Raw genomic sequence first — 57671 nt, 5'->3', positions numbered from 1 at the left:
TCAAGAGATTTTTTCCTACTCAAAAATTCAATCTCTCTTTTTATATGGGAACATTTTATGAGTTTGATTATATTTATGGAAGAGATATTTCACTCAACACGACCAATCTCTCTTCATCTCATCATTCCCCCTCACTTTTTGATCCTCATTTCCTTATCAATCTTGGCACAAATATTCAAGCCTATGAGAGCGTGAGGATTTACTTTGATTTTGAGAAGAGTTTTTTTGGAATGATGACAAAAGATTATCAAGTGAGTTTAGGGGTGAGGTATAGCTTTGGGGAGAGTCCTGTGAGGGGGAGTCAAACTAAGAGTGCTGATAGGGAAAAGGGCAAGAGGGATTACCCTCTTTGAGCCTTTAGCATCCAAAGGCTTTTTTGCAAATATGCCACCTTTTCATCTGCATACGCTGAAGTGACTCTATCTTTCTCACTATCAGCTAAGTTTGAAAGCTCTTTGAAAGATTTTTCAAAATACTCAAAATCTTTCAAAACTCCATCAAGCACCTCATCTGTGCTAAAAGTTGTTTTACTTTCTTCTTTAATCTTTGTTAATTTTAAAACTTCAGCAAGAGTTACACAAGGAATTCCTCCAAGCTGGATAATCCTCTCTGCCAAGTCATCAAAGACTTCAGCAAACTCTTCATATATCTCTTGGGTTTTAGCGTGTGTTTGAGGGAAGTTTGAGCCTCTGATATTCCAATGATAGTTATGTGTTTTCATCACAAACACAATACAATCTGCCTGTAATTGCTTTAATGCCTCAATCGTTTTCATAATGACCTCCTTAGACGATTTTTATCGCCAAAGGAATCCTAGCTTAAGATTTTAAAGGGGTTGATTTACTTTCTTATTTTTAGAATGAAAGTCTTAGGAAAGGCAATAAACTCTATACTTCCCTCGTGTGCTTCAATGATTTGCTTAGAGAGTGCGAGTCCTAGCCCTGTGCCTTTGAGTTTAGTAGTTTTGAAAGGCTCAAAGAGAATATCGCTATTTTGCACAGGCTTTCCATTATCGCTGATTGCAAAGGTATAGCTCTCATCATCTTCTTTAAACCCTAGCTTTATCTCCCCCTCCTCACATTCCCCCTCTTCTATCGCATCTAGGGCGTTTGAGAGGAAGTTTTGCAAGACAATCACTAAAAGATTGAGATCACACCACACTTGAGAACTAGCAGGGAAATCAAAGAGGATTTTATAAGGCTTAGTGCAATTACTATAATTAAGGATTTCTTGGGTATGCTCTTTGATACTCTCTAAAGAGTGGAAATCTTTTTGAGGCATAACACCCTTGCTAAACATTAGCGTTGCTTTGATGATATTCTCCACCCTCCAAATCGCCTTTTTGATTTCATATACCATACTTTTGCTTCCCACATCTACCCTTTTGAGAAGTGCAGAGCTTAGCAGGGAGATTGATCCCACAGGGTTGCGGATTTCGTGAGCTAAATGAGCTGAAATCTGCCCCATAGAGGCTAGTCGCTCTTGGCGTTTTTGATGAGTGATATTGGTAGCTGTGATGACTTGTTTATCCCCTACAATTGAGCCTTGGATAAGATAAAAATTTCTCTCAAACTCCACTTCTATGGGATCTCTAAGTGGCAAAATCCCCTCTAGGATTGAAGAGATTTTGCTTGCCTCAGGGTTGAAGTAATAAAAGCTATTATCTTCATTTAGCACCCACAACGCTTGAGGAAGCACACCCAAAACTCCCTCAAATAAGCTCTTTATCTCTACAAACTCTTTTTGTGCTTCATCAATCTGCTCTATGAGTTCTCCAAGTGTGGAGAGGAAGATTTGCTTATCTTGGCTTGAGAGGTTGTTGAGGAGTTCTTGAGAAATCTCTTGCATTATCGCTTCCCTGCTTGTTGCTCTTTGAGGTATCCCAGCAATAATTCACTATACCCAAAGCTTCCACTTAGGCTCTCAGAGAGCGTGTCAAGATACATTGAGTGATAGATATCACTTCCTGCTTCTTTGGGATAGAGAGGATCTTCATTTTTTATCGCTGTGGAAAGCATAGTTTTGAGGATCAATGCCTCAAACGCATCAGTTTGCTCTTTGAGTTTAGCCTCATCATTTTTATAATCCTCCACTTTTGGGGTTTTGGAGTTTTGATAAGTTTGCAAAGCCACACTTGTATCTACTTTCATTCCCTCTCCTTACACGATTTCCAAATCTGCACTAATCGCCCCACTCTGCTTCATCGCACTCAAAATGGAGATGATATTCTTAGGTGTCGCACCCATTTTCTGCAATGCCCTCACCACGCTTGAGATTGTGGGCTTTTTGCCATTTGTAGAGATAATATTTTGACTAGGGGAAAGTGTCGTGCCATCTCCGATATCTGTGGCTTTGGGATCTGTGAGGGTGTCTTGAGTGATTTTGATTGTAATCTCTCCGTGCGTTACTACGATTGGCTCAACTGTGATTCCCACTCCTGCGATGATTGTCCCACTTCGCTCATCTACGATGATTTTCTCTCTCATTGAGTAATCCACATTCACTTCCTGCACCAAAGCCAAAAACTCAATCATACTTAGATTTTTGGGCTTATCAATCTTAATAGTGCGTGAATCAATAGCTTTGGCGATATTCTCTCCAAACACACCATTAAGCACTTTTTGCACTCTAATGGCGTTTTGGAAATCTGAAGTTTTAAGGCTCAAAATCGCATTTTCTTTGTTGTAGAGATCATAACTCACCTCTCTCTCCACACTTGCCCCACTTAGGATATTTCCACTCAAAAGATTGCCACTCTCTCCTAGACTAATCGCTCCTTGAGCAAGGGCATAGATATTTCCATCTACTGCTGTAAGAGGTGTCATTAGCAATGTTCCTCCTGCGATGGATTTGGCATCACCGATTGAAGAAACCACTATATCTAGCTTATCTCCTTGCTTAGCAAATGCTGGGAGTGTAGCTGTAACCATAACAGCAGCGATATTTTTGGATTTGATATCATTTGGGGAAACTTTGACATTGACAGATTCGAGCATATTGGCAATGCTTTGCATTGTGAATTTTGAAGCAGATTTATCTCCACTTCCATTCAATCCCACTACAAGTCCATAACCGATGAGTTGATTATCCCTCACACCCACGATATTGGCAATATCACCAATCTTTTGCCCCCACATAAGTGAAGAAAATACCAAAAAAATAATAATGCTCTTTAGAGATTCCTTTCTCATCAAAAACACTCCTTGCTAGAAAATTACACAAAGACTAGCAATTTGTATTCCAATTAAGAATCTCTCCTTTGTATCTTTATCGCCTCACTCGGGCAGCGTGAGATACACAACCCACAGCCATTACAAGAAATGATTTCAGGATAAAACATTCCTAGATATTTGATTTCTTTAGGGCAAACATCTTTACAAGAGTAGCAGATAGATTTATTCCACGCTAGACAGGAGTTGGGGGAGATTTTCATCAATACTTGAGTTTGACTCTTTTCTCTATCAAATCCCCTATGTTCTCCATTGTCCTCAAAACACGCATTCACACACTCCTCACAAAACACACAACCACTAGAGGAGAAATCAAGGGTGGGGAGATTATCAGGATTGAGAGTGATGATATTTTCAGGACAATGACTTAGACAAATGTGGGATTTGCACCCTAGGCATACCTCTGAGAGTTCAGAGGTCGCATAAGGCATATTTTGTAAGATTTTCTCTCTCACAAAACGCTTCAGCATAAAATTACTTCACGCCCTCATTGATGACTTCAAGAAGGTTAGAGCCGTTTTTGCTATTTTTGTTGCGATATTCAGGCTTGAAAGTATTTCCTACCAAAGGTTTCACTTGAGCTTGAGGAGCGTGGCACTGAGTGCAGTTCCATCGGCTATCTGAGATTCCATCTGTGATTGCTTTTGCATTTCTTAGATCATATCTGTGAGACTCTGGCACAGGCAAAGCTCCCACATCTTTGGCAACCTCAGGTGAATGGCAATCAAGACAAGGGTTTGTGCTTTGAGTAAAATCTGTCAAGCCCTCTACATCGTGGGGAATCATCGGAGGAGCATTCTCATATGCTCTATCAAATACTTGACTCTCCCCTGGTGCTTTATCTCCATATTTAAACTCTTGAAGCTTGACTTTGTCTTCATTATTCAAAGGCACATTTCTAAACCCCAACTCTGTATCACTAATCGCCTTTGCACCAAAAGCAAGGCTTAACAACACGCTTCCTAAAACTGCAATCTTATGCATTTTCATTTTTTCCTCCTAAAATACTAAACTCTAACGCATTATCTCCACAAACCTCAATGCATCTTCCACATTTGATACACGCCATTTGCGTAACTCTTGCGTCTCTTTTTCCAATCATATCCAAGACTTGCTTTTCAGGACAAATCTCAATGCACTTCATACACTTGGTGCAGTTTTGCACTTTGTGTCTGACTTTGAGGATTGAGAATTTTCCAATCAAGCTAAAAGTAGCTCCTATGGGGCAAATATGCCCACAAAAGCCATTTTTTAAAACAAATAAATCAAATAAAAAAATTGCTCCAACCCCTAAGATTCCAAACCCCATACCAAAGATAATGCCTCGATGAAGCATTGACACAGGGCTAATCGCCTCAAATGCTCCAAACCCAAAGAGGAATGAAAGCACTAAGCTTAGAGCCAAAACAAGGTATTTAAACCCTCTAGGGAGATTAAGCAAGGGCGTTGTGATAGAAAATCTTCTTCTTAGCCACGCACTCAAATCTGTAACCATATTGATAGGGCAAACCCAACCACAATACGCTCTCCCCACAAAGATTCCATAAAAAAGGCTCACAATCAAAGCCCCTAGCCAAATATCAAATGCCAAGCTTCCCCCTGCGACAAAGAGTTGCAATGTCGCAAATGGATCGCTAAGTGGAATAGAGCCAAAGAGTTTGCTAAAGCTCAAATCTCCACTTAGGATATGGCTTAGGTTTGTTTTGCTTACAAGCACACCTTCAAATGTGGCATTCTCACTGCTAAGAAGCATTGCTTTTTGCACACCATTTGAAGTCTTAAGCTCTAAGAGTGCATAGTTTCCTAACACAAAGAGAATCATTATCCCTAGTTGCACCATTCGTCTTAAAAGAAGGTATTTTGCTTTCAAAATCTTACTCATCAAAACCCTCCATCATTGAGATAATCTAGTGCATCTTTTCTAGGAGATGAAGAAACGCCATTCTCTAAGATTCTACTCTCATCACCCTCTTTCCAGCTTCGGATATAATGCTCTCCCACACTTCCAAGCACTTTCTCTCTTGGCAATACTCTAATAGTGGGCTTAGCTGTAACACACGCTCTCTCACACATTCCACAACCTGTGCAAACCTCAGCATTGACCATTGGCAAAAGCTCAGAATGCTCATTTGTAAAAGTGCTATGGCGAAACTCCAAATAAATGGCTTTGCCAATCAAAGGACACGCACGATAACACGCATCACACTGAATCCCACCATAGGCAATACAATGGGTTGTGTCAATCACTGCTACACCCATTTTTGCCTCATTGATATTAGGCTCTCCTCCTTCTTTGCTTACCCTTTTGAGATCCAGTGCTCCACTAGGACAAGCCTTAGCACAAGGAATGTCTTTGCACATATAGCAAGGAATCTTTCTAGGCTCAAAATAAGGCGTCCCTGCACTTATCCCATTTGAGGGAGTTGCAAGTTTGAGCGTGAGATAAGGACAAGCCTCTACACACAAGCCACAACGAATGCAACTTGAAAGAAACTCACTCTCACTTCCTGCACATGGAGGACGCAGGGCATCGGCTTTGTTTGCACCCTTTAGGCACACACTCCACACCATTGCTCCCACGCCCAATGCTCCTGCACTGCTTACCCATTTGAGTATGGTTTTTCTTCTCTCAGGATTGAATTTTTCCACTTTGACTTACGCCTTATAGATTTTTACAGCACATTTCTTGAAATCTGTTTGCTTAGAAATCGGACAAGTAGAATCAAGACATACTTTGTTGATAAGCACATTTTCATCAAACCAAGGCACATAGATAAGCCCTCTTGGTGGCTTATTTCTTCCACGCACATCAATTCTTGCTTTGACTTTTCCTCTTCTACTCTCAATCCAAATCACATCACCTTGCTTCAATCCTCTTGATTGAGCGTCTTTTTCATTCATATAGCAAAGTGCTTCAGGCACAGCTCGATAAAGCTCAGGCACACGCATTGTCATTGTTCCACTATGCCAATGCTCTAGCACACGCCCTGTACAAAGCCACATTGGATACTCACTATTTGGCATCTCGCAAGGATCCATATAGGGTCGCAAGAAGATTTTTGCCTTGTTGTTGATATCTGATTTTTCAGCACTTGGAGCTGATAGGCTTCCTTTGGGAATAGACTTGCCTTTGTTTCCATAGAATGCAAACTTCTCACCATTAGCCGCGGCTTTTTTGGCATAGACATCATACTCTGCATTGAATCTCCACAATGTTTCTTTCCAGCCAAGTTTTTCACTCTTGTCTTCAATCACAGGCCATCTCAAACCTCTTACATAGTGATAGACATTAAATGGTGCTAGATCGTGTCCGTGTCCTGTTCCAAACTTTCTATACTCTTCCCAAAGGTATTTTTGGATAAAGAAGCCACAGCCATTATAAACCTTACCATCTCCACCTTTGACTTTTCTAAAATCTCCTAGAACTTCAGTGTTTTCAAATCCTTTAGTTACCTCATCTTTACCATAAGCAAAGCTCTTAGCATCAGCATTTGCAAAAAGCACATCATAGAGTGTATCACTCTCTTTATATCCCATAGCTTTTGCTTCAGAGAGAACAGATTTCAACCCAAGCTCAGGATAATCTTTGCCCCATACTTCTTTGAGTGTGAATCTCTTAGCAAACTCAGTCATTTGCCAAATATCAGGCATTGCCTCTCCTGGTGCTACGACTTGTTGTCTCCAGTGCTGTGTTCTTCTCTCGGCATTTCCATAAGCTCCCCACTTCTCATACATCATTGCACTTGGCAAAATAAGGTCAGCAATCTTTGCAGAAATCCCTGGGTAGCAATCACTTGTTACAATGAAGTTATCCATCTCTCTTGCTGCTTTAATCCAGTGGTTGAGGTTTGCTGTGTTTTGCCAAGGGTTATTGACTGCTACCCATACCCACTTGATTTTTCCTTCCTCAAGCTGTCGCATTGCATTAAGATAGTGAGCTCCTACTTTGCCATTGAGAGTTCCTGCAGGGACTTTCCAAATCTTCTCACTGATTTCTCTGTGCTTTGGATTATCTACCACCATATCTGCAGGCAATCGATGACAGAATACTCCTACCTCTCTAGCTGTTCCACACGCACTTGGTTGTCCTGTGAGAGAGAATGCACCATTTCCAGGTTGGCTTTGCTTTCCTAGAAGCATATGTACCATATAGCTTTGCTCATTGACCCAAGTTCCTCTTTGGTGTTGATTCATACCCATTGTCCAGAAACTGACTACTTTGCGATCTTTTTCCATATAGTAGTTTGCTAGAGCTTGGAGTTTTTTCTTGAAGTCTTCAATGCTCTCATCATCATCGCCTTTTGCCACTTGAGCGACAAAATCAAGAGTATAAGGCTCTAGTCCCTTCTTGAAGTCTTCAAAGCTAATCTCCCAATGAGCTCCTGCTTTTCCTGCATTATCCATTTTTAAAGTATCGCCCACTTTAAGTCCAAGATATTGCAATGTTGTTCCCTCAGTCGCACTGATAGTCTTACTTACTTCTTTTGCTACTGTATCTCTCTCAGCCTTGCTCACATAAGGAGAATCAGGGTTGGCTCTTAGTCCATAACCGATATTGACAAATCCTGTTGTGAAAACACAATGCTTATCTACAAACTCTTTGTTGATTGCTTGAGGGTTGTTATAGACGATTTCTCTTGCAATGTAGTTCCAAATCGCTAGATCTGTTTGAGGCTTGAAGATGATTTCAATATCAGCCAAATCTGAAGTTCTATTGCGATAGGTTGAAAGGTTGATGACTTTGACTTTGTCTTTGTTTGTAAGTTTTCTATCTGTTACACGACTCCAAAGGATTGGGTGCATTTCAGCCATATTAGCTCCCCAAGTTACCACTGTGTCTGTAAGCTCAATATCATTGTAGCACCCTGCAGGTTCATCGATTCCAAATGTTTGCATAAATCCTGCCACAGCACTTGCCATACAATGTCTTGCGTTTGGATCAATATTGTTGCTTCTAAAACCAGCTTTCATAAGTTTGCTGATAGCATACCCTTCAGGGATTGTGTATTGTCCTGAACCAAACACCATAGTCGCTGTCGGGCCATATTGGTTATATACTTTTTTGAATTGCTTTTCCATTACATCAAAAGCTTTTTGCCAACTGATAGGTTGGAATTTTCCTTTTTTGTCAAATTCTCCTTTGGCATTTACTCTAAGCAATGGGGTTGTCAAACGATCTTGTGCATACATAATCTTGGCACAAAAATATCCTTTGATACAATTCAATCCCTTATTTACAGGAGCTTGTGGATCTCCTTTTACAGCGACGATTTTATTGTTTTTTGTCGCAATCATAATCCCACAACCTGTCCCACAGAATCGACAAGTTGCCTTATCCCATCTCCAGTTTTGCTCTGCTTTTTGGGCTTTTGCTTCCATAGTGCTTGGGATAGAAAGTCCTGCACTCAATGCTGCACTTGTAACAGCCGCACTCTTTAAAAAATCACGACGATTTAAGTTTGACATATATCCTCCTAGTTTAAAGTATGCAAGAGATGGGAAACCATCTTAGGCATTTTGGAATTTTATCCAAAAACGATTGAAGGGGAGGAAGTTTTTCTTACTTTTAGTAACAAATTGAGAACAATATCTTTCTTTAGGCACTTTTTTTCTTTTTTCTCCACCAATAAATCCCCACAACCACAATCAAAGCCCCAAAAATATACAAACTCCACTGATGAATACTTTCTTTAAAAAGTTTAGCATTCTCTCCCTCTAGTAAATGCGAAACCCCCTCACCTCCTATCACTCCTGCAAGTGAGTAGCCAATCCAAGCCAAAATACACACCCAAATCCCTGCCCCTAGGCTTGTAAAGATACAAAATTTAGCCAAATTCATTTTAGCAATCCCAGCAGGTAAAGAGATATATTGTCTGATTGCAGGAAGCAATCGCCCCACAAATGTGCTGATATGTCCGTGTTTTTGAAAAAATTGCTCCATTTTTTGCATACTGCTCTCACTAAAAAACACATACTTTCCATATCTAATGATAAATGCCCTCCCCATTTTTAGGGCTAGATAGTAGTTAAACAACGCTCCACACAAACTCCCCAAAATCCCACAAACAATCGCTACATAGATATTCATCTCTCCCCTATAAGCCAACACTCCTGCGGGTATCATCACCACCTCAGAGGGAAAAGGAAAAAAGCTTGATTCCAAAAACATCATTATGAAAATCCCCAAATACCCCAAACTCCCCACACTATCGATGATAAAATTGATAATCTCTTGCATTTTTTATTCCTTTTGCTTTGCTTATTTTTGGAGATTCTACAAAAAACTTCTAGCTGTGCTTTGAGATATTTTTGGGTTTTTCTATCTTTTTTGATAATATTTCAGATTTTAATAAACTTAATTTCTAAGGAATCATAATGGGCTTGGAAGATTTTTTTAAAAAACTCAGAATCGGCACATCAAGAGCTTCAAAAGAAGAAGCTCCAAGCCATTGGGTCAAATGCCCAAGCTGTAATGCGATTGTTTATTACAAAGAGGTTTTAGCTCAACACAATGTTTGTCCTAAATGCTCCTATCACTTCAAAATCACAGCTCAAGAGAGAATCGAGCTACTTTGTGATGAGTTTGTTGAGCTTGATAAATCCCTAGCTCCCACTGATCCTTTGCACTTTGTAGATAAAAAAAGCTACAAAAAACGCATTGAAGAGGGTGTGGCAAAGACAGGAAGAGCAAGTTCAGTTATCAGTGGAGAAGCCAAAATCGATGGCGAGGGTGTGCAACTTGTAGTCTTTGACTTTGCTTTTATGGGGGGAAGTTTGGGAAGCGTGGAAGGGGAGAAAATCCTAAGAGCGATTAAAAGAGCAATCGATCAAAAACAAGCCCTAATCATCGCCTCTACAAGTGGGGGAGCTAGAATGCAAGAATCCACTTTCTCTCTAATGCAAATGGCAAAAACAAGTGCAGCACTCAATATCCTAGCCGATCATAAACTCCCTTTTATCTCACTTCTTACAGATCCTACTTTTGGGGGAGTGAGTGCGAGTTTTGCATTTTTGGGGGACATCATTATGGCTGAACCTGGAGCGACGATTGGGTTTGCAGGACCAAGAGTAATCAAGCAAACCATTGGGGCAGATTTACCTCAAGGATTCCAAACAGCAGAGTTTTTGCTAGAGCACGGACTGATTGATATGGTTGTGGAGAGAAAAGATCTCAAAGCCACTCTTTCACATCTTATAAGGATACTCAATCCAAACTATGAAAATCAATGTATTCTCAATCGTTAAAAACGACGATTATCAGCCCATTTATAATGATTTTATCAAGCAGTGCAAGAGTTTTGGGGCTACTCTTGTGCTAAAAGATATTTTCAACAACGACATTGCCAAAGCCCAAAAAGGCTCACAAAAAGAAGCCCAAAGCTCCTATACTCAAGCCCTCAAGCCCTTCCTTTCCCCCTCTAGCTATGCACTTCATCCTAGAGGAAAAATGCTTGATAGCTTTGAGTTTGCCAAGCTTTTTTCTAACTCTTTGGAGATAAGCTTTTTTATCGGTGGAGCTTATGGGTTTGATGAAGAGTTCATCTCTCAAACCCACCCCCTTAGCCTCACACCCCTCACCCTCAGCCACAAAGTCGCAAAAGTCGTGCTTTGTGAGCAAATTTATCGAGCATTGAGTATCAATGCCAATCACCCCTATCACAAATAAGGAGTTAAAATGAATGAAAAAATCCTAGAAAAATTTCAAAAAATTTTGGAAGACAGAAGAGAGGTTTTACACGCTCATATCCACACAGCCAACAACTCAATCACAGAGATTCACAACCAATCTCTAAGCGATCACGCTGATTTTACTTCAGCCAACTCTCAAGGAATGCTCAATACCTCAATTCTTCAGCAATACGAAAATGAGCTTAAAGATATCGCACTCTCACTTGAAAAAATCAAAAATAAAACCTTTGGAATCTGTCAGATGTGTGGAGATGAGATTGATGAGGCAAGACTAGAGATTAAACCTCACGCAAGGTATTGTATCATCTGCCGAGAGATTTATGAAAAAAGCCAAAACTAAGGAGAGAAAATGAAAGTCAAATACTATTTTGTGTTTTTTATCGTTTTTGTGATTGTGTTTTGTGGAGGGTTTTATACCCTTAGCAGTGGAGGGAGTGATATTACGCTCTCTTTGGGGCAAACTAGTCTAACTTTGCATTCTGTGGTATGGCTAGGTGTGGGAATTGGCATATTTTTTGTCTTTACGCTTTTGTTTTTTGTGGGGAATTGGTTTTCAAGATTTAGCAACTCTTACAAAAACGACAGGGATTATGAAAATCTTATCAATCAAATCTACTCTCAAATTCTTAAGCACCCAATCCCTCACCACACTTTCAAAACCCCCATTTTCCAAACCCTCTCAAAAGTCCTCTCTAGAGTTTCTCTCCACCCCAACACCTCAAGTGAGGAATCTCAAAACAAAAAAATCGACACTCTCTTTGCTGAACTCCTAGAGCTTCAAAAAGGTGGAGTAATCAAGCTTGACTTCCCCAAAGATTCAGAGTTTTGGGATAAAAATATCATCAACAAAATCAAATCCGATCTTAAATTTGCTATTAAAGTTTTAGAGGGGGATTATCACACCGATATCAAAGAGAGAGCGATTGATGAGCTAGTGGAAAACAATTTGGTAGATGAAAAAATTATCCATAAATTCCTCTCTGCTCACCCCAATCCTGAATTGGCAAAACACTTGCTTTATGCTTTGAATAAAAAGGGCTATAAGCTTGGAGCAAAAGAGATTTTTGAACTCCTAGCCCTTATAGATGTGGATAGCAAAGAGTATTTTCACTTGGCTCAAAAACTCAAATCCCAACTTGAGCCTGATGTATGCATTGATATTTTCTCTCGCCTATCAATGCAAAAAGAGAAGGCAAGAGAAGCATATGTGTTTGTTTTGCTTGATTACTCAATGATAGAGAAAGCCATAGAGGTTCTTAATGATTATGAAGATTTAACTTTGCCAAAGGCGTTTATCGAACTCAAAAAAATGGGGAAAAATTATCCATTGGAGAAATTCTTTGAATAATGGTCGGAGTAGCGGGATTCAAACCCACGACCTCACCCACCCCAAGGGTGCGCGCTAATCAGGCTGCGCCATACTCCGATAAGTTGCAAAAGCGTTATTATACTTGATTTTTTGAAATTTTATGACTTTTTTATCTCTCAAATAATGCAGAGCCGATTCTTAGCAAGTTTGCACCACAAGAAATAGCAAGTTCATAGTCCCCACTCATTCCCATTGAGAGAGTTTTGGCATTGGGGAGAGAGTCGAAAATCTCTTTTGTAACCTCAAAACTTTTGATGATTTTGCTTTTATCCTCGCTATGAGCTCCGATACTCATCACTCCCTCTAGCATTAGATTGGGACAGCTCTCTTGGATTGATAAATACACTTCTTTTGCCTCTTCTATACTCACTCCACTTTTGCTCTCCTCTCTTGAAGAGTTGATTTGAAGCAATGCCCTCTGAGTTTTGCCCTCACGCTCTAGGCGTTGCTGAAAAGAGTGAGCGAGTTTAAGGCTATCAATAGAATGGATAAGAGCTGGGGAGAGAGAAATGATAGTGTTAATCTTGTTTTCTTGAATCGTGCCGATAAGATGCCACTCTAAGGGATAACTTTCTAGCTCTAAAGATTTGGCTTTGAGATCTTGAACTTTGTTTTCTCCAAAAGCCCTCTGCCCTCCCTCATACAGCTCAATGATTTGAGAGATATCCCAATACTTTGAGACAGCCACAAGCTTGATAACTTGGTGGCGAGAGTAGGCAATACGAGCCTTTTCAATCTTGGCTATCACTTCTTGCAAATGATTCATTTAATCCTCCTTAGAGCAAAATACGATGCAAATCATTATAAAGTCCTAGAAGCATAAGCCCCAATAATACTGCCCACCCTCCGATAGTGAGATAGTAGAGCATATTTACACTTGGGGGCTTTCTAGTAACCATTTCATAGAGATTGAAGAGGATATGCCCCCCATCAAGGGCAGGGATTGGCAAAAGATTGAGAACCCCAAGATTGATAGAAATCAATGCCACAAGCAAAGCAAAGCTTATCCACCCACTCTCACTTGCTTTATGCATCACTTGCACGATTGATACTACCCCTCCCACTTCACTTGTAGGCACAACCCCAACGATAAGTTTCTTTATCCCCTCTACAATCAAGGTGCTATTTTCATAAGTGCTGATTGCCCCATTTTTGAGTGCTTCAAGCACACCAAAATGCATACTTCCAAACTCTCCTTTTGCACCCACTCCGATGACATAGTGCTTTTTGCTCTCTCCAAAGATATTTTTGCCCTCAACCTCTTTGCTTTGAAGTGAAAAAGAAAGAATTTGATTCTCTCTTTTAACCTGCAAAGATAGAGAGGGGGAAGAAGCGATGATTTCTGCCATCTCTCTCCAAGTCCTCATCTTCTCTCCATTGATTGAGAGGATTTGATCTCCACTTTTTAGTCCAACCTCACTTGCAGGATAGCCCTCTTTGATCTCTCCTAAGATTGGCAAAAGCACTTGTTTGTCTCCAAAAGATAGGCTTGAATAGATAAAAAAAGCTAAAAGGATATTAAAAAGTGGCCCAGCCAAAAGGATACAAATCCTCTGCCAAGGAGCTTTGGAAGTGTAGCTATCAGTATCACTGCTTTGCTCTAATGGATCGCTATCATTTTGCCCTTTCATCTTGACATATCCGCCTAGAGGGATAAGAGAGAGGGTGTATTGTGTGCCTTTGTAGGTTTTGGCTATGAGCTTTTTGCCAAAGCCGATACTAAAAACTTCAACCTTCACCCCAAAAGCTCTAGCGACTAGAAAATGCCCTAATTCGTGAAAAAAGATAAGAAAAGAGAGGGCTAAAAGCGAGAGAGCAAGACTCATCTAAAAACTCTTAAGATATTTTCTAACATAATCAAAGCCTGAAATGATTGTCAAAGCCACAGCAAACCAAAGAAAAAATTGATTCCAAAAATTAGGCAAGACATTGGCGATCAGACACCCTATCGCCCAATATTGTGCCACCGACTTAATCTTGCCCATCATATTTGCAGCGATACTCACTCCTGAGTTTGCCACCACCACTCTAAGCCCTGTGATAAAAAACTCACGAGAAAAGATCAAAAACACTGCCCAAGGATTGGCAATCTTTACCACAATCAAGGCTATAAAAGCCCCTAAAACTAGCATTTTATCAGCTAAAGGATCAAAGACTTCTCCAAAGCGGCTTTGAAGTGCATAACGCCTTGCAATGAAGCCATCTAAAAAATCCGTCATACTTGCCACAAAAAACATTCCACACGCCAAAAATCTTATATAAGGACTTTGCATATCTGCATACAAAATCACAGCCATCACCAAAATGGCTAGAAAGATACGAAAAATCGTTAGAGTATTGGGAATGTTTTTCATCACGATTCTTATCTAAAGGTTGTTCCACCATCAATCACGATTGTCTGACCTGTGAGCCAACCACTTTGAGAATCATCACAAAGGAAATAACAAGCCCCTGCCAAATCTTCAGGTTTTCCCATTCTCTTAAGTGGAGATTCTTCTTCTACTTTTGCTTTGACTTCATCATAATCAGGGAAAGCTCTAAGTGCGTCAGTATCGATTGGCCCACCACTCACAGCATTAACTCGGATTCCAAACTCTCCTAACTCAGTAGCAGCGTATTTCACCATTGTTTCAACTGCATTTTTGCTATTTCCGTGTCCTGCATAGTTTGGCATATACACTAGATTTCCTGTGGAGCTTAGAGATACGATTGCTCCACCACCAACCTCTTTCATTCTCTTAGCCGCCTCTTGTGCTCCTACGACAAAAGCCAAAACCGTGGCTGTATAGATATTGTTTAATCCCTTTGGTTTAAGTCGCATAAAGGGAGCAAAGCCTCCTACTACGCTTCTACCATAAATGATTGCATTGCTTACAAAGAAATCTACACGATCAAATTCTTTGTCAATCTCTTCAAAAAGAGAGATATATTGCTCTGGCTCTAGGACATTGAGAGGATAATATCTTGCTTTGATTCCATACTTGCTCTCTACATCTTGGGCAATTTTTTGTGCCTCTTCTTCGTTTTTGTTGTAAGTGAAAGCCACATTCACTCCCTCTTGTGCAAAGCGATATAAAATTGCCTTACCAATCCCTCTTGTTGCTCCACTGATAACTAAAGTTTTGCCTTTCATTGTTTCACTCATTTTAACACCTCGTATTTTTCTAAAGTTTTTTCTAGCAATGCAATATTCTCTTTTTTCATCTCCACTAATGGAAGTCGAAATTCAAGAGTTTCTAACAATCCACTCAAATACATTGCTGTTTTTATCGGAGATGGATTTGTTTCGCAAAATAATACCTTATTGATCTCATAAAGTTGCGTATTAATTTCTCGACTTTTCTTAAAATCTCCATTTAATGCACTATGAGTAAGTTCTGCAATCTTATTGGGCAAAAGATTTCCTGTAACTGAAGTTACAGCACTCCCTCCACTTGCTAAGATTGGGAAATTGAGTGCATCATCTCCACTTGCGATAATTGCCTTAGGATTGCTTGCTTGCAAAGCCACCACTCTCTCCAAACTCCCTGCTGCTTCTTTGATCCCATAAATATTTGGCACTTGCTCAAAAAGTCGCAATGCTGTTGAAATCTCAATGCTTACCCCTGTCCTACTAGGGACATTATAGAGCATTAGAGGAATTTCAATAGAGTTTGCCACAGCTTTGTAATGCTCAAAAAGCCCATCTTGGGTAGGTTTATTGTAGTAGGGAGTTACACAAAGCACTGCATCTGCTCCTACTTTTTGTGCAAATTGAGCTAACTCTATGGCTTCTTTTGTGGAGTTGCTTCCTGCACCTGCTAAGACTTTTGTCCCACTTCCATGGCAAGTCTTGACTGCCACTTCAATGCATTCCATATGTTCTTGATGAGTAAGAGTGGCTGATTCCCCTGTCGTACCCACAGGCAAACACGCATCCATTCCATAGCGAATTTGCCTTTGAATCAATCTCTCAAAAGTTGCATAATCTACTTTTCCATTTTTAAAGGGCGTGATTAACGCACTCATTGCACCCACAACCATAGCCTACCTCCTCAAAATCGCTGAAGTTGCACTCTCACTCACAAAGTATTTCTTTGCTACCTCAATCACATCTTGAAGCTTGAGAGAATCAAGGTTTTTTTCATATTCCAAAAGTGGCTTAATATCCCCTTTGGCTAGATAATCCCCAAAGAGTGATGCCACACTTGAAGCATCTTCAAGACTATAAATAAAGCTTGATTTGATATTGATTTTTGCTTTATCTAGCATTGCTTGAGTGATTTTGCCTTCTCTAAAATCATTGATGATTTTTTGCAATGATTCTTGAAGTTGCTCAGCTTTAATTCCTTTATTTCCTGCTAGGATAAAGAGAAATACCCCCTCATCTCTCATATCCATTGCATAAGAATATACCTCTGAAGCAATGCGTTGTTTATCAACAAGCTCAGCTTGGAGTATCGCACTTTTTCCTCCACTCAAAAGCTCTCCGATCACTCCCAAAGCGACTTGATCTTTGCTTTGGAAATTGGGGATTTTATATCCTAGTGCAAAATACTCAATCTGCGTGTCTTTTTTGATCTCAATATGCCTTGCACCATCTTGCTTAGGCTCAATTGTATAAACGCTTGGAATCTCTCCCTCTCTATTAGCAATAGAGCCAAAATATCTTTGTGCTGAAGCAAACACAACTTCAGGCTCTACATCTCCTGATACGACAATGATTGCGTTTTTGGGTTGGTAGTAGAGATTGTGAAATGCTCTAATATCCTCAATCTTCCAATTTTTGATATCGTCCATAAACCCAATAGGTGTCCAATGATAGGGATGATAGATATAAGCAGTGTTAAAAAACCTAAAATAGAGATAGCCAATAGGAGAATTATCAGTTCTCCATCTTCGCTCTTCAGCCACAACTTCACGCTCAGGCTGAAACTCTGCATTATCAAGCTTGAGATTTTGCAAAAGTTCTGAGAAAAGCTCTAAGGACTTATCCAAATTTTGCACACTTGATTTGACAAAATATCGCGTATAGTCAAACCCAGTAGAAGCGTTTGTCAATCCTCCAAACTTCTTAACAATCTCATCAAACTCTCCTGCTTTGAGATTTTTGGTGGATTTGAAATTGAGATGCTCTAGCATATGAGCAATCCCACTTTTTCCCATCACTTCATTGCGACTTCCCACTTTGTAAAACACATTGGTTTCAATCACGCCACTTTGATTTTTAATAGGGATTACAACGACCTCTAGTCCATTGCTGAGAGTTTTTGTAAAATATTGGGGTAATAATGATTGCTTTTTCACTTCTTCTACCTTGTTTTGTTGATCTAGAGAGGGGGTTTGCTCTTGGGGTTGAGGAGAGATGAAGCTATCTTCAGCTCCCAAAAAGGCACAAACCATCAAGAAAAATACTGCTTTTTTCATCATCTGATATCTACTCCGATTGCTTCTGAAATATGATTATATCCATCTTGTCTCAAAAGATTGGCTATTTCTTTATTGATTTTCTTACATACGCTTGGACCCTCAAAAATCATTGCTGAATAGACTTCTACCAAAGTCGCTCCCATTTTGATACGACTATATGCCTCTTCTCCATCAAAGATTCCTCCCACAGCTACCAAAGTCGCTTTGCCAAAGAAGGCTTTGGAAATCTCATAGAAAGCCTCTCTGCTCTTATTTCTCAATGCCCTACCACTAATCCCTCCGATATTTTTAGGGGATCGCAAAAGTGAGTAATCCATCGTTGTATTTGTCGCGACGATTCCATTTGCACCCCCACTGATTGCACTCTCACAGACTTTGAGTGTTTGCTCAATCACATTATCAGGGCAAACTTTGAGAAACAAAGGTTTGTCTGTATGGCTTCTTGCCATAGAAAAAAGCTCTTTGACAAAGCTTTCATTTTGCAAATCCCTAAGGTTTGGGGTATTGGGAGAAGAAACATTAAAGACATAAAAATCTCCCAAATCTTTGAAAACTTTGAGATTTTCTTCATAGTTTTTGAGTGCATCTTCTGCAGTTTTGTTTTTGCCTAAATTGATAGCTATGGGGATTTGAAATGGATAGATTTTCTTCACTCTCTCAGCGATTTTCACAGCTCCATCGTTATTGAATCCCATTGCATTTTGGATACTCTCTTCTTGCACAAAGCGAAAGATTCTAGGTTTGGGATTGCCCTCTTGGGGATAGAGTGTCGTGCTTCCTGCCTCAATAAACCCAAACCCCATCAAAGCAAGTCCCTCAATCATCGTGGCGTTTTTATCAAACCCTGCTGCAAGTCCCACAGGATTGTAAAATCGCATTCCCAACACCTCTTGAGAGAGACATTCATCAAAATAGCAAAATTGATTTGCCAAAAAGTCATTGACCAAAGGCAGGGGAGCAAAATGCTTCAAGCAAAACTCAACGATATGATGATCGACTTCAGGATCAAGTTTGAAGATGACATTTCTTAGATACCGATACACTGATACACTCCACTAATTTTTATTGTAATTTTAATTCAAAACTTTTTTATATTGTTTGAAATTTGAGATTTTCACATTCATTTTGAGAATTTTCTCCATCACCCAAAACCTTACAATACTCTCCACTCTCTAGCAATTCATACGCTCCATCACTATCACTAAGCTGAAGTTTGAGGATTTTTAGCAATCTCAAAGAGAGTTGAATATCTTGCACAGGGATAAGAAGCTCCACTCTTCGCTCCAAATTTCTGCTCATCATATCTGCACTAGAGAAATACACCCCTCCGTGTTTAAAGTAATAAATCCTTGCGTGCTCTAAGTATTTTCCTATGATTGAAATCACTCTAATGTTCTCACTCATTCCCTCTATGCAAGGCTTAAGAGAGCAAATCCCTCGCACGATTAAGAAGATTCTAACCCCTGCATTTGAAGCTTCATAGAGTGCATCAATGATTTGAGGATCAACTAAGGCATTCATTTTCATAATAATTTCCCCCTCACTTCCCCTCTCTTTCTCTGCTTCAATCAAAGAGAGGATTTGGGGTTTGATTTGAGCTGGTGCCATCATAATGGTATTGAGCTTGGTTTGATTAGAAAGCCCTGTGGAGAGAGAGTGGAAAAACTTAATCGCATCACTTACAAGCTCACTTTTGGAGCTAAGGAGCGAAATATCTGTATAGACTTTTGAGCTTTGGATATTGTAGTTTCCACTACTAATATGCACATAGCCTTTGATACTTTGGGTTTTTGTCTTTTTAAGCACCAAAGCGATTTTGGCATGCACTTTTAATCCCACAGCTCCATAGACTACGTGAGCCCCTGCATTTTCCAATGCCCTTACCCAACCCAGATTGTTTTCTTCATCAAATCTAGCTTTGAGTTCCACTACGACATTGACTTGCTTATGTGCTGCTGCCTCTATGAGAGATTGAATAATAGGAGAGTCTTTACCCACTCGATAAAGTGTCATTTTGATAGACACCACATCAGGATCTCGACTTGCTTGTTGGATAAATCTCACCACAGGATCAAAGCTCTCATAAGGGTGGAAAAGCATCACTTCTTGAAGATCTAGCACTTCAAAGAGATTGGCATTTTTTAGAATTTCAGGCACTTTGGGTTGGTAGTGAGGGTGTCGCAAATGAGGATAATTGCGATGAGAGACAATCTCCCATAGTGCTCCAAGATTGAGAGGGAGGCGATATTGATAAATATCATCATTTGCCAAAGCAATATGGGTTTGCAAAAACTCCACTAGGCTTTGATCTTGATTCCTTCCTACTTGCAAACGCACAATCTCTCCCTTTCTCCTTGCCTTTAATCCCTCATTTAAAAGCTCAATGAAATCATCTGCTTCCTCTTCTTCAATCTCAAAATCTGCATTTCTTGTGATTCTAAATGGGCACCAAGAAATCACTTCAAATCCCTCAAATACCCTTCCTGCAAACTCCCCCACAATGCTTTCACACAATACAAACACACCCTCTCTCACCTCCACAAATCGTGGGAAAAATCGTGGAATCCTAATGAGGGCAAAGCGAATGTCTTGAGGATTTTGCATATTTTTGAGTTTGAGAATGATTCCAAAACTTAGATTGTTGAAATGAGGAAATGGGTGGATCATATCCACGACAATGGGGACAATCACAGGATAGAGATTTTCAAAAAAATACCTTTTGGCTCTTATCTTGTCTTCATCTTGCAAATCAGAGTATGAAAGAATTTCAATCCCCTCAGCATTGAGTGCTTCTAGGATTGAGAAAAAACTTCTCTCTAGCTCTTGTTTTTGGTGTCTGAGTGTTTTTCTAATCGCCTCTAGCTGTTGCAATGGTGTCATTTTATCAGCCCCCACTCTAGCTATCCCTTTTTGGTAGAGCTTTTTCAATCCTGCTACCCTAATCATATAAAATTCATCAAGATTGATTCCATAAATTGCAATAAACTTCAATCGCTCCAAAATCGGTAGATTGGTGTTTTGACTCTGAAGCAAAACACGATGATTGAATTTGAGCCAAGAGAGCTCACGATTAAAATATTTTTGCATTTGACTATCCCTAAATTTAAAAAATCTAAAACCCAAACAAGAATTTTACAAAATTAAAATAATAAAAGAAAAATACGATATTATAGTAATGACTTCATTTTTAAAGTCAGACTTTTTTAAGTAGGAGAATGAGATGAAAAAGAAAATGCTTGCGATGCTTCTTGCATGTAGCTCTGTTTTTGCTTTTGATATAGGAGTTTTCACGATTGATACTGAGATTGGTGGAAATGTTAATTATTCACAATTCAAGCTCAATGTTGATGGTGAGGGAGATTTCAAAAATGATAAAAAGCTCACTTATGGTGCTTATGGGCGTGTATGGCTAGGTGCTATGGGGATTTTGGTTGCTCCACAAGTCAAATGGGAATATCTCAAAAGTGATTTGAAAGTTGATGGAGATAAAACTCTAGATTTCACACTCCAAAATATGCAATATGGTGGTGTGCTTGGATACAGAATCCCCCTTATCAATCTCACCCCTTATGTAGGAGTAAGCTACTCTCAATTCATCGGTGGTGATATTGTAGGGATAAAACCCAAAGATACTTATGCAATCAACTTTGGTGCAATGTGGAAGATTCCTTTTGTGCCTATCAGTCTAGGCTTTGATGGAAGTTATCAAAAACCAAAAATGAAAGCAAATGATCGAGGCGTAAAAGATCTTGAAATCCTTAATCTTGGTGCAACAGTGGGGATCATTTTCTAATCCTTATGGCTCTTTTGAGCCATAGTTTTATCTTCTTCTATATCCAAATGCTTCAATCAAATGTGATTTTGAAATTTTCTCACTTCCCTCTAAATCCGCAATCGTTCTAGCCACTTTTTTGACTTTTTGCACGCCTCTTTGACTTAGCCCAAACTTCTCACGCATTTTGATAATCAAATCCTCACACTCATTCTCTAAAATGCAAAATTGCTCTACTTCTCTCTCGCTCATTTTGCCATTGAGTGCTGTTTGTCCTCTGCTCTTCTGTCTTCTAAAAGCCTCAAAGACTCTCTCTTGCATTTCCTTAGAGCTCATTCCTTTGGTATTATCCACCCCCTCATTCATCTGCACAAAGAGATCAATCCTATCCCAAAAAGGCTCTGAAATTTTATTGCGATAGGCTGAAATCTCTCTATCTTGACATCTACACTCTTTGCTTAGGCTAAGCAAATTACCACAAGGACAAGGATTTTGAGCCGAGATGAAAAGAAAGGAAGTGTCATATTCAATCTTGCTATGCACTCTTGAGATAACCAAAACATTGTTTTCAAGTGGCTCTCTTAGGGATTCTAAAATATCTTTTTTGAAATGAGGTAATTCATCAAAAAACAAAATCCCCCTATGAGCCAAAGCAATTTCCCCTATCTTTGCCTCTGTGCTTGTAGCAGAGCCTAAAATGCTTGATTTTGAAGCACTTTGATGAGGATTTCTAAAGGGGCGAAGTGGAGAGTAATCAATCTTTTGATTTCCCAAAGCCTGAATCTTGGCACACTCTATCATCTCCTCTAGTGTCATTGGGGGCAGGATATAGGGTAACCTTTTGGCTATCATACTCTTCCCACACCCCGGACTCCCCTCAAGCAAGAGATTGTGAAACCCTGAGGCAGAGATGAGTGAAGCTCTTTTGGCAACTTCTTGTCCTATCACATCAGCAAAATCAAGCTTAAAATCTTGAAGATAATAATACTTCTCTCCCATAAGCTCAAAAGATTGGAATCCCACACTTCCTTTTGGATAAGGCTCTCTCTCCTCTTGAGTATTGATAAGCTCAAGGGCTTCTGAAAGATTTGCAACAAAATAAAGTGAGATATTGGGTATCAAAGAGAAAATTTCTTCCCCGCCCTTTGGCAAAATTACATTTGCCTTTGGTTCTTGGAGTGCAATCTGCAAAAGAAGGGGATAGATACTCTCTTGGTGTTTCAAGCTCCCATCAAGTCCTAGCTCTCCAAAAGCAAACCACTTTTTTTGCAAAATACTCTTTTGCAAAGCTCCCAAAAGTGCGATAGGCAAATCAAAATGACTTCCACTTTTGGGCAAGTCTGCAGGAGAGAGATTGAGAACAAAACGCATTGGAGGAAGAGAGAGATTGCAAGATTGTAGAGCTGATTGCACTCGGTGTTTGGCTTCTTGGATAGAGTGATTGGCAAGCCCTGAGATTTGAAAACTAGGCAAACCTCGATTAAAGCTCCCCTCCACAGCAACGATTTTTGCACCATTCCCATAGCGTGTGGCACAAAAAATCGTATTTGTCATCTCTTCCCCTTAGCCCTCTGCTCTCTTTTGAATTCTTTTTCAAACTTTTTTCGCTTCATCATTGAAAGCCGATCCACAAACAAAACCCCATCTAAATGATCCATCTCGTGCTGAATAGCCACAGCTAGATAGCCTTGAGCGTGAAGTGTTTGGGGATTGCCAAAGCGATCTTGATAAGAGATTTCCACTTCATCAAACCTCATCACATCTTCATAAAAGTTTGGCACTGAAAGACAGCCTTCGGTGAAAAAAATTTCCCCCTCTTTTTTGAGTATCTTTGGATTAATAATCTCTAGCAAATCCTCTTTGTATTGCTTTTTGTCTTCTCTTGGGATATTGATGATAAGGATTCTTTTGGCTTCTCCCACTTGAATCCCTGCTAGTCCAACCCCCTCACGACTAAGCATTGTCTCATACATATCTTCAAGCAAATTATGGAGTTTTTCATCAAAGCTCACAACCTCACTAGAGCGTTGTTTGAGTTGAGGATTGGGGTAAGAGAGGATAGGGAGTATCACTCACCCTCTCCACTCTGAACTTCTTCTTGACTTGGAGAAGTAACTTGCTGATACACCTCGCAATCAGCTTGATGATCAAATGCTTCTTCACAAGAGCTAATAGCATAGGAGATTTCATCTATTAGCTCACTAGATTCATTGACGACATACACTCCAGAACAAAACTCCAATGAAGTTTGCTCTCCCTCAAAAAATAGATTAGTTTCTTTGGCAAGATGAGAGATTTTTTTGACTTTTTCTAGCACTTTTTCACTATCTATGTATTTATATAGCACGACAAATTTTCCACTTCCAAAGTAGCACAAAATCTCATCATTATTGATATGCTCACTCAAAATCTTTGACATTGTTTTAAGTGATACTCTTACAAAATCCTTGTCTTTGAGACTCTCTAAAAATCTCTTAGAGAGACTATAAGCCACAAATGCATAAGAGCAACCAATCTGATCTAAAATCTTTTTTTCTTTTTCACAGACAGAGAGGAAGTATTTTTTGTTATAAACTCCATATTGCGTATCATAAATGGCGTTTTTATTGACATTTTCAATATTGACAACGATTTTTTCAAATGCCCTCTTCATCTCTACAATTTGAGTTTCCATTGTGTGCTGTAAGTTGTCAAACTCTTGAAAACACAACCCAATAGCACTCTTAAATGCCACAGGATTTTCAATCCTAGAAATCTCTTCAGCTTTTCTTTTGAGGGCATTGTGGGCAAATACGACACTTTGATAAATCTCTTTTGTGATTTCTAAAACATCTCGCACATTTTTAATCCCACTTTTTGCCTCTGATTCAAAGTTGAGCAAACGATCTTTGTGGCTTAGAGCAATTCCTGCTTTTTGCTCAACCAAGTGCTTAAACTCCTCACTCTCATCAGCAATGATTTGCTCAAACACACTCTCAAAACTATCAGGAAAAATAGGAATATCTTGCTTTTCAAGCTGAGAGATAACATCTCTTGCGATTTTTGTTGTCTTGGCAGAAAGTGCCTCAACCTTATCTCCCTTTTTAACTCCCCCACTAAAATTTATGACACCTTTATCTTCCATCACTCACCTACTTGATTTTTTTCTAATACCTTATCAATGATTCCATACTCTTGAGCTTCTTTGGCACTCATAAAAAAATCTCTCTCTGTATCTTGAGCAATTTTTGAAATATCTTGCCCTGTATTACTTGCCAAAATCTCATTAAGTGTAGCTTTTAGTCGCAAAATCTCTTGGGCTTGGATAGCAATATCAGTGGCTTGTCCTTTTGCCCCTCCAAGAGGTTGATGAATCATAATGCGACTATTGGGAAGTGAAAATCTTTTTCCCTTTGCTCCACAGCTAAGCAAAAATGCTCCCATAGAAGCAGCTTGTCCGATACAAATCGTGCAAACTTCAGGACGCACATAGTTCATCGTATCATAAATACTCATTCCACTTGTAATCACTCCACCAGGGGAGTTGATATAGAGATAAATATCTTTTTGAGGATCTTCAGCTTCTAGGAAAAGAAGTTGAGCTACGATTGAGGAAGCAAGTTCATCGTGAATCTCCCCACTAAGCAAAATGATGCGATCTTTGAGGAGGCGAGAGTAAATATCATAACTCCTCTCTCCTCTCCCTGTTTTTTCAATCACATAAGGGATATAGCTCATTATTTATCTTCCTTTTTTGCTGTTGTTTTCTTAGCAGGAGCTTTTTTGGGTTTTTCTTCTCCCTCTTTTGGCTCTTTTGTGGCTTTTGTTGTTTTTGGCTTCTCAGCCTTCTCAGAGCCTTTTGAAGCACTTGAAGTGTTGTTTTTCTCATCTAGGAGCATTGTGAGGATTCTATCCTCTAGCATTGCCATTTTTACAGCAGGTAAGAGATTTTGCTTTTGATAAAACTCCAAAGTCGCCTTAGGGTTTTGTCCTGCCATCATCGCCTCATAGTAAAGTGCTTGGATCACTTCATTATCTTGCACTTGCACTCCGTATTCTTTAGAAGCACTATCGACAATAAATGTGATTCTCACACTCTTTTGAGCCTCACTCTCTAGCTCTTTTCTTTTTTCTTCAATGGCTTTGCTGTCATTTTGGAATTTCTCAAACTCTTCTTGAGTGAGAGTTCTAGCATAGTTGTTGAGCAAAATATTCATCTCTTGCTCTACAATCAAATCAGGCAAATCAAACTTAATAGTTTCCAAAATATTATCCACTAGCTTTGGCTTAAGCTCTTCATTGTAGAGTTTTACTCTTGCTTCATTTTGGAGTTGGAGCTTGATTTGATCTTTGAGAGTTTGAAGAGTTGCGTCAGCTTGATTGAGGATTTTCTTTGCAAACTCATCATCTAGCTTACTCTCTCCTTTGACTTTAATTGCATTAAGCTTGATTTTGAATGTAGCTTCTTTCCCTGCCAAATCTTTGGCTTGATAATCTTGTGGGAAAGTTACCTTGATATCTTTCTCCTCTCCCTTTTTCATACCGATAAGTTGATCTTCAAAACCTGCGATGAATTGTTTGCTTCCAATAAGCAGATCAAAACCTTCAGCCTTTCCTCCCTCAAATGCTTTATCTCCGATAAACCCTTCAAAGTCGATATTTGCTGTATCGCCCTCAGCTAGTTTTGCTGTTGCTTTGGCTTCTACAAGTGGAGTTTGAGATTTTGCGATTTCATCAAGTCGCTCATCAATCTCTTTAAGACTTGGTTCTTTGACTTTCACTTCAGGCACACAAGACTTGAGTTTAGAGAGATCCACTTTTGGAGCTAGAGAGATTTTGAACTCTACATCAATCTCCTCACCTTTTCTCTCAAATTTTGTAATCGCGGGATTCCCCAAAACATCTTTTTGCTCGATCTTAAGATCTTTGAGTGCTTGTTGGAAACTCTCTCTTACTGCCTCTTGCTCGACTTCTTGCTGAATTTGTTTCGCATATCTTTGCTTAACAATACTTACAGGAGCCTTACCCTTTCTAAAGCCGTGAATATTTACATTCTTGGCAAATTGCTGTGTGATTGCTTGAGATTTCTTATCTACAAGCTCTGCAGAAATTGTGCTACTTGCAATAGCATTAGCGTCATTAACGCGTTGTGTCTTTAAACTCATATTCTTCCCTTAAAATAGTAGATTGAAGTATAATTTGCTAATTCTAACAAAAATAATTTTAAAACCAAGAAAAAATTTTGGATTTTGGTTTTCTCATTTTAAAATAAGAGCAAAAATTATATATAAATAAGGAAGTATTATGCCCTTTGAACAAATACGCCAAAAACTCAAATCCCCCTCACACCTCTCTCCTACATTTGGGATACTCTCTAGCGTTACCCCTACCCTTCTTGTCGGAGAGGGGCTAAATCCAAGTGTGGGCGATGTGGTAGAAATCCATAATGAGCTTGGAGAAAAAAGTTTGGGTATCGTTACCACATCACATAATCAATCTTTTTCTATCACTCCTTTTTCTTTCGTAGAAGGGCATAAAAGTGGAGATAAAGTCTATCTCAATAAAAGTGGATTGCAAATCCCTGTGGGAAAAGACTTGCTAGGGCGAGTGATTAACCCTCTAGGAGAGCCACTTGATGGCAAACCTCCTTTTATCCACACCACTCACACTCCTATCATCAAACCCCCTACAAGTGCAATGCAGAGGGGAATCATCGATGAAGTCTTTAGTGTAGGGGTGAAAAGTATTGATGGGCTTCTCACAGCAGGGAAAGGACAAAAGCTAGGAATCTTTGCAGGAAGTGGCGTGGGGAAATCTACTCTTATGGGAATGATTGTGCGAGGAGCAAAAGCACCTATTAAAGTCATCGCCCTCATTGGAGAGAGAGGAAGAGAAGTGCCAGAGTTTATCCACAAAAATCTCAAAGGAGATTTGAGCGATACGATTTTGGTGGTGGCTACAAGCGATGATTCTCCATTGATGAGAAAATATGGGGCTTTTAGTGCGATGGCGATTGCTGAATATTTTCAAGATGAGGGATATGATGTGCTTTTTATGATGGATTCTCTCACACGCTTTGCAATGGCTCAAAGAGAGATAGGACTAGCCCTAGGTGAGCCACCTACTACAAAAGGTTATCCACCCTCCACTCTCACCCTCTTGCCTCAACTTATGGAGAGAGCAGGGAAAAAGGAGGGCAAAGGAGCAATCACAGCCTTTTTCACCGTGCTTGTTGAGGGAGATGATCTCAGCGATCCCATAGCTGATCAAAGCCGAAGTATATTAGATGGACATATCGTGCTAAGTCGAGAGATGACAGACTTTGGAATCTACCCACCTATCAATATCATCAACTCTGCCTCAAGGGTAAGCAATGAGATTACAGATAGTGAGCAAAAGAGGGCTTCTCAAAAATTTAGACGCCTTTATTCAATGCTCAAAGAAAACGAGGTGCTTATCCGAATCGGAGCTTATCAGTCAGGAAGTGATTTTGAGCTTGATGAAGCTATCGGCAAAAAAGAGTGGATAGAGGATTTTCTCAAACAAGATGAGCAAGAATTGTGGGAATTTGATACAACCAAGGCAAAACTTTTGGAAATTTTGTAATTTTTTGATTTTTCATTGTTTTTTTGTGATATAACGCCCCCACTTGAAGTTTTTATGGCAAATAAAAATTTTCTGAGAAATAAAGGATAGAAAATGCAAGCGTATTTAGATAATAATGCAACGACAATGATTGACCCAAAGGTGCTAGAGCTTATGCAACCCTATCTCACAGAGAAATATGGTAATCCAAGCTCATTGCATAAATTTGGGACAGAGACTCACCCTGCAATCTCTGAGGCAATCGACAAACTTTATGCAGGAATTGGAGCAAAAGATGAAGATGATGTCATCGTTACTTCTTGCTCTACTGAATCAAACAATTGGGTGCTTAAGGGAGTGTATTTTGATGAGATTTTGGGTAAAGGCAAAAACCATATCATCACCACAGAGGTTGAACACCCTGCTGTAAGAAGCACTTGTGCGTTTTTGGAGAGTTTGGGAGTAGAGGTAACTTATCTTCCTGTCAATGAGGATATTAGAGTTACAGCCTCTCAAGTGAGAGAAGCAATCACAGATAAAACTGCATTAGTAAGCGTAATGTGGGCAAATAATGAAACAGGAGTGATTTTCCCAATTGAGGAGATTGGAGAGGTTTGCAAAGAGAGAGGTGTGCTATTTCATACAGACGCCGTTCAAGCTATCGGAAAGATCCCCGTAGATGTTATCAAGGCAAAAGTAGATTTCCTTAGCTTCTCAGCTCACAAATTCCACGGCCCCAAAGGGATTGGGGGACTCTATATTAGAAAAGGAGTGAAACTCACTCCACTCTTCCACGGAGGGGAGCATATGGGAGGAAGAAGAAGTGGGACACTCAATGTGCCTTATATCGTAGGAATGGGAGAAGCTATGGCACTCGCTCAAAAGGGGCTAATCTATGAAGATACAGAGGTTAGACGCCTAAGGGATAAGCTAGAAGATGCGATTTTGCAAAATGAAGAAATCCTAGTAGTAGGCAAAAAAGAGCTAAAAGTCCCCAATACAATTCTTACAAGTGTGAGAGGGATTGAGGGAGAGGCAATGCTATGGGATCTCAACAAAGCAGGGATTGCAGCCTCCACAGGAAGTGCGTGTGCAAGTGAGGATTTGGAAGCCAACCCTGTAATGGCAGCGATTGGGGCAGACAAAGAACTTGCTCATACAGCGATTAGATTCTCTCTTTCACGATTTAATACTGAAGCAGAGATTGATTATGTGATTGAAGTGTTTAACAAATCAATTAAAAGACTTAGAGAAATTTCATCAACTTACTAAAGGATAAACAATGGCAAAAAATGATCTTATCGGTGGGGCATTGTGGGATGCCTACTCAAACAAAGTTGCTCAAAGAATGGATAATCCTACTCATCTAGGAGTCCTCACAGAAGAAGATGCAAAAGCTCACAATGCTAAGCTTATCGTAGCGGACTATGGGGCTGAATCTTGTGGAGATGCTGTAAGGCTGTATTGGCTAGTTGATGAGAATGATACAATCATTCAAGGAAGATTCAAAAGCTTTGGCTGTGGGACAGCGATTGCTAGTAGTGATATGATGGTGGAGCTATGTATCGGCAAAAAAGTGCAAGATGCAGTAAAAATCACAAATATTGATGTAGAAAAAGCTCTTAGAGATGATCCTGATACTCCTGCTGTGCCAGGGCAAAAAATGCACTGCTCTGTAATGGCTTATGATGTCATCAAAAAGGCTGCTTCAATCTATCTAGGCAAAGATATGGAAGATTTTGAAGATGAAATCATTGTGTGTGAGTGTGCAAGAGTGAGCCTAAGCACGATCAAAGAAGTTATCAAAATCAACGACTTAAAAACCGTGGAAGAAATCACAAACTACACCAAAGCAGGGGCATTTTGTAAAAGCTGTGTCAAACCAGGGGGGCATGAGAAGAGGGATTATTATCTAGTAGATATTCTTAGAGATACACGCCTTGAAATGGAAGCTGAAGCCCTCAAAGACAAGGCTCAAAAAACTCAAATCGGAGAACTTCCATTCTCAGAGATGACAATCGCACAAAAAACAAAAGCGATTGATAGAACGATTGATGAGCATATCCGCCCAATGCTAATGATGGATGGAGGGGATTTGGAAATCATCGACATTCAAAACAGCTCTGATGGATATACTGATGTTTTCATTCGCTATATGGGAGCGTGTCATGGATGTGCTTCTGCTAGCACAGGCACACTCTATGCAATCGAGAACACACTTCAAGAACACCTCAATCCTCAAATCCGAGTCTTGCCTGTATAACCCTCACATAAAAAAAAAAGGGGGGGGGGGGGTAGGCTTATTTGAAAACCTTGTCTATGCCAAAATGCAAGAACTAGAAAAAAGAATACCAAAAGCTTCAAAAATCTATCTATGCTAAAATCTTTTTAACAAAGAGGAGTGCCTTATAGGAGTTTTAGCCACTTCAAAAATCTATCTATGCTAAAATTAGCCTTGTTTTGAGGAGCGACGAAGCTCAGTTTTAGCCACTTCAAAAATCTATCTATGCTAAAATTTAAGAGCTTCTCTGACATCTTGTTGTAGTGTTTTAGCCACTTCAAAAATCTATCTATGCTAAAATTGAAACACACGAAACAATAATTTATCCAAAGTTTTAGCCACTTCAAAAATCTATCTATGCTAAAATTCCACTTTTGGAACAGACGGCAAGGGCGTTGTTTTAGCCACTTCAAAAATCTATCTATGCTAAAATATATAGAGAATCTAGGGTGTTTAGGTATAGGTTTTAGCCACTTCAAAAATCTATCTATGCTAAAATCAACTACCATAATGATTTGCACCCAATCATGTTTTAGCCACTTCAAAAATCTATCTATGCTAAAATCTTAAATCTCAAATAGGGTGCTATTTTGTAGTTTTAGCCACTTCAAAAATCTATCTATGCTAAAATTATCCTGCATTTATAGCGACGATAACCATAGTTTTAGCCACTTCAAAAATCTATCTATGCTAAAATTAAACAGAATAACGGATTACCATTATCGCTGTTTTAGCCACTTCAAAAATCTATCTATGCTAAAATCTCGGTTATAAGAGCATATTCACACAAAAAGTTTTAGCCACTTCAAAAATCTATCTATGCTAAAATCATAGCTATTAACTGCACCTCAACTTGACGGTTTTAGCCACTTCAAAAATCTATCTATGCTAAAATCGTGTATTCTCTCTAAATGAGCTTTGTATTGTTTTAGCCACTTCAAAAATCTATCTATGCTAAAATTCTAGCTTTGGCATTGTGAGGAGTAGCAAGGTTTTAGCCACTTCAAAAATCTATCTATGCTAAAATATCTCTATAAAAAGAGTATTGAGAATGCTGTTTTAGCCACTTCAAAAATCTATCTATGCTAAAATTGTCTTGAAGTTGAGGGGGTCTAAGATATTGTTTTAGCCACTTCAAAAATCTATCTATGCTAAAATTTATTATTATCTACTACTACCCTATCTCTAGTTTTAGCCACTTCAAAAATCTATCTATGCTAAAATAAAAAGTTTTTGTGGGAGATACACACCAATGTTTTAGCCACTTCAAAAATCTATCTATGCTAAAATCAAAAGAAGTGATAGAATCAGAGCCTCGTGGTTTTAGCCACTTCAAAAATCTATCTATGCTAAAATGGGGCGGACTGACGCCCATCTTTTAATCAAGTTTTAGCCACTTCAAAAATCTATCTATGCTAAAATTGGTGTGGGGAGTATTACTTGTTGTAGGGTGTTTTAGCCACTTCAAAAATCTATCTATGCTAAAATGCTCTATTAAGTGCGATAAATGAGAGATTTGTTTTAGCCACTTCAAAAATCTATCTATGCTAAAATTTCCCACCCCCACCACAAAGGGCGAACCCTGTTTTAGCCACTTCAAAAATCTATCTATGCTAAAATAACAATGTATTAAAGCGTGAGAAAAACGCCGTTTTAGCCACTTCAAAAATCTATCTATGCTAAAATAACCACAGATGGGAAACTATCAGTGAATGAGTTTTAGCCACTTCAAAAATCTATCTATGCTAAAATACAATTCTTTGTTAGAATTGCAGTGTAAATGTTTTAGCCACTTCAAAAATCTATCTATGCTAAAATAGATTCTTTGAAAAATCTCTTGACAAGGGGATTAGAGAATAGATATAATGTCGAAATATAGATTTTTGAAGTGGCTAAAATAAAGAGTTTTTCGGTATCTCTGTGGGGTAACTGCCTAGCATCCCCAAAAAACCGAATCTAAAAAAGTGTAAGCTGTTGGGGCTTACGAGCTTTTTCTGTCTCACTTTCTTTCCCAAGCAAGAGCTTCATATTGTCAAATTGTCTTTCTGTGATCATCATCGCTCTGATATGTCCCTTCTTTGGCAAAATCAGCTCCAATCTCTCCAAATAATTATTTGCACTCTTCAATCCCTTGCATACTCTGACATAGACAGAGAATTGAAGCATAAAATACCCTTCTTTGATTAAGTTTTGTCTAAATTTTGTGTTCGCTTTTCTATCCTCTTTTGTCTTTGTGGGCATATCAAACATCACTAATACTCTCATATACCTCTCTTCCATTGCTTACCTCATCTAAAATTGGCAAACTCACCTCATCATCAATTTGGCAGATATAGCGTGATAAGCTCCAAATGCTTCGAGTGATTGCACGATAAAGAGGATAGATTTTCCCCTCCAAAGCCACGCAAGTATGCAAAAGATTGACAAGCTCCAATCTATGATGAAGCTCAAGTTCATCTCCCAAATCCAAAGACAAAACCTTGTTATCTACATAAGGGCGATAAGGCTCTATCAAATCATCAGCAAGATTAAAAGGGTTAAATTGATTGGCGTGAAAGATGCCGAGTGAGGGGAGAAGTCCTGAACCTACAATATTTCTCACCACCACGCTTCTTACAATAGCATAGCCATAGTTTAGAGCTGAGTTTATGGGGTGATTCTCATTCCTTGCAAATCCCTTCCCAAATAAAGCAGGAAAATAGAGCATTGAGGCTTTGGCTTCGTTGTTTGAGGCATCATTGAGATGAACGCTTTTACTAAGTGCTTCTAGTTTTTTGGCTACTTGGGTTTGATTTTGAAGTTTTAAGAGTTGGGATTGATTGGAGATTTTTGCTTTGATAATCTTTTGCCACAAAACCGACTTTCTTTGTTTGCTTAGATTGATTTGATGTTGCAGTATTTGAGAGTTGCGATAGTGAGACAAATAGGGCAAAAAATTCCCACTTGGCAGATGAGATTCATCACAGACAAAAAGCAAAATTTTGTATTTTGCTATTGCATTTAGCACACTAGAGCTAAGCGTGATTTGGGGTGTATCAATAATGATTGTAGAGATATCTTTGAGGGGAAGGGAAACTTCTCCTCTCTCTTGAGAGGAGATGATAAGATTTTTGCTTCTATGGGAGAGCTTAGCAGGGGTGCTTAAGAAAAGCACTCTAAAAGATTCATCAAACATTTTTTGGAGAGGTTTTGAGCCTAATTGTCTGACGCTTGGAAGGTTTGCACTCTTTTATCTCTCCCAAAGGAGAGACTTGGACTTTCTGAAAGACTTTTAAAGTTTGGATTCCACAATTTGTTCGAGAAAATTGTGGAATCTGTGTCTTTTTATCTATATCTGTAAAAAACTTTCTCTCATCTTCTGAAGCAAACTCAAACCCACTATGATGATAAAAATTCATACTTGCTGTTGCCACTCCTGTCCCTGTATAAATCGCTATTATGGGGTTTTGCATACCTTTTGCTTGGATTTTGACATAATCGTTTTTAAATAAAGAGAAGCAAAACTCATACTCATCGCTCATCTCTAGCCAATCCTTGATAATATTTCCATTCTTGCCCGTGACAATAGCCTTGTTTGGAAGTCTTCCTATTGCAAAATCATAAGTGTAGATTGGCACTGCATAAAAACCTCCCTTGGCTTTATTTTTGAAAACATCTACTCTCACCATTTCTCCATTTTCTACAAGCCCGCCATTAATCTCTCTGACTTTGCCAAACTCAATAGCCTTTTTTACCCCCTCTTCTCCTCCAAAGCTTTGATAAAAATGTTCTCTTGGATAGATAGTCTCCTTATGCAATGCCCCTGTTACCTTGTGTGATGGAGCGTGGGATACAAAAATCTCTGAAATGCTCTCTAAAATGTTTTTTGAAAAATCTCCCATAGGATAACGCAATGCTAGTTTTGTCTTGTATTCTGCTTCATTAAGCTGTTGGACTTTGTATTCTAAATCTTTATAGCTCAATTCTTTTTCTTTAAGATAATTGCTAAACTTTTGTATCGTGCCATCATTGATACAAGAGATAATGATTGCATCTTGTGCGTGATGAAGATGATGTTCTCTACTCTTGCCACTTATCCCCCAATACGCCCTCATCGCTGTTGTCAAAGAGCCTGATACAATCCTCACTCTTCTTGCTCTGCCCTCAAGAGGCAAAAACTCTAGGTTCTCTTCCACATAGCGACTTACCACTCTTGAGATATATCCTGTATCCACTAGATTTCTAGCCAAAAACTCTGCTCTCTCTCCCACATTTCTATCTTTGAAATTTTTAGAGATAAGTCGTCCTTTCTTGTTTCTGTCAAACTTTGTGCTAAATACCCTTGCGACAAACTCCTGCCATTTTGTCTCATCTTCTCCCAAATACTCATAAGGAGTTCTATTTTTCTTTTGTGCGTTTTCACTTTTTAGACATAAAACTTTGTTTGCTTGAGAATCATCAAGACTTCTGCTAAGTGGGAAGATATGATCTATATCAAGAGAAGCTTCATCTCTCAAATGCTCTTTTGTGATTTTTTTACCACTATAAATACATCTCTCTCCTTGTAAAATCCATAGCTTGAGCTTAAGAATATTCTTGGCATTTTCACTCAATCCATACTCTTTGACTAAGCTTAAGGCTTGGAGATTTAAATCCTTATTGCTCTCTTGCTCTTTTTTTATCTTAACTCTCTCTAAAAAGCTTCGCCCAACTTGCCGTGTAAGCTCAATATTGAAAAAATGAAATCCTCCATATTGCTCTATGAGTGCATTGACAATCTTTCTAAACTCACTCAATGCACGATTGACAACAGGATTGGCTATATCAAAGTAGCTATCTTCTTTTGCAAGCTCTTGGAGTGGTGGAAGTAAATGACTTTTTTCTGATTTCTTGATAGGCAAATCTCCTTGCTTTTGTAAAATCTCTACAGCTTCATCATAGCGTTTCCCCTCTTCCATTAGTGGGAGGAGAAAATAGAGTGCCTTTAGAGAAAGATTAAGGTGCTTGGAGAATTTCAAATTTGCTTCTTTGATTCTTGTTATCTCTTCAGCAGAGAAACTTTCTTTTTCCAACTTTGCTTGGATTCTTTCCCAATTTTTCTCTTCTCCCAAAATTTCAGCGATTTTGTCTTGTCTTTGAAGTGGGATATTGGGATTTGCTTTTAGTAGTTCATGAGTAGATTTCAACTCAAAAAATTTTGCATTTTCTGCCTTATCTTTGCTGTAATCTAGCTCTTTGAAAGCAAAAGTTTGAGGTAAATTTAGGATTTTTCTCAAATCCGCATAGCTCACACCACTCTTTTTCTCCATAGCTTTAGCAAGGATTTGAGAGATGATAGCCCTTTTGTCTTCCCACAAGATTCCACAAGTATTGGTGATGTATGCAAGAGTATTGATGATTTTTGTAAGAGCGACAAACCTCTCTGCACTTGGAGAATCTTTGCAAGAGCGATTTTCATTTTTGAAAAACTGACATTTTCCTATCTTGTCCTCAAAGCTTTTAAGAGGGCGTTGAAAAAATACAAGCCCTTCAGCTTCCTTTTTCTTGATTGCACTCTTATCTCCTAAAAGCATTCTTTTGAAGTCATCATTGACATAAGGGTTGCCAAGTTTCTTTTGGGTATCCAAAATTATCTCAAGCTCTTCTCTTAGCTCACTTCTTCCCACACATCTCTTATAATCCCCATCTTGATTTCTCACGCTCTCCATTTGCCCCACCACCCCCTCTCGTGGCTTTTGATAGTAGCTTTGATACATCATCTCTCCGATTGTTTTGTATCCTTTTTGCACTAGCATTGCTTGATTTTCTTGGATTGCTTTAATCACCTTTCCCCCTTCTTTGTCATCAAGCCCATAGGTGATGTCATCATATCCTCTGCGTTTAGCAATATGCAAAATCACTCTTGCCAACTCTCTTGGAGCAAGACAGCGACAAAGTGCCTCACTTCTAAGCTCCCAAGGAGAGACAAAGTCCTTGCTTGTCTGAAACATAGGGGACAGCTTCTCTCCTCCAAGCATTTCCTCAAGAGGTATCTTTAGTATTTGTGAGAGATAAGATTTAACCTGCAAAATCCTTCCCTTTTTTCTTGCATTGCGTCTTCGACTGCTTCTCGCCTCTCTTCTTGGTAAAGCTAAAGATTTTCCATCTTTTGGATTCTCTGCTGTTCTAAATATTCTTACTCCACTCTTAATAATCTTTTTTGACTCAAGATTACCATTTTCCATTTTTCCCTCAATCACTGCCCAGCCGATACTTGAAATTCCAATATCTATACCCAAAGTCCGAATCATTTTTTCATTCCTATATTTTTAGTATGTATAAGTGATTATCTTATCTAAGTTTTTGCAGTTTTATGAGAGATTGGATAAAAAATGTTAATGTATTGCTACCTTATGTAACTTGCTATCCTAGAACACATAAGTATAAGAAAACCCTATCATCCAAGTAGAAAACTCTGCTCTCCACGAGGTTTCTATCACTCCTTGTCGCAAGGGGGCTTTGACTTCAAATTCAAAGCGGTTATTGAGGTAGAGCGTATAGGCAAATCCTGCTGAAATCATAGGCATTGCAAAATAATCACTCAAGCTCTCTGTCCCATCATTGCTAAACTCATAGCTTCCCACCCCCACTCCAAATCCCCCAAAGATTCCAAAGCTATGATTTTCTAGCACCACAAAATCATAAAGTAATTCAATATATCCACTATAATTCAGATTACTCACTGAAGTGATTTCTACTTCTCTTCCACCGATATTTGCCCTATCATTAATCTCATAGCTCCAATCCCCCAAATGCACATAAGATCGCAATCCAAGATAAGGAGTAAAATAGTGCTGATAGCCAAGTCTGAAGTAATAGGTAAAATTATTGCTATAAAACTTTTCATTCCCATCACTTCCCCCTACCCACAATCGATTGAATGCCCCACCAATCCCTGCTCCTAGCATCACACCATTGCGATTTCTGATAAAAAGTGGAGCAGAATCTTCATCATCATACTCATCTTGATAGACAGGTTGAGGGGCAGGTTGAGAGACTTGCACTTGAGGCTTTTTCCTCACAGGGATTTGCATCTTTTGCATAGGAGCAGGATAAAACATCATATCTTGCGTGATAGGGCGAGATTTACCCACATCGACCTTGAGATGATGCTCAGGAGTTTTGCTCTGATTGCCAATAGTGGCAGGATACACTCTCACATCGACACTTTGAGGGGCTTGAGTGCTTTGAGGTTGAGAGCGTGGAGGGACGACCTGCACCCCTAGATTTTGGGTGGGAGTTGTAGGGGAAGATGAGCCATAGATTTTTTGCATTTCTTGAGAGCTTGAGCGTGAGACTTGTGTAGGCACACTCACTCTAGGAGCTTGGGGTGAGTAGGGAGCAGGGGTAACTTGCACACCCACTTGCTGACTTCTTGTCTGTGTGCTTGGAGCAGATTGGATTTTTATGGGTAGAGATTGAGAAGAAGAGCTTCTACCATAAGTTTTTTTGGGTGTAACTTGGGGATCAAACTCTTGGGTATATGTATTGTTTGAACGCCGATTACTTGCTGAAGTAACATTGTATTGAATCGCCCAAATCAGCATTTGAGAGCATAAAAGCAGGGCAATTACTCGCATATAAACCTTGCCATTTCTACAATTCGATTGGCATAACCCCATTCATTGTCATACCAAGCCATAATTTTTAGATGATTATCTTGCAAAACAAAGCTCAAATCTTTGGCAATGATTGCACTTAGGGGATTGCTGATGAAATCGCTTGAGACTCTAAACTCCTCATCAAATCCCAAAATCCCCCTCATCTCTCCTTGAATATAGCTTTCAAAAAGAGCATTTAGCTCCTCTTGAGTGGTTTTTTTGCCAATCTTGAGGGCTAAATCTACCATTGACACATCAGCCACAGGCACTCTTAGGCTATGTCCGTGCATTTTGCCTTTGAGGTTGGGCAAAACCCTATGTAATGCTTTTGCTGAACCTGTGCTTGTGGGGATAATATTTAATCCAGCACATCTTGAACGCCTAAAATCGCTCCTATGTGCGTTGTCAAGGAGATTTTGATCATTGGTATAGGAGTGAATTGTGCTAAGTATCCCACTCTCAATCCCCAAATGCATATCAATGATTTTGCAGATTGGGGCTAGGGCATTGGTGGTGCAAGAGGCATTGGAGATGATAGGCTCTCCTTGATAATCTTTGGCATTGACCCCTAGCACAAATGTGGGCGTATCATCAAGTGAGGGGGCAGAGAGAATCACACGCTTTGCTCCCTTGCTTAAGTGATGAGAGGTTTGCTCTTGAGTGAGAAATCTCCCACTTGATTCAATCACCACATCAACTTCGCCAAAGTCTAGCTCTTGAGGGTTTGAGTGAGAGTATAGAGAGATAGGGGCATTATCGACATAGAGGGTATTTCCCTCTAGGATTAAGGCGTGAGGGAGTTTGCGATGAGTGGTATCGTGGGAGAAAAGATAGCTCAAAACCTCCCAAGAGCTTACATCATTTATCCCTACAAGCTCAAAGCTAGGGTTTTGCAAAAGCACCCTTGCAATACTTCTCCCCATCCTCCCAAAACCATTGATAGCAACCCTCAATTTCAACACTTCACCTCTTTTTCAAATTTTCTGTGATTTTCTCTAGCAAATATCAATCCAAATTTTTTGATTAACACATAGAGAGCAAAAGTATTGTATGATTGACTTTCATTTTAGCTAAAGGAGTTTTAATGAGTCTTTATGACAGAGAATATACGCGATCTTATGATTATGCAGCGGCAAATGACAATGCCCTTGTAAGTTTTGTGAAAACTACTTACAAGTTTTTTGCAGGAAGTTTGCTTCTAGGGACACTTGGAGCAATTTTGGGCTTTATGTTTTTTGAAACTGTGGTGACTTATCGTTGGGCGTTTTTCATCGCTGAGATTGGAGCATTTTTGGGGCTAATGTTTTCAAGAGGGAAAACAGGGCTAAATCTTTTGATGCTTTTTGCATTTACTACTCTTAGTGGGATTACGCTTGTGCCTTTGCTTGGCTTTGTTATCTCAAGAGCAGGGGTTGGTGCAGTTGCTCAAGCTTTGGGAATGACAACGATTATTTTTGGTGTGATGAGTTTGTATGCGATTAAGACTAAAAAAGATTTGGCAAATATGGGAAAAATGCTTTTTATTGCTTTGATTGTTGTTATAGTTTGCTCAATCATCAATATCTTTCTTAACTCTTCACCATTCCAAATCGTCATTGCAGGTGGAAGTGCAATTTTGTTTAGTCTTTTTATTGCTTATGATACTCAAAAGATTATCAAAGGAATGTATGAGAGTCCTATTGATGCAGCGATTGATCTTTATCTTGATTTCCTCAATATCTTTATTTCAATCTTGCAGATTATTGGACTTACAAGTAGCAACAAAGAATAATTCCCCTCCTCTCCCTTTGGGAGAGATTTTTCCCCATTTTTTAAGCGTTTTTAAACTTCAAAATCATTGAATGGATTTCATCTTTGAGTTTGAGTTTTTCTTTTTTTAGCTCATCGATGACCATACCTGTGGCAACCTCAATGCCTTGCTCCATATTTTTGATTTTCTGATCTAGGGCGTTATGCTCCTCAAAGATTTTGGCAAAGTGCTTGTCATTTGCCTTAAGGTGAGCGATCTCATCTCTGTATTCGTGTAGCATTTTTTCTCCTTGTTTTAAGATACAAGGAAATAATGCCACCAAAATCTTAATTGATTTTAAAAAGTGAAACTTCCCCCCACTTTTAGCACAAGGGCATTGGGGATTTTGTAACCTTTTAGACTAAACATCTCAGTTGAGGCTTGAATTGCTACATCAAGGAATCCCAAAAGGTTGATTCCTCCTGTGAGGATTACACCATTATCAAATTTATTTGCCATATCTCCCATAAGCCCAAAACGCAAATCAATATATTTGAAATCCATTAGCAATCCCCCACCAATCATTTGAGTTTTATAAGAGCTATCAAACAAAAATTCATTGGGAGCTAAATCTGTATCAAGCGTGAGGGCAAAATACTCTGCAAATTCATAAGCAAGTCCTGCACGAAATTGGGGCTTGATACTAAACTTTGTCCCATTTTGAAGCTCAAAGGTAGGGACATTGATATTTTTTGCCACTACTCCTACACTAAAGCCATAGATTGAATACAGCAATCCCAAATCGATTCCAAAACTGCTTGATGGAGTGAGAGAGGGAGAGTTTTTGGTAAATTTCAAAGAAGTCTCACCTGAAGTATTGATACTTCCATTTAGAGCAATATCCAAACTTGAAGCTCCCATATACTTCACAGCTCCACCAATACTCAAATCCCCTTCCCCTACTTCAAATCTCCACCCCCAACCAACAGGCACTTCTAGCAAAACAAGCCCATCGATTCCCCCTTGAGCTGTGAGTTCATTTGTCGTAAGACTTGAGCTAATCGTCCCTGCACCAAAAGCTGAAAGAAAGGCTGCCATTGTGAAAGCTCCAATATTGCTCCTCACCTCTATCATCTCTTCTGTGGGATTTCCCTCACTATCAAGCTTTGGGACTTCTTTCACTCCTCCTGTGATTTGAATCACTATTCCATTTTGGCTAAAAAGTGCCAAAGAGTTGTTGGGGTGATCACTTAGTTTTTGATACAAAGAGGCGACATCAAAACTGCCATTATTTGAGTCCATAAGAGCAGGGAGCAAATCTCCAAGTCCTCTTTGCTCCATTCCAAGCCCTAGACTATATCCAAACTTCCCTCGATTATCACTTGCTAGAAGTGCAGGATTGTAGTAAATCCCCCACGCTGATTTCCTAAGAGCTACACCACTATCTCCAAGCCCTGCTGAAGTATTTCCCATACTTCCAAAAGTCAAGGCATTTGCCACACTCAAAGCTCCAAACATACACAAAGACAATATCTTTCTCACTCTTAACTCCTATAATCTGAATTAATTTGCACATACTTATGCCCCAAATCACACGCATAAGTGCTAAATTCCCCCTCTCCTATCCCCAAATCACAAGTGATTACAAAGCTCTCCTTTTTCATCACTTCATACGCCCTGCCCTCTCTCTCACTATCAAAGCAAATCACACCCCTCTCATAAACACACACATTGCCTATAAAAATACTTAGCTTCTCCTCACTTGCCTCTACTCCACTTGCACCGATAGTTGAGGCGATTCTTCCCCAGTTTGGATCACAGCCAAAAAGTGCTGTTTTGACTAGAAGTGAGTTTGAGAGGGCTTTACTTGCTTTGATTGCCTCTTCCTCACTTTTTGCACCCATTACTCTAAACCTCACTAGCTTACTTGCCCCCTCACCATCTCGCACAATATCAGTGGCTAGTTTTTTCATCACTATCTCTAGCCCTCTCTCAAATGCTTCTTTATCGTATGCCCCACTTACTCCATTGGCAAAGAGAAAGAGTGAATCATTTGTGCTTGTATCTCCATCGACACTGATTGCATTGAAAGTGGTTTTGACAACTTTATGAAGCAATTCTTTTTGATCTTCTTGAGGGATAAGGGCATCTGTGGTGATAAAGCATAGCATTGTCGCCATTGAAGGCTCTATCATTCCTGCTCCCTTAGCCATCGCTCCGATATGGAATACCTCTCCATTTTCTAGCTCGATTCTTAGTGCAATCTCTTTGGCAAATAAATCTGTCGTCCTAATCGCTTCAGACGCCCTCTTTGCACTCTCCTCTCCCCTAGCATTCAAATCCAAAAGAGGGAAGCAGTCTATAAGCTTTTGGGTATCAAGCCTCACGCCAATCACCCCTGTGCTTGAGGCAATAGGATTTTGCACTTGAGGGAATCGCTCTTTCAATGCACTCAAATAAAGCTTGATATCCTCTATCCCCTCTTTGCCTGTAAGGGCGTTGGCATTTTTAGTATTGATAAGCACAAAATTACTCTCTTTGCCTTGCACTTCTTGATAAAAATGCTTGATTGGAGAGGCACAAAAAGTATTGCTTGTGAAAATCGCTGTGGGAATGCAAGGCTTTTGCATATAGATAAATGCCACATCTAAAGCCCCATTTGGCTTAAACCCTGCACTCACACCATCGGCAAAAAATCCACTAGGGGCACACACGCCTCCTTTGATAGGAAAAATATCAAAAGTTTTCATCTCAACTCTCTATCTTTCTTTTTTTCTCGCTCTGCTCTGATTTCTTCAGGCATATCTTTGCGAGAGATAAGCCGTTTGGTTTCTCTTATCCCCTCACTTGTGCCAATCATCAAAAGCTTAGATTCACTAGGAACAATCACATCGCCTGTTGGCATCGTGATATAAGTGCCATCTTTTTGGGTGATTCCCACTACTGAAACTCTTGTAAGGGATCGGAAATTGACATCTTTGAGTTTTTTTAGCACCATCCAGCTATACTTTGGCACGACCACTTCTTCTAAGTCTAGTGGAGTATCTTTACGATAAGCAAATTGCTCAATGAGGTTTTCCATATCAGGGCGGATTGCCATTGCACTCACTCTTTGAGCCATAAGTTTGGTGGGAGATACCACAGAGTTTGCTCCTAGTTTTTTGAGTCTATCCATATCTTCTTGTGTGTCTGCACTTGCGATGATATAGTAAGGCTTACGCCCTAGCTCTTTTTCAAAGATTCTCACAGAGGCAATCAAAGCGATATTATCAGCAGGGGTTTTAGAAAAAGTTACAACCCCCTTAGCACTTGCAAGATGAGTTCTCAAAAATGCAACAGCTGTATGGGGATCGCTTGTGATATAGTAGGGATATTTGTTTTTTTTGGCTTCTTCTTCAAAGTTTGGGCTATTGTCAATCACCACAAAAGGCACTTGTGCCTCTCTAAAACGCTTGGATAGCTCGATTGTGTATTCATTGTGATAGCACACGACATAATGATTCCTCAATCTTACGATTTTATTTACCATTTTTTTCTCCCTAATGATTTTTATCAAAGTTCCATTATTGATGACACTGACCACCGTTGCAACGCTAAAAGCGATAACCCCAGCTCCTGCAAACATTATAATCGTTGTGAAAATGATTGTTAGAGGTTTGAAATTGTCTTCTTTAAGAGAGCCAAAACCTGTGTTTGTGAAAGTATAAGCTGTTTGAAAGAATGCATCAATAAGACTATAATCCTCAAGCCAAAGATAGCCTAAAGTTCCAAGTAAAAGAAAGATTTGTATCAGTAAAAGAGGCAAACGAAAGTATTTGAATTGCTCATAAAGAGCCGCACTCAAATCACTCTCAGGATTTTGCCTTTTATCCTCACTCTCATTCCAATGAAGTGCTTTTTTGATCTTTTTAAGCAAAGGCACTTCACCTCATAGATTATGAGCGTTTTTTCATTGTTCTCAAAGTAGAAGCAGCAACTTTGATTTTCACTGTGCTTCCATCTTCAAGTCTTACCCTAACGCTTCTAAGATTGGGGAGTGAGCGTTTTTTGTTTTTATTGTTTGCGTGACTTACATTGTTGCCAACCATTGGCCCCTTACCTGTCAAAAAACATTTTCTTGCCATATCTAAACCTTTTATAGAGAATTAAACCTGTGATTATATAGCTTTAATGCTAGATTTTTGCTTAAAACTTACAATCTTTTTGAAATTTCTTCTGCAATTTTGTGTGCGTGGTTAAGTCCAATCGCAATAGAACCGCCACTTGAGAGGGCAATGTCCCCTGCTACAAACAAGCCTTTCACACCGCTCTCACAATTTTCATCAATGATTGGAGTGTGGCTTTCATCTAAAGAGAGTTTGCACTTTTGCAAGAAATCTAGTGGTGTTGCTCCACCAATAGCATAAATTGCTCTATCAAAAACCTCTTTGCTTCCATCTGCAAACTCTACTCCCACTTTGCCTCCCTCATCACTCAAAGCCACGATATCCACTCCAAGCTTGGTTTTGAGTTTGCCACTCTCAATGGCTTTTTTAAGCTCTTGTGCGTTGGTATCGTTGATTCTTCCAAACTCACTTCGGCGATAATTGAGTGTTGTATCAAAATGATTGCACAAATCATAAGCATACTCAACAGCTGAGTTTCCTCCCCCTACTACAAGGAGTTTTTCTCCCTCTTTGACACCATTGGCATTGAAATTTACCAAAGAGCGGATAGGCAAAGGAATAGAATAGCTTGGTTTATTGGGCTGTCCCATTTTGCCGATAGCCACGACTACAAACCTAGCCTCATAGCTCTCTCCTCCACTTGTATGGATAACAAAAATATCTCCATTTTTTTGCACAGATTCAATTTCGCTTTTATATTTAATCTCAAGACTATGATCTGCAATCATTTTATCAAAGAGAGCCAAAGTCCCCTCTTTATCTCCATCTTTAAAATCAATACTTCCACTTAGCACAACCTCTTGTCCTTTGTAGTCTTTATCTACTCTTTTGCCATCTTTATAAAATTTTCTAATTGTCATTGAATGCTCTTCGCCCTTTTCAAAAAGCGTGATTTTTTGCACTCCCAATCTTTTGGCTTCCACTGCTGTGGCAATCCCTGTTGTTCCTACTCCAATAATGGCTAAATCAATCATTTTTTTCTCCCTTTAACTTATCTTCTTTTTCTTTTGCAAGTTGCAAATCCTCTACACTATCATAAAGAACGCCTTGCATCATTTTTTTCTCATCATCAAATTGATGATTTTTCACCCCCCAGATAAAGGCTACTAAGCCGATAAATCCCAAAAGCAAGGAAATATAAAGCATAACTCCTACAATTCCTACGCTCATTATCCTATCCTATAATATTTTGACTAACATAAAGTTTTGCTTTCTCTAGTGCCTCAGCAATCTTGCTAGAATCTTTCCCCCCTGCTGTGGCAAAGTCATCTCTTCCTCCACCATTGCCCCCCAAGATTTGAGCTATTTCTTTGACCCAAACTCCTGCTTTGAGTGGTGCGTTTTTCACTCCTGCACTGATTGTGATTTTGCCCTCATTCTCGCTGATAAGGAGTGCTACGACTTTTTCGTATTTGTTTTTGAGATTATCAATCATCTCCTTGCTCTCTCCTTGCACCAAAGAGATAATCACTTTTACCCCATTGATTTCTTCTGCTTTGAGCTCATTAGAATTGCTAGAGAGTTTTTTGTTTTTTTCTTTTAGCTCTTTAATCTGCTCTTGGAGTTTGTGGATTGAGGCAAGAAGATCTTGAGATTTTAGAGCTTCTTTGGCTTCTTGAAGGGTGCTAAGGGCTTTGAGGGCATACTCATATCCTGCCTTTCCACATACTGCCTCAATGCGTCTAACCCCACTGCTCACCCCACTCTCTTTGAGGATAAAAAAGCTTCCAATCATTCCCAAATCCTCAATATGCAATCCTCCACAAAGCTCACAGCTTCTATCTCCAAAGCTCACCACTCTCACTCTCTCTCCATATTTTTCTCCAAAGAGTGCCATTGCTCCCTTTCTCTTGGCTTCTTCTATCCCCATTTCTTCAATTTGAGCCTTGAGGGTTTGAGTGATGAGAGCATTGACTTCTCTCTCAACCCTCTCAATCTCCTCACTACTCAAAGCTCTAGGGAAACTAAAATCAAATCTTAAGCGATTTTCCTCCACCAAGCTTCCTGCCTGTGCCACGCCCTCTCCTAGCACCTCTCTTAGCACAGCATGGAGAAGATGAGTGGCTGAGTGATGTTTTTTGATTTCAAGTTGTCGTGCAATATCCACTCTTGCACTCACTTTTTGATGAGTTGAGAGTGGGCTTAGAGCAATAACTTTGCAAACCTCTTTCCCAAAAAAATTGCGAGTATCATTTATTTCTGCTATCTTGCTCTCTCCCTCATATAGCCACCCACTATCTCCCACAGCTCCCCCTCCTTGAGCATAAAAAGGATTTTTCTCTAGCATTACATACCCTTCACCCACTAGGCTTGAAACCTCTACCCCCTCTTTGTCAAAGAGCATTGCAATTTCACTCTCCGCACTTCCCACTCCTGCTCGACTTAAACTCTCTTGTGGAAGTGAAGCGACTTTGCCTAGCTCCCCTCCACTCGCCTCATCACCACTCCCCTTCCAAGAAGCTTTGGCTAACTCTCTTTGCTTTTGCATACAAGATTCAAACTCTGCCACATCTACCTCTATCCCACTATCTTTGAGCATATCAGCAGTAAGATCAAGAGGGAATCCATAAGTATCATAAAGCTTGAAAGCCACTTCTCCACTGAAGACTGCTGAAGTGTTTTGCAATTCTTTTTTGAAAAGATTCATTCCCATCTCAAGCGTTTCAAAAAATCTCTGCTCCTCTCCCTTGCATTGAGAGCTTACAAAAGATTTTTTCTCCAAAAGATAGGGATATACTCCTCCCATCATCTCACACACTTTCTCCACTACCTCAAACAAGAAAGGCTTTTTAAGTCCTAGTAAATATCCGTGTCGCACTGCTCTTCGCAAAATCCTACGCAACACATACCCCCTCCCCTCTTTATCAAAATGCACCCCTTGAGCGAGTAAAAATGCCACAGATCTAGCGTGATCGGCTATCACTCGATAACTTGCTCCACTCTCATAGACATAAGGCTTCCCACAAAGCTCTACAACTCTCTCAATCAAAGGCATAAAGATTGAGCTATCAAAATTGCTTCTTTTCCCCTCTAGCAATGCCACCACTCGCTCTAGCCCCATTCCTGTATCAATGCTAGGTTTAGGCAATGGAGTAAGTGTGCCATCTTCGCTTCTCTCATATTGCATAAACACTAGATTCCAAATCTCCAAAAACCTGTCGCCATCTCCCCCAAAGTAATCTTCCTCTCCTCTAAAATACTCTTCTCCCTGATCAACAAAAATCTCACTGCAAGGACCACAAGGACCTGTATCGCCCATTTGCCAAAAATTATCTTTATCCCCTAGTCGCTTAATTCTACTTGGATCAATATGTTTGCTCCAAAGCTCAAATGCCTCATCATCGCTCTCATGCACGGTAACATATAAAACCTCTTTGCTAAATCCTAGCACTTCAGTTACAAACTCCCACGCATACGCTATGGCTTGTTCTTTGAAATAATCCCCAAAGCTAAAGTTTCCTAGCATTTCAAAAAGTGTATGGTGTCGTGCAGTGTAGCCGACATTCTCCAAATCATTGTGTTTCCCTCCTGCTCGGATACAAAGCTGTGAGCTTGTTGCTCTTGGGATTGAGGGAGAAGCTACTTTGCCTGTGAAAATATCTTTAAACTGCACCATTCCTGCATTGGTAAAAAGCAAGGTAGGATCATCAGGGACTAGGGGCATACTTGCATAAACTTGATGACCTTTTGAAGCAAAAAATTCTAAAAATTTTGAACGCACATCTACTTTCATCGTGATTCCTTAGAGTTGAGTTTTTTGGTATTTTAGCAAACTCAAAAGAGTATTGAAAAATAAGCTACTTGTTTTGGTGTTTATCATCTCTTTTTTAAATGTAGATAAAGCTATGTTTATTCCCTCTAAAATTGTCTATATATTTTTTCCTTTGTTAAGAACTCTTTTATTTTTTACAAAATCTCACTTTTTCTCCTTAAAAATACGATTTTTGTAACCAAATAGGAAGCAAATATTAAATTCACTCCTTTTAAGTGTTACTTTATGTAATGTAACTTTTTTTAGATAGGCTTAGAGAGAGATTTATTTGGTTTTTTCTTAAAAATATCCTAAATTCTCAGAAATTATTTCTTACACAAAGGAGTCACAATGGGTGCAAAGCCAATTAGGTGGTTTACTTTTATAGTTTTGGTGATTGGAGCAGGAACGGTGTTTAAGCTCTCTTCACTCAAAGATGCGTTTTATGTTCCGATGCAGGAATTTATGAGTTTGAGCAATACTCAAATTGGTGTAGCTCTATCAGTCTATGGAATGGTGCAAGTGATTGGAAACTTTGCTTCTATCTATATCGCAGACAGGTTTTCAAAGAAAATTTTGATTCCTCTCTCTTTGGTGTGTGTAGGACTTGTAGGGATTTATATCTCCACTTTCCCTTCTTATTATGGAATCTTAGTGGCTTGGGGACTTTTGGCACTTTTTGGTGAAGTGGTATATTGGCCTGTATTGCTCAAATCTATTCGATTGCTTGGGGATTCTACTCAACAAGGGCGTTTGTTTGGTTTCCTTGAGGCTGGACGTGGGGTTGTAGATACAATCGTTGCTTTCTCTGCTCTTGGAGTGTTTATGCTTTTGGGTGAGGGAGAAGTGGGACTTAGAAGCTCAATTTGGTTTTACTCAGCGTGTGTGATTGTCGCAGGGGTTTTGGCTTATTTCTTACTTGAAGATGATGAGATTAGAACTACTGATAATGAAGGGCATACAATCAGCAAAAACAAAGCTGCGTGGCAAGGGGTAATCCAAGCGATTAAAACTCCTGAGATTTGGGTAGTGTCTATGACAATTTTCACAATCTATTCAGTGTATTGTGGATTGACTTACTTTATCCCATTCCTCAAAGATATCTATGGAATGCCTGTGGCACTTGTAGGAGCGTATGGAATCATCAACCAATACACCCTCAAACTTGTAGGAGGACCTATTGGAGGATACCTAGCAGACAAAAAATTCCACTCTTCAGCTAGATATCTAAGATTTGCCCTCATTTTGGCAACGATTTCTATCACACTCTTTATCTTTATGCCTCATAGCAGTCTAAATGTCTATCTTGGTATGGCTCTAACCTTAGGCTTTGCAGCCCTAGTCTTCACAATGAGAGCGACATTTTTTGCTCCTGTTGATGAGATTGAGATGCCCAGAGAGATTAGTGGTGCGGCAATGAGTATCGCGTGTATTCTTGGATACTCCCCTCAACTCTTTTGCTTTGCACTCTATGGATATATGATTGACACTTATAAAGGAATCTTGGGATATAAGATTGTTTTTGGAATGATGGGGTGCTTTGCTCTTCTTGGTGTAGGGGTTACAACTTACCTCATCAAAATGATTCAAAGAAAGAAAGCAAGTCATCAAACACAAGGAGCTTAAGATGAAAATCGGACTTGAAACAGAGAGTATGCATTTATGGTTTCAAAACCAAAAAATGGATATTTTGGACTTCATCGACTTTGCTTATGAGCTTAAATGCGATGGAGTGATGATCAATATCATCAAAGACTATGGGCTTGATGAAGAATGGGGTTGTTTGGGAAGCAATGAGCCTTCCCACCTCCAAAAAATCAAGCAAAAGCTAGATGAGTATGGAATGTATTGTGAGATTGATGCCAAAGGATTTGAGCTAGAAAAATTCAAAAAGATTGCTGAAGTTGCCAAAAGTTTGGGAGCAAAAGTAATCCGCTCTTATGTCCCACTCACAGACACAACAAAAAAAATCAAAAAAGCAAGTGAGGGGGCATATGATGATTCAAAAATTGATGCTCATTTTGATAAGGAAGAATTTCTTCTAGCAAGTGAGCAAATCAAAGCTTTGATCCCAATCCTTGAAGGCTATGATTTAAAACTTGCCATTGAAAATCACGAGTATCAAACCTCACAAGATTTGCTTGATTTACTCTCTTTAGTCAAACACCCAAATATTGGATTTCTCTATGACTTTGGAAACTCAATGATGGCTTATGAAGATCCAATTAAGGCGTGTGAAAATATGGCACCCTATACCTTCAGCACACATTGTAAAGATCATATAGTCTTTTTTGAAGATGATATAGAATATGTCTGTGGTGTGCCACTAGGAGAGGGAAATATCGATATCAAAGCAAGTATGCAGATTCTCAAATCTCACGGATTGGGGCATATCAATGTGGAACAATGTTTCCCTTATTGTGCGACTTTCAAAAGAGAAAAAGGCTGTGGTGGAGTGCATAACACAGGAGAGGGAGCATTTAAGCTAGAAAAACCTCTTTTTGATGAACTCAAAGCAATGCAATACTACTACCCTCAAGAAGTTTCAGAGCAATCGCTTCAAAAACTTCTCACGCTCCAAAAAGAGGGCTGTCAAAGAAGTGTAAAATATCTTCAGCAACTAGCCCAAAGCTTATAGTTGCTCTTCTTTGCCTCTCCCTCCTTGAGGGGCTTTCCCTAGTGCAAATCTAGCACCAAAATTCAAAGAAAAATCTCTCAATATCTTTCCTCCAAAACTCTTTTCAAACTCCATATACAAACGACTGCTTTCTTTGATAGACACATTCATTCCCACACTCAAAATCCCTTGCTGATTGCTTGTGTAAGGATTGCTTTTTGCCCTTGCACCTGAATTGCTAAGATAGTCTATCTCTCCCCCATAAAAAGAGTGGTATTCATACAATCCCCCTACACTCAACCCCCAAGCTATCTCCTCTCCCCTCCACTCATACCCTATACGCCCACCCCCTCTAGCTCTCAAAATCCAAAGCTCTTTTTGAGAAGCATACAAAGTATAAAGGCTTCCCTCTAGCTCTAGCTCTTGATTGAAATTTTGAGAAGTGAGAAATGAGCCTGCAACCCCTGTTTGCAAATCAAAATACACCCCACCCCCTAGCAAAAATCGATAACCCATCTCTTGAGATAGGCTTAGAGCATAGCTAGAGAGAGCATAAGAGGTGCTTTGGAGTGGTGTTTGAATATCACTAAATAATCCACTCACCTTAAACACACTATCAGCAAAAAATCCTCTATCTCTCACATAGGTATTATAAACCCCCACCTCAAAGCCCTGAGTTAGCACATCATAAGAGGGAAGATAAAGCAAAACACTCTCTCCCTCATACTCTCCACCCTCTTGGGTATTTACCCCTAGCAAATAACTCCCAAATACTCCCACAAAATCACAAGCCTCAAGCATACAAAACCCATAGTCATATCCCCCTTGATAAGTAGAAAATAAAATCTTGCTCTCTTTTTGCAATGCCTCTCTTCCCTTCCCCACATTCACTCTCCCCCACACACCATTTCCCCCACTCCCACCTCTTAGCTCCCCCAAACGCGTATCCAAAGAATTGAGATGAAGCAAAAAAAGACTATGGTTTGCATTGAGGGCGGTTTGAGTAGGGAGCAGAAAAGAAGAGTTGATTTGGAGATTTTGTGCGACCAAATCGGTGTAGTAATACACGCTCTCCTCGCTATCGTGGCGATTGATTGCTACTTCCACCTCATCAAACCCCACATAAGAGATCGCTCTGCTTTGAGAAGAGGGAAGATAAAGCTCATTGAAGATGATTTTCTCTCCTAACTCTTTAGGTAAATGCACCAATAACACATAATTGGGGATAGTAGAAACCTCATTGAGTTTGACATAAAGATTGTTTTTTAGAGGGGTGGTGGAAGTAGTGGAGTGGATATAGATTTTATCGCTTGTTTTTGCTGAAGAAGCAAGAACAAAGCTTGAATGATTGACATTGAAATCATAGATATCTAGGGTTGCACTTTTAGAATGGATTTTGATTGTTGAATGTTTGGCTTTTAGACTCTTCATCTGAGAATCACTCCCAAACATCAGAGTTGCCCCCTCTTCAAGCACGATATCTACTTTCCCCTCAAAAGCGTTTTGGGGAGTATCCACCACTACTTCTCCCCCGCTCAAGACCCTTACGCTTCCACTCCCCACAATCCCCTTGCCACTATCAGCGACCAAATTTGCTTTGTACAAAACAATCTCTCCACCCTCAAAAGAAATAATCGCCCTCTCTTTCTCTGCTCCAAAGACAAGAGAAGAATTCTCAATGCTCAATGCTCCTTGAGAAAAGATAGGATAAATCTCCTCTCCCCACATCGCAGAAAATACAAGATTGCTATCTACAATCTCCAAATCTCCAAGACTATAAACCCCAAAGCTTTTCCCTCCCTCTCCTCTCATATCTCTTATTGATGAGATAAGGGAGAATGTGGCATTATTTGTGATTTTCCCCCCATAAAGATTGTAAATCCCATAAGCATTGCCTCCAGCACTTGAGCTTCCTGCCAAAATCTCCCCCACTTCCAATCTCCCTCCTCCACTTAGCCCCCCAATCACCCCAAAAGCATTCCCCTCACTTGATGTGATTTTAAGAAGCTTTATCTCTCCTTGATTGCTCACTTCTCCACTTACTCCATAAGCATATCCACCATTATTTGCACCAATTAGAGCAATCTCTATGCTTCCCTGATTGTCTATCTTCCCTTTTAGTCCCACAGCATTTCCACTAAAACCAAGCTTTTGATCTCCCCCTCTAATCTCTTCAATCCTTATCTCTCCTTGATTGCTAAGCTCTCCCTCCACCCCATACGCACTCCCTCCTGCACTCACTCTCTCAAAGCTCACTATGGCTCCACTCATCACTTCCAATCCCCCTCTCACTCCATAAGAATCCTTGTATTCTGAAGTAATATTCCCAAAAGAAACTTCTCCCCACTGCACTCTCACTCTTCCCCCTAGCACTCCAAAAGCACTTCCCCTCACCCCTTGATGAGAGATAGAGCCAAAGATAATATTCCCCCAAGTATTAAGCAGGGAGTGAGAAGCTTGATAAATCCCGCTAGAGTATGAGCTAGAAGTCATTGTGGCGATTGAGGGGAAAGTGATTGAATGGCTTTTGGTATCAAAATTTACTTCATAAGAGCTAAGATTGGCAATCCCAAAGGCAGAAAGAGAAGTTTGAGAATCTTTATCAATACTCCAAATAGGCTGAATGACTTGCAAATGCAAAGGGGCGACTTTGAGCGTGATAGGGGCTTTGGCTTCCTTTGTAATCTCTAGCCACCCTAGTGCATCTCCCCTAGATTGGAAGCCGATGAGTTGATGAGTGTGATTGAGGATTGTGTCCTCACTCAAAGCACTTCCACTAGAAAATCCCCCATAACACAAAACTAAACCTATAGAAAAAATACAACTAAATTTCCTCATCTCCCAATCCTTAAAAAAATAAAATCCTAAGAATCAAAAGGCAATCAATGGTTTATAGTAAGTTAATAGAAAATAAACAGGAATTTATAAAGATTTTTATGAAGAGAATTATCCAAATCATTACTTTCTCTCACTAGATTCTCAAATTATTTTTGGGAGAAAACAATGGAAAATCTAGGAAATATTGATTTATTAAAATACGCAGGAGAGTGGGTAGAAATCGCACGAAAACCCAATTTTTTTCAACGAAATTGCAAAAACAGCAAAGCTATTTATTATGATTTGCAATACAAAGAAGGAGAGCCCTATAAACTCAAAGTGAAAAACTCTTGCACAAAGGAGGGGTTTGTCTTATCTGAAGCTGAGGGTGTTGCTAAAATTATTACAAAAGATCACAGAAATCTATCAGTTAGCTTTAGTTTTCTAACTTCTTGGAGTTCAAAAGTAAATTATCAGATTCTCTATGTGGATCATCTCTACACTCAAGCTCTTGTAGGCAGTCCAAACAAAAAATATCTTTGGATTCTCTCAAGGGATTTTCTCAGCTCCAATGAGATTGATTTTTTACTCTCCAAAGCCAAAGAATATGGCTATGACACAAAAGATCTTATATTTTCACAAAAAGAGGGGTAAATAGGGCAAGACTTCCACGCCCCTCATCTTCTCAAAAGCAAACAAACTTGTATGGATTTGTATAAAATTAGTGTAAGATTTATCAGGCTCTAAGGTATTTTATCTTAAGCAATGATTTATATCAAATCATTGAAATACAAGGAGAGGAGATGAAAAGATTTATATTGATTGTGCTTTTGGGGGTTTGGGGATATGGGAATCAAGATGTTTTCAAGTCTTTGCTAACTGAAGCGTTGAGAGAGGAATACTCTATGCAAATTTATTGTATTCCTCCCATAATTCGCTTTTACGCCCCACTCACCCAAAATGACGCAAGAGATGTAGCAAGAAAAAAACTCTATGGAAAATCTCTCACAAAACTCTACACTTATGAGCAATACAAGGACAAGCTCCAAGACTTTATCGCCAATCACAATCTCTCTATCATAAAAGAAAGCAAAAACAAAAGAGGACACAATACCTGTGTTGTGGATTTTATGCGTGAGGGGAAGATTATTCACACCTTCTCTTTTGAGGGGTATTATATAGAGCAAGAAGAGAGGGTGGGTAAGCTTTTTATAGATAATAAAGTATATCTTTGGAATCAAGCAAAAACATTTAGGGATTTTAGAGCGATGTTTTGTCCTTATCCTAAAGATTTTGAAGAGTGGGATTGGGACTAATGGCAATCAAGCAAACAATCTATATCAAAATTCTTGATGAAGCAATCTCTGTGTATGCTCCAGCGATTGGGGAGCAAATCACAAAAAGCCTCTTTTTGATTTTAAGCATTTCTCATCAATATAAAGAAGAAAATTTAGAATTTATCGTGGGTGATAAAGTGCTGATTCAATCAAAAATGCTAACAGATGGAGAAGAATATGAAAGATGCAAGGTTGCTATATCCAAAAGCAAATCCATTAAACCCTGCAAAACAGACAATCTAAAAATACACATTCACCCAAAAACAAAGAAAATCCTAATTTGCAATAAAGATAATGAGATTATCCATATTGGAGGGAAGGGGTTTAGATATGACCTATAACCAAGTCCTTCCTCATACCTCACAATGCTCTCCCTCTCTTGTCTTCATAAAAAATATTCCATACTGATTTATATAAAATTAGTGTAAGATTTCTTAAGCTCTAAGATGATTTATCTTAAGCAATGATTTATATCAAATCATTGAAATACAAGGAGAGGAGATGAAAATCTATTCTATCTTTCTTGCTGTTTTGATGACAATGAATTTTGGACTTATGGCTTATCTTCAAAAAAAGACAAAAGCCCTTTGGTTTATTTTGCTTCCATTTTTGCTTTATGTTTTTTCTTTCTTATTTGATTTTTATCCCTCACTCCAAAAACAAGAAGCTTATTATGTTTTGCCACTTGGATTTTTCGGGATTTTATTGTTTGTGTATCTCAAAAAGCATTCATTCAATCTTTCTTACTTTCTTTTGTGTTGGATAATCTGTTTGAGGTTTTTAACAAAAACACTTTCTGATGAGCTTGAGCAATCAATTCTTGAAGCAATTATTGGTGGAGGATTTTTCATCTATCTCTCTTGGGTAAGCTTGATTGCACTTCACAAAAGCAAGATTCAAAAAATTGCATTATTTTGCACGAGCAATTATATTTTGGCATTTTTGCTTATGGGTATTGCGTATTTATATAATCAAGAATCAATACTCAAACAAATTGAAAATATAAAAGAATTCTCCTTTGCAAGTTTTTTCTTTGTCATTCCGTTTGTTGGCACAATTCTTTCATCAATCATTGCTTATCCTATTTGTTATCTTGGCGAAATTCTTCTTTTTCTCCTCCTTTGCTATCAGCTCCTTTTCAAGACTCCTAATGCTTAGAGTTTGCTACTTTCTCTTATTTTCCCTCTCCTCCCTCTCTTCCTACACCCAACCCTCTTTCTCCAAAGATACAATCCTCTCTAATACAGAGAGTGAGAAAGACTTACAAGCTCTAGGAGTAAATACCAATCTCTCTAGCAGTGAGCAAAGCACTCAAGAGATACAAACTAGAGCTTTGAATGCAACCCTAAGTATAGACAATAACCTCTTAAGCTTTGAGGGAAGAGAGAAGATTAAAGAAGACTTTCTCAATCTAGGAAGAAATCTAGCTCAAATAGGTAGAGGAGCAGCAAACAATATCCTCACTCAAAGTCTTATCAATACTTTTAGAGATAAAGACACTAATCTCTTTTTAGAAATGTATGCTTATGCAATCATAGTGCAGAGAGTATCTTTGCACTAAAGAACTATGCAAATACAAACACAAATACAATCTCTACCACACAATGGAATCAAAGAGAAAACACAAGAGAAGCACTTAGAGGTAATGGAGTATTAAAAGAAGGAAATGAGTATAATACCAAAGCCCATCTTGGAGAGTTGAGTGGAAGTGGGGAGAGGGATAATTTAGCTCCTCTTGTTGGGATTGCTGTTAGAGTAGCAATTGCCACTGGAAGTTGGGTAGCCAAGAAAGCGATAAAAAAGCTTTACAAAAAGTGCTGTTAAAAAAGAGGCTAAAGAGGGTGGAAAGAAGGTAGCTGAGAAAGGAATTAATCCTAAAGGCAGAAACAGCAACAAACTCATCTAAAAGGAAATCAAGTTCGTCCAACTAGAAAAAATGAAATGCCCAAGAACTCAGCACAAAAGCAAGGAGGTAAGCAATGACAATCCTAGAATATTTACAAGAGTGCTACACAAAAATCATTAAAAACTTACAAAAACAAGAAATCTCTTTAGAAATTCAGGATCTCCCTCCATTACAAGATCTTATCTTGGTTGGAAAAGGGTGGAATCAACTTAGACAAGAAAGCATTCTTGGTTTTGAACTCACAACCTTAAATTTAAAAGAATGTGAAAATGAAGCAGTATGCAGAGTTTTTTCTTTTCAAAAAGAAAACGAGTATTCTTCTAATTTTGAGATGAATGGTAAGAATGAAAATTTTATTTTTTATCTCCAAGAGTTATGCAGATTTCTTGATACTTGTCTTCAAACTCATATCGATATAGAAGCCTTGATTATTGATGAAGAACTTCTAAAATTGCAAACCTATATGTATATTTTTCAGAGTGGAGAAGATGATGAAATCTTTGGGGGTTTCTTTTCACTTTTTGCATTTAGTGGGGAATGGCTTCTCTTCTGTGGCATTGAAGATCATCATAGAATCTTCAAAGATAAATATTACACCTATAAAACTCCTGATTATATGGGGGATAAAGCCTTCAAGGATTTTGATACACTCTATAAAGACACACCACGATTTATCCAAAAAGGAGAAATCAATGGAGTCCAATGCGACTTTTTTTGGCGAGGTGGAACATATTATGTCAAATTCCCCAATGGCAACATAAAACAAATTATTCAACATTTTCTTGAAATTTACAAACAAGTTGAGGAATATTATTACTCTCAAGATGATTGAAAGCAATTTAAAAGGCTATAAAAGAAGAAAAACAATGATTAACCCAACTGAAACCACCTTTGCACTTATCCTTTTAAATCTTGCCCTTGAATTACTTCTATACAGTATAGCTGTGGTGTATAAATTGGTTATGTATAAGGCTTTAAAACTTGGGATACTTGAAAGCTGTTTTCCCATCTTTGCTCCATTGGTAATCCCCCTCTCCTTATTTTTTAAGCCCCCTGATTGGGTTATTTTGCCTATTACTATTCTTGGCACTTTAAGTTTGCTTATGATTTTTATCAAAACTACAAAAAGGGCTTTTTACTCTCTTGCAACTCATTATCAGTAACACTTTTGTGTGGAGTTTTAATACTTGCGTGTTTTTCCCCAATCCAAACTCACCCAAAAACTCCTAATGCTTAGACATTGCCTCTCCCTTCTCCTCTGTTTCTCCTCCCTCCTAGCTCTCCCAAGCATCCCCTCTTCTCTCTCTAGCACCAATACAATCTCTACCACACAATGGAATCAAAGAGAAAACACAAGAGAAGCACTTAGAGGTAATGGAGTATTAAAAGAAGGAAATGAGTATAATACCAAAGCC

The 57671-nt window shown here is 39.1% G+C and carries 57 protein-coding genes, 1 tRNA gene and 1 CRISPR repeat array (1 of these 59 running past the window's edge); of the genes, 19 read left to right on the top strand and 39 right to left on the bottom strand.

Annotated elements, in window-relative coordinates:
• Nucleotides 1-353, top strand: the 3' end of a protein-coding gene (locus tag CQA58_RS05675) for an autotransporter outer membrane beta-barrel domain-containing protein (RefSeq protein ID WP_170126753.1). It extends 1267 nt beyond the left edge of the window; only the last 353 of its 1620 coding nucleotides appear in the window; its start codon lies beyond the left edge, outside the window; its stop codon occupies nt 351-353.
• On the opposite strand, the gene CQA58_RS05670 is transcribed toward CQA58_RS05675, so the two are convergent.
• The 10 genes from CQA58_RS05670 to CQA58_RS05625 all read right to left on the bottom strand — a co-directional run bounded on the left by CQA58_RS05670 (nt 341) and on the right by CQA58_RS05625 (nt 9468).
• Entirely contained in the window at nt 341-775 is a 435-nt protein-coding gene (locus CQA58_RS05670) for a Dps family protein (protein WP_115569755.1), read from the bottom strand. The two genes, CQA58_RS05675 and CQA58_RS05670, sit on opposite strands and share 13 nt — an antisense overlap.
• Before the next feature lie 65 nt (nt 776-840).
• Nucleotides 841-1848, bottom strand: a complete 1008-nt coding sequence (locus tag CQA58_RS05665) for a sensor histidine kinase (protein ID WP_115569754.1) — start codon at nt 1846-1848, stop codon at nt 841-843.
• Nucleotides 1848-2150 carry a rod-binding protein gene (locus tag CQA58_RS05660; RefSeq protein ID WP_115569753.1) on the bottom strand — a complete coding sequence of 101 codons (303 nt, stop codon included), beginning with the start codon at nt 2148-2150 and terminating at the stop codon, nt 1848-1850. The genes CQA58_RS05665 and CQA58_RS05660 overlap by 1 nt, the downstream gene beginning before the upstream one ends.
• Before the next feature lie 9 nt (nt 2151-2159).
• The gene (locus tag CQA58_RS05655; RefSeq protein ID WP_115569752.1) at nt 2160-3191 is read right to left on the bottom strand and encodes a flagellar basal body P-ring protein FlgI; all 1032 of its coding nucleotides are present in this window, start codon (nt 3189-3191) and stop codon (nt 2160-2162) included.
• A 53-nt stretch (nt 3192-3244) separates the two neighbouring features.
• Nucleotides 3245-3700, bottom strand: a complete 456-nt coding sequence (locus tag CQA58_RS05650; RefSeq protein WP_115569751.1) for a 4Fe-4S dicluster domain-containing protein — start codon at nt 3698-3700, stop codon at nt 3245-3247.
• Nucleotides 3701-3704: 4 nt separating this feature from the next.
• The gene (locus CQA58_RS05645) at nt 3705-4220 is read right to left on the bottom strand and encodes a nitrate reductase cytochrome c-type subunit (RefSeq protein WP_115569750.1); all 516 of its coding nucleotides are present in this window, start codon (nt 4218-4220) and stop codon (nt 3705-3707) included.
• The gene (gene napH / locus CQA58_RS05640) at nt 4207-5112 is read right to left on the bottom strand and encodes a quinol dehydrogenase ferredoxin subunit NapH (RefSeq protein WP_115569749.1); all 906 of its coding nucleotides are present in this window, start codon (nt 5110-5112) and stop codon (nt 4207-4209) included. Before napH ends, CQA58_RS05645 begins: the two co-directional genes overlap by 14 nt.
• Nucleotides 5112-5879 carry a ferredoxin-type protein NapG gene (gene napG / locus CQA58_RS05635; RefSeq protein WP_115569748.1) on the bottom strand — a complete coding sequence of 256 codons (768 nt, stop codon included), beginning with the start codon at nt 5877-5879 and terminating at the stop codon, nt 5112-5114. The genes napH and napG overlap by 1 nt, the downstream gene beginning before the upstream one ends.
• Before the next feature lie 6 nt (nt 5880-5885).
• Nucleotides 5886-8696, bottom strand: coding sequence for a nitrate reductase catalytic subunit NapA (napA, locus tag CQA58_RS05630; RefSeq protein WP_115569747.1), 2811 nt, complete (start codon nt 8694-8696; stop codon nt 5886-5888).
• Nucleotides 8697-8826: 130 nt separating this feature from the next.
• Nucleotides 8827-9468 carry a DedA family protein gene (locus CQA58_RS05625; protein ID WP_115569746.1) on the bottom strand — a complete coding sequence of 214 codons (642 nt, stop codon included), beginning with the start codon at nt 9466-9468 and terminating at the stop codon, nt 8827-8829.
• A gap of 137 nt (nt 9469-9605) precedes the next feature.
• Here CQA58_RS05625 and accD point away from each other — a divergent pair, with 137 nt between their 5' ends.
• Genes accD through CQA58_RS05605 form a run of 4 tightly spaced genes read left to right on the top strand, consistent with a single transcriptional unit; the run spans nt 9606 to nt 12267 of the window.
• Nucleotides 9606-10475, top strand: a complete 870-nt coding sequence (gene accD, locus CQA58_RS05620; protein ID WP_115569745.1) for an acetyl-CoA carboxylase, carboxyltransferase subunit beta — start codon at nt 9606-9608, stop codon at nt 10473-10475.
• Entirely contained in the window at nt 10447-10896 is a 450-nt protein-coding gene (locus tag CQA58_RS05615; RefSeq protein WP_115569744.1) for a 23S rRNA (pseudouridine(1915)-N(3))-methyltransferase RlmH, read from the top strand. Before accD ends, CQA58_RS05615 begins: the two co-directional genes overlap by 29 nt.
• A gap of 9 nt (nt 10897-10905) precedes the next feature.
• A complete protein-coding gene (gene dksA, locus CQA58_RS05610) occupies nt 10906-11259 on the top strand; it encodes an RNA polymerase-binding protein DksA (RefSeq protein ID WP_115569743.1) in 354 nt (117 codons plus the stop codon).
• A 9-nt stretch (nt 11260-11268) separates the two neighbouring features.
• On the top strand, nt 11269-12267 hold the full coding sequence (locus tag CQA58_RS05605; RefSeq protein WP_115569742.1) for a hypothetical protein: 999 nt from the start codon (nt 11269-11271) through the stop codon (nt 12265-12267).
• On the opposite strand, the gene CQA58_RS05600 is transcribed toward CQA58_RS05605, so the two are convergent.
• The 9 genes from CQA58_RS05600 to ppk1 all read right to left on the bottom strand — a co-directional run bounded on the left by CQA58_RS05600 (nt 12268) and on the right by ppk1 (nt 20784).
• Nucleotides 12268-12345: transfer RNA gene (locus CQA58_RS05600), tRNA-Pro, on the bottom strand.
• Between the two features lie 52 nt (nt 12346-12397).
• Nucleotides 12398-13054 carry a YggS family pyridoxal phosphate-dependent enzyme gene (locus tag CQA58_RS05595; protein WP_115569741.1) on the bottom strand — a complete coding sequence of 219 codons (657 nt, stop codon included), beginning with the start codon at nt 13052-13054 and terminating at the stop codon, nt 12398-12400.
• A gap of 10 nt (nt 13055-13064) precedes the next feature.
• On the bottom strand, nt 13065-14114 hold the full coding sequence (gene rseP / locus CQA58_RS05590) for an RIP metalloprotease RseP (protein ID WP_115569740.1): 1050 nt from the start codon (nt 14112-14114) through the stop codon (nt 13065-13067).
• Entirely contained in the window at nt 14115-14642 is a 528-nt protein-coding gene (pgsA, locus tag CQA58_RS05585) for a CDP-diacylglycerol--glycerol-3-phosphate 3-phosphatidyltransferase (RefSeq protein ID WP_115569739.1), read from the bottom strand.
• Between the two features lie 8 nt (nt 14643-14650).
• On the bottom strand, nt 14651-15421 hold the full coding sequence (locus CQA58_RS05580) for an enoyl-ACP reductase (RefSeq protein ID WP_115569761.1): 771 nt from the start codon (nt 15419-15421) through the stop codon (nt 14651-14653).
• Nucleotides 15422-15429: 8 nt separating this feature from the next.
• On the bottom strand, nt 15430-16311 hold the full coding sequence (gene dapA / locus CQA58_RS05575) for a 4-hydroxy-tetrahydrodipicolinate synthase (RefSeq protein WP_115569738.1): 882 nt from the start codon (nt 16309-16311) through the stop codon (nt 15430-15432).
• 3 nt (nt 16312-16314) lie between these two features.
• Entirely contained in the window at nt 16315-17694 is a 1380-nt protein-coding gene (locus CQA58_RS05570) for a M16 family metallopeptidase (protein ID WP_245942779.1), read from the bottom strand.
• Nucleotides 17694-18740: a quinone-dependent dihydroorotate dehydrogenase gene (locus tag CQA58_RS05565; protein WP_115569737.1), complete on the bottom strand. Its 1047-nt coding sequence runs from the start codon at nt 18738-18740 to the stop codon at nt 17694-17696. The genes CQA58_RS05570 and CQA58_RS05565 overlap by 1 nt, the downstream gene beginning before the upstream one ends.
• Nucleotides 18741-18786: 46 nt before the next feature.
• Nucleotides 18787-20784 carry a polyphosphate kinase 1 gene (ppk1, locus tag CQA58_RS05560; RefSeq protein WP_115569736.1) on the bottom strand — a complete coding sequence of 666 codons (1998 nt, stop codon included), beginning with the start codon at nt 20782-20784 and terminating at the stop codon, nt 18787-18789.
• A 133-nt stretch (nt 20785-20917) separates the two neighbouring features.
• On the opposite strand from ppk1, the gene CQA58_RS05555 reads away from it, so the two are divergent.
• Nucleotides 20918-21490: an outer membrane beta-barrel protein gene (locus CQA58_RS05555; protein ID WP_115569735.1), complete on the top strand. Its 573-nt coding sequence runs from the start codon at nt 20918-20920 to the stop codon at nt 21488-21490.
• Between the two features lie 27 nt (nt 21491-21517).
• Here CQA58_RS05555 and CQA58_RS05550 read toward each other — a convergent pair whose 3' ends face one another.
• Genes CQA58_RS05550 through tig form a run of 5 tightly spaced genes read right to left on the bottom strand, consistent with a single transcriptional unit; the run spans nt 21518 to nt 26613 of the window.
• A complete protein-coding gene (locus tag CQA58_RS05550) occupies nt 21518-23023 on the bottom strand; it encodes a YifB family Mg chelatase-like AAA ATPase (protein WP_115569734.1) in 1506 nt (501 codons plus the stop codon).
• Nucleotides 23020-23541: a peptide deformylase gene (gene def / locus CQA58_RS05545; protein WP_115569733.1), complete on the bottom strand. Its 522-nt coding sequence runs from the start codon at nt 23539-23541 to the stop codon at nt 23020-23022. The genes CQA58_RS05550 and def overlap by 4 nt, the downstream gene beginning before the upstream one ends.
• On the bottom strand, nt 23538-24593 hold the full coding sequence (locus CQA58_RS05540; protein ID WP_115569732.1) for a hypothetical protein: 1056 nt from the start codon (nt 24591-24593) through the stop codon (nt 23538-23540). Before CQA58_RS05540 ends, def begins: the two co-directional genes overlap by 4 nt.
• The gene (gene clpP, locus CQA58_RS05535) at nt 24593-25186 is read right to left on the bottom strand and encodes an ATP-dependent Clp endopeptidase proteolytic subunit ClpP (RefSeq protein WP_115569731.1); all 594 of its coding nucleotides are present in this window, start codon (nt 25184-25186) and stop codon (nt 24593-24595) included. Before clpP ends, CQA58_RS05540 begins: the two co-directional genes overlap by 1 nt.
• Entirely contained in the window at nt 25186-26613 is a 1428-nt protein-coding gene (gene tig / locus CQA58_RS05530) for a trigger factor (protein WP_115569730.1), read from the bottom strand. Before tig ends, clpP begins: the two co-directional genes overlap by 1 nt.
• 139 nt (nt 26614-26752) lie before the next feature.
• Between tig and fliI the strand changes: the two genes are divergently transcribed.
• The 3 genes from fliI (at nt 26753) to CQA58_RS05515 (ending at nt 30296) form a co-directional block, all read left to right on the top strand.
• Nucleotides 26753-28054: a flagellar protein export ATPase FliI gene (gene fliI / locus CQA58_RS05525; RefSeq protein ID WP_115569729.1), complete on the top strand. Its 1302-nt coding sequence runs from the start codon at nt 26753-26755 to the stop codon at nt 28052-28054.
• Nucleotides 28055-28147: 93 nt separating this feature from the next.
• Nucleotides 28148-29305: a NifS family cysteine desulfurase gene (locus CQA58_RS05520; protein WP_115569728.1), complete on the top strand. Its 1158-nt coding sequence runs from the start codon at nt 28148-28150 to the stop codon at nt 29303-29305.
• A gap of 10 nt (nt 29306-29315) precedes the next feature.
• Entirely contained in the window at nt 29316-30296 is a 981-nt protein-coding gene (locus tag CQA58_RS05515) for an iron-sulfur cluster assembly scaffold protein (protein ID WP_115569727.1), read from the top strand.
• Between the two features lie 151 nt (nt 30297-30447).
• A CRISPR array of direct repeats spans nt 30448-32132; the repeat unit is 36 nt; unit sequence GTTTTAGCCACTTCAAAAATCTATCTATGCTAAAAT.
• A 138-nt stretch (nt 32133-32270) separates the two neighbouring features.
• On the opposite strand, the gene cas2 is transcribed toward CQA58_RS05515, so the two are convergent.
• The 5 genes from cas2 to gap all read right to left on the bottom strand — a co-directional run bounded on the left by cas2 (nt 32271) and on the right by gap (nt 38895).
• The gene (gene cas2, locus CQA58_RS05510) at nt 32271-32579 is read right to left on the bottom strand and encodes a CRISPR-associated endonuclease Cas2 (RefSeq protein ID WP_245942778.1); all 309 of its coding nucleotides are present in this window, start codon (nt 32577-32579) and stop codon (nt 32271-32273) included.
• Nucleotides 32557-33489: a type II CRISPR-associated endonuclease Cas1 gene (gene cas1, locus CQA58_RS05505; protein WP_115569725.1), complete on the bottom strand. Its 933-nt coding sequence runs from the start codon at nt 33487-33489 to the stop codon at nt 32557-32559. Before cas1 ends, cas2 begins: the two co-directional genes overlap by 23 nt.
• Entirely contained in the window at nt 33482-36583 is a 3102-nt protein-coding gene (gene cas9 / locus CQA58_RS05500; protein ID WP_115569724.1) for a type II CRISPR RNA-guided endonuclease Cas9, read from the bottom strand. Before cas9 ends, cas1 begins: the two co-directional genes overlap by 8 nt.
• A 117-nt stretch (nt 36584-36700) precedes the next feature.
• Complete coding sequence (locus CQA58_RS05495; RefSeq protein WP_170126752.1) at nt 36701-37912, bottom strand: outer membrane beta-barrel protein; 1212 nt, start codon at nt 37910-37912, stop codon at nt 36701-36703.
• On the bottom strand, nt 37903-38895 hold the full coding sequence (gene gap, locus CQA58_RS05490) for a type I glyceraldehyde-3-phosphate dehydrogenase (protein WP_115569722.1): 993 nt from the start codon (nt 38893-38895) through the stop codon (nt 37903-37905). The genes CQA58_RS05495 and gap overlap by 10 nt, the downstream gene beginning before the upstream one ends.
• Before the next feature lie 122 nt (nt 38896-39017).
• Between gap and CQA58_RS05485 the strand changes: the two genes are divergently transcribed.
• Nucleotides 39018-39704 carry a Bax inhibitor-1/YccA family protein gene (locus tag CQA58_RS05485; protein WP_115569721.1) on the top strand — a complete coding sequence of 229 codons (687 nt, stop codon included), beginning with the start codon at nt 39018-39020 and terminating at the stop codon, nt 39702-39704.
• A gap of 40 nt (nt 39705-39744) precedes the next feature.
• Here CQA58_RS05485 and CQA58_RS05480 read toward each other — a convergent pair whose 3' ends face one another.
• From CQA58_RS05480 to alaS, 8 genes are all read right to left on the bottom strand, one after another.
• Nucleotides 39745-39963: an HP1242/YdcH family protein gene (locus CQA58_RS05480; protein WP_115569720.1), complete on the bottom strand. Its 219-nt coding sequence runs from the start codon at nt 39961-39963 to the stop codon at nt 39745-39747.
• A 56-nt stretch (nt 39964-40019) separates the two neighbouring features.
• Nucleotides 40020-41204: a conjugal transfer protein TraF gene (traF, locus tag CQA58_RS05475; protein WP_147288611.1), complete on the bottom strand. Its 1185-nt coding sequence runs from the start codon at nt 41202-41204 to the stop codon at nt 40020-40022.
• A gap of 2 nt (nt 41205-41206) precedes the next feature.
• A complete protein-coding gene (gene argJ / locus CQA58_RS05470) occupies nt 41207-42412 on the bottom strand; it encodes a bifunctional glutamate N-acetyltransferase/amino-acid acetyltransferase ArgJ (RefSeq protein ID WP_115569718.1) in 1206 nt (401 codons plus the stop codon).
• Nucleotides 42409-43578: a potassium channel family protein gene (locus tag CQA58_RS05465; protein ID WP_115569759.1), complete on the bottom strand. Its 1170-nt coding sequence runs from the start codon at nt 43576-43578 to the stop codon at nt 42409-42411. The genes argJ and CQA58_RS05465 overlap by 4 nt, the downstream gene beginning before the upstream one ends.
• 19 nt (nt 43579-43597) lie before the next feature.
• Nucleotides 43598-43786 (bottom strand): 50S ribosomal protein L28, encoded by a 189-nt coding sequence (rpmB, locus tag CQA58_RS05460; RefSeq protein WP_104724927.1) that lies wholly within the window; start codon nt 43784-43786, stop codon nt 43598-43600.
• A gap of 68 nt (nt 43787-43854) precedes the next feature.
• Nucleotides 43855-44802, bottom strand: a complete 948-nt coding sequence (locus CQA58_RS05455) for an NAD(P)-binding domain-containing protein (RefSeq protein ID WP_115569717.1) — start codon at nt 44800-44802, stop codon at nt 43855-43857.
• The gene (gene ccoS, locus CQA58_RS05450; RefSeq protein ID WP_115569716.1) at nt 44795-44998 is read right to left on the bottom strand and encodes a cbb3-type cytochrome oxidase assembly protein CcoS; all 204 of its coding nucleotides are present in this window, start codon (nt 44996-44998) and stop codon (nt 44795-44797) included. Before ccoS ends, CQA58_RS05455 begins: the two co-directional genes overlap by 8 nt.
• Before the next feature lie 4 nt (nt 44999-45002).
• Nucleotides 45003-47561 (bottom strand): alanine--tRNA ligase, encoded by a 2559-nt coding sequence (gene alaS, locus CQA58_RS05445; RefSeq protein ID WP_115569715.1) that lies wholly within the window; start codon nt 47559-47561, stop codon nt 45003-45005.
• 369 nt (nt 47562-47930) lie between these two features.
• On the opposite strand from alaS, the gene CQA58_RS05440 reads away from it, so the two are divergent.
• Both CQA58_RS05440 and CQA58_RS05435 read left to right on the top strand, forming a co-directional pair.
• Nucleotides 47931-49205, top strand: a complete 1275-nt coding sequence (locus tag CQA58_RS05440; protein WP_115569714.1) for an MFS transporter — start codon at nt 47931-47933, stop codon at nt 49203-49205.
• Nucleotide 49206: 1 nt separating this feature from the next.
• Complete coding sequence (locus tag CQA58_RS05435) at nt 49207-50217, top strand: sugar phosphate isomerase/epimerase family protein (protein ID WP_115569713.1); 1011 nt, start codon at nt 49207-49209, stop codon at nt 50215-50217.
• On the opposite strand, the gene CQA58_RS05430 is transcribed toward CQA58_RS05435, so the two are convergent.
• Nucleotides 50212-53034 carry an autotransporter outer membrane beta-barrel domain-containing protein gene (locus CQA58_RS05430; RefSeq protein ID WP_115569712.1) on the bottom strand — a complete coding sequence of 941 codons (2823 nt, stop codon included), beginning with the start codon at nt 53032-53034 and terminating at the stop codon, nt 50212-50214. The genes CQA58_RS05435 and CQA58_RS05430 overlap by 6 nt on opposite strands.
• A 165-nt stretch (nt 53035-53199) precedes the next feature.
• Between CQA58_RS05430 and CQA58_RS05425 the strand changes: the two genes are divergently transcribed.
• The 6 genes from CQA58_RS05425 (at nt 53200) to CQA58_RS05400 (ending at nt 57088) form a co-directional block, all read left to right on the top strand.
• Nucleotides 53200-53667 (top strand): lipocalin family protein, encoded by a 468-nt coding sequence (locus tag CQA58_RS05425; protein WP_115569711.1) that lies wholly within the window; start codon nt 53200-53202, stop codon nt 53665-53667.
• 149 nt (nt 53668-53816) lie between these two features.
• On the top strand, nt 53817-54329 hold the full coding sequence (locus tag CQA58_RS05420) for a hypothetical protein (RefSeq protein ID WP_115569710.1): 513 nt from the start codon (nt 53817-53819) through the stop codon (nt 54327-54329).
• Nucleotides 54329-54691 carry a hypothetical protein gene (locus CQA58_RS05415; RefSeq protein WP_115569709.1) on the top strand — a complete coding sequence of 121 codons (363 nt, stop codon included), beginning with the start codon at nt 54329-54331 and terminating at the stop codon, nt 54689-54691. Before CQA58_RS05420 ends, CQA58_RS05415 begins: the two co-directional genes overlap by 1 nt.
• A gap of 160 nt (nt 54692-54851) precedes the next feature.
• Nucleotides 54852-55508 carry a hypothetical protein gene (locus CQA58_RS05410; protein ID WP_115569708.1) on the top strand — a complete coding sequence of 219 codons (657 nt, stop codon included), beginning with the start codon at nt 54852-54854 and terminating at the stop codon, nt 55506-55508.
• The gene (locus CQA58_RS05405; protein WP_115569707.1) at nt 55501-55911 is read left to right on the top strand and encodes a hypothetical protein; all 411 of its coding nucleotides are present in this window, start codon (nt 55501-55503) and stop codon (nt 55909-55911) included. Before CQA58_RS05410 ends, CQA58_RS05405 begins: the two co-directional genes overlap by 8 nt.
• A 418-nt stretch (nt 55912-56329) precedes the next feature.
• Nucleotides 56330-57088, top strand: coding sequence for a hypothetical protein (locus tag CQA58_RS05400; RefSeq protein ID WP_115569706.1), 759 nt, complete (start codon nt 56330-56332; stop codon nt 57086-57088).
• 15 nt (nt 57089-57103) lie between these two features.
• Here the strand turns inward: CQA58_RS05400 and CQA58_RS08160 are convergent, their stop codons facing one another.
• Nucleotides 57104-57346 (bottom strand): hypothetical protein, encoded by a 243-nt coding sequence (locus CQA58_RS08160; protein ID WP_147288610.1) that lies wholly within the window; start codon nt 57344-57346, stop codon nt 57104-57106.
• Between the two features lie 97 nt (nt 57347-57443).
• Between CQA58_RS08160 and CQA58_RS08355 the strand changes: the two genes are divergently transcribed.
• Nucleotides 57444-57671, top strand: a 228-nt coding sequence (locus CQA58_RS08355; RefSeq protein ID WP_211305719.1) for a hypothetical protein, incomplete at its 3' end; no start/stop codon positions are given.

It is taken from the genome of Helicobacter brantae (assembly GCF_003364205.1).
GTDB classification, from domain to species: domain Bacteria; phylum Campylobacterota; class Campylobacteria; order Campylobacterales; family Helicobacteraceae; genus Helicobacter_G; species Helicobacter_G brantae.
The sequence above is the reverse complement of the archived record's forward strand: the minus strand, read 5'-3'. Positions and strand labels throughout refer to the sequence as shown.

Coding starts and splice junctions, on each gene's coding strand:
- CQA58_RS05670 (WP_115569755.1), bottom strand. CDS start 775: ATGAAAACGATTGAGGCATTAAAGCAATTACAGGCAGATTGTATTGTG.
- CQA58_RS05665 (WP_115569754.1), bottom strand. CDS start 1,848: ATGCAAGAGATTTCTCAAGAACTCCTCAACAACCTCTCAAGCCAAGAT.
- CQA58_RS05660 (WP_115569753.1), bottom strand. CDS start 2,150: ATGAAAGTAGATACAAGTGTGGCTTTGCAAACTTATCAAAACTCCAAA.
- CQA58_RS05655 (WP_115569752.1), bottom strand. CDS start 3,191: ATGAGAAAGGAATCTCTAAAGAGCATTATTATTTTTTTGGTATTTTCT.
- CQA58_RS05650 (WP_115569751.1), bottom strand. CDS start 3,700: ATGCTGAAGCGTTTTGTGAGAGAGAAAATCTTACAAAATATGCCTTAT.
- CQA58_RS05645 (WP_115569750.1), bottom strand. CDS start 4,220: ATGAAAATGCATAAGATTGCAGTTTTAGGAAGCGTGTTGTTAAGCCTT.
- napH (WP_115569749.1), bottom strand. CDS start 5,112: ATGAGTAAGATTTTGAAAGCAAAATACCTTCTTTTAAGACGAATGGTG.
- napA (WP_115569747.1), bottom strand. CDS start 8,696: ATGTCAAACTTAAATCGTCGTGATTTTTTAAAGAGTGCGGCTGTTACA.
- CQA58_RS05625 (WP_115569746.1), bottom strand. CDS start 9,468: ATGCAAGAGATTATCAATTTTATCATCGATAGTGTGGGGAGTTTGGGG.
- accD (WP_115569745.1), top strand. CDS start 9,606: ATGGGCTTGGAAGATTTTTTTAAAAAACTCAGAATCGGCACATCAAGA.
- CQA58_RS05615 (WP_115569744.1), top strand. CDS start 10,447: ATGAAAATCAATGTATTCTCAATCGTTAAAAACGACGATTATCAGCCC.
- dksA (WP_115569743.1), top strand. CDS start 10,906: ATGAATGAAAAAATCCTAGAAAAATTTCAAAAAATTTTGGAAGACAGA.
- CQA58_RS05605 (WP_115569742.1), top strand. CDS start 11,269: ATGAAAGTCAAATACTATTTTGTGTTTTTTATCGTTTTTGTGATTGTG.
- CQA58_RS05595 (WP_115569741.1), bottom strand. CDS start 13,054: ATGAATCATTTGCAAGAAGTGATAGCCAAGATTGAAAAGGCTCGTATT.
- rseP (WP_115569740.1), bottom strand. CDS start 14,114: ATGAGTCTTGCTCTCTCGCTTTTAGCCCTCTCTTTTCTTATCTTTTTT.
- pgsA (WP_115569739.1), bottom strand. CDS start 14,642: ATGAAAAACATTCCCAATACTCTAACGATTTTTCGTATCTTTCTAGCC.
- CQA58_RS05580 (WP_115569761.1), bottom strand. CDS start 15,421: ATGAAAGGCAAAACTTTAGTTATCAGTGGAGCAACAAGAGGGATTGGT.
- dapA (WP_115569738.1), bottom strand. CDS start 16,311: ATGGTTGTGGGTGCAATGAGTGCGTTAATCACGCCCTTTAAAAATGGA.
- CQA58_RS05570 (WP_245942779.1), bottom strand. CDS start 17,694: ATGAAAAAAGCAGTATTTTTCTTGATGGTTTGTGCCTTTTTGGGAGCT.
- ppk1 (WP_115569736.1), bottom strand. CDS start 20,784: ATGCAAAAATATTTTAATCGTGAGCTCTCTTGGCTCAAATTCAATCAT.
- CQA58_RS05555 (WP_115569735.1), top strand. CDS start 20,918: ATGAAAAAGAAAATGCTTGCGATGCTTCTTGCATGTAGCTCTGTTTTT.
- CQA58_RS05550 (WP_115569734.1), bottom strand. CDS start 23,023: ATGACAAATACGATTTTTTGTGCCACACGCTATGGGAATGGTGCAAAA.
- CQA58_RS05540 (WP_115569732.1), bottom strand. CDS start 24,593: ATGGAAGATAAAGGTGTCATAAATTTTAGTGGGGGAGTTAAAAAGGGA.
- clpP (WP_115569731.1), bottom strand. CDS start 25,186: ATGAGCTATATCCCTTATGTGATTGAAAAAACAGGGAGAGGAGAGAGG.
- tig (WP_115569730.1), bottom strand. CDS start 26,613: ATGAGTTTAAAGACACAACGCGTTAATGACGCTAATGCTATTGCAAGT.
- fliI (WP_115569729.1), top strand. CDS start 26,753: ATGCCCTTTGAACAAATACGCCAAAAACTCAAATCCCCCTCACACCTC.
- CQA58_RS05520 (WP_115569728.1), top strand. CDS start 28,148: ATGCAAGCGTATTTAGATAATAATGCAACGACAATGATTGACCCAAAG.
- CQA58_RS05515 (WP_115569727.1), top strand. CDS start 29,316: ATGGCAAAAAATGATCTTATCGGTGGGGCATTGTGGGATGCCTACTCA.
- cas2 (WP_245942778.1), bottom strand. CDS start 32,579: ATGAGAGTATTAGTGATGTTTGATATGCCCACAAAGACAAAAGAGGAT.
- cas1 (WP_115569725.1), bottom strand. CDS start 33,489: ATGTTTGATGAATCTTTTAGAGTGCTTTTCTTAAGCACCCCTGCTAAG.
- cas9 (WP_115569724.1), bottom strand. CDS start 36,583: ATGATTCGGACTTTGGGTATAGATATTGGAATTTCAAGTATCGGCTGG.
- CQA58_RS05495 (WP_170126752.1), bottom strand. CDS start 37,912: ATGCGAGTAATTGCCCTGCTTTTATGCTCTCAAATGCTGATTTGGGCG.
- CQA58_RS05485 (WP_115569721.1), top strand. CDS start 39,018: ATGAGTCTTTATGACAGAGAATATACGCGATCTTATGATTATGCAGCG.
- CQA58_RS05480 (WP_115569720.1), bottom strand. CDS start 39,963: ATGCTACACGAATACAGAGATGAGATCGCTCACCTTAAGGCAAATGAC.
- argJ (WP_115569718.1), bottom strand. CDS start 42,412: ATGAAAACTTTTGATATTTTTCCTATCAAAGGAGGCGTGTGTGCCCCT.
- rpmB (WP_104724927.1), bottom strand. CDS start 43,786: ATGGCAAGAAAATGTTTTTTGACAGGTAAGGGGCCAATGGTTGGCAAC.
- CQA58_RS05455 (WP_115569717.1), bottom strand. CDS start 44,802: ATGATTGATTTAGCCATTATTGGAGTAGGAACAACAGGGATTGCCACA.
- ccoS (WP_115569716.1), bottom strand. CDS start 44,998: ATGAGCGTAGGAATTGTAGGAGTTATGCTTTATATTTCCTTGCTTTTG.
- alaS (WP_115569715.1), bottom strand. CDS start 47,561: ATGAAAGTAGATGTGCGTTCAAAATTTTTAGAATTTTTTGCTTCAAAA.
- CQA58_RS05440 (WP_115569714.1), top strand. CDS start 47,931: ATGGGTGCAAAGCCAATTAGGTGGTTTACTTTTATAGTTTTGGTGATT.
- CQA58_RS05435 (WP_115569713.1), top strand. CDS start 49,207: ATGAAAATCGGACTTGAAACAGAGAGTATGCATTTATGGTTTCAAAAC.
- CQA58_RS05430 (WP_115569712.1), bottom strand. CDS start 53,034: ATGAGGAAATTTAGTTGTATTTTTTCTATAGGTTTAGTTTTGTGTTAT.
- CQA58_RS05425 (WP_115569711.1), top strand. CDS start 53,200: ATGGAAAATCTAGGAAATATTGATTTATTAAAATACGCAGGAGAGTGG.
- CQA58_RS05420 (WP_115569710.1), top strand. CDS start 53,817: ATGAAAAGATTTATATTGATTGTGCTTTTGGGGGTTTGGGGATATGGG.
- CQA58_RS05415 (WP_115569709.1), top strand. CDS start 54,329: ATGGCAATCAAGCAAACAATCTATATCAAAATTCTTGATGAAGCAATC.
- CQA58_RS05410 (WP_115569708.1), top strand. CDS start 54,852: ATGAAAATCTATTCTATCTTTCTTGCTGTTTTGATGACAATGAATTTT.
- CQA58_RS05405 (WP_115569707.1), top strand. CDS start 55,501: ATGCTTAGAGTTTGCTACTTTCTCTTATTTTCCCTCTCCTCCCTCTCT.
- CQA58_RS05400 (WP_115569706.1), top strand. CDS start 56,330: ATGACAATCCTAGAATATTTACAAGAGTGCTACACAAAAATCATTAAA.